General features: G+C 54.8%; 49 protein-coding genes, 3 tRNA genes and 1 pseudogene (1 of these 53 running past the window's edge). 40 read left to right on the forward strand and 13 right to left on the reverse strand.

The window, feature by feature from the left end; all coding sequences use genetic code 11:
- Positions 1-149 precede the first annotated feature (149 nt).
- The 6 genes from QN378_RS04890 to QN378_RS04915 all read left to right on the forward strand — a co-directional run bounded on the left by QN378_RS04890 (position 150) and on the right by QN378_RS04915 (position 2,782).
- Positions 150-225: transfer RNA gene (locus QN378_RS04890), tRNA-Glu, on the forward strand.
- A 50-nt stretch (positions 226-275) separates the two neighbouring features.
- Positions 276-351, forward strand: a tRNA-Ala gene (locus QN378_RS04895).
- Between the two features lie 79 nt (positions 352-430).
- Positions 431-506: transfer RNA gene (locus tag QN378_RS04900), tRNA-Glu, on the forward strand.
- Positions 507-686: 180 nt separating this feature from the next.
- Positions 687-1,226 carry a TetR/AcrR family transcriptional regulator gene (locus QN378_RS04905; RefSeq protein ID WP_322202929.1) on the forward strand — a complete coding sequence of 180 codons (540 nt, stop codon included), beginning with the start codon at positions 687-689 and terminating at the stop codon, positions 1,224-1,226.
- 82 nt (positions 1,227-1,308) lie between these two features.
- Positions 1,309-1,749: a thioesterase family protein gene (locus tag QN378_RS04910; RefSeq protein ID WP_322202931.1), complete on the forward strand. Its 441-nt coding sequence runs from the start codon at positions 1,309-1,311 to the stop codon at positions 1,747-1,749.
- A 73-nt stretch (positions 1,750-1,822) separates the two neighbouring features.
- Positions 1,823-2,782: a tRNA dihydrouridine synthase gene (locus QN378_RS04915; RefSeq protein ID WP_323546455.1), complete on the forward strand. Its 960-nt coding sequence runs from the start codon at positions 1,823-1,825 to the stop codon at positions 2,780-2,782.
- 21 nt (positions 2,783-2,803) lie between these two features.
- Here the strand turns inward: QN378_RS04915 and QN378_RS04920 are convergent.
- Positions 2,804-5,638, reverse strand: a pseudogene (locus tag QN378_RS04920) (EAL domain-containing protein); the annotation flags it as partial.
- A gap of 37 nt (positions 5,639-5,675) precedes the next feature.
- Positions 5,676-6,632, reverse strand: coding sequence for a LysR family transcriptional regulator (locus QN378_RS04925; RefSeq protein ID WP_322202937.1), 957 nt, complete (start codon positions 6,630-6,632; stop codon positions 5,676-5,678).
- 163 nt (positions 6,633-6,795) lie between these two features.
- Between QN378_RS04925 and leuC the strand changes: the two genes are divergently transcribed.
- The 4 genes from leuC to asd all read left to right on the forward strand — a co-directional run bounded on the left by leuC (position 6,796) and on the right by asd (position 11,267).
- Positions 6,796-8,220, forward strand: coding sequence for a 3-isopropylmalate dehydratase large subunit (leuC, locus tag QN378_RS04930; protein ID WP_322202939.1), 1,425 nt, complete (start codon positions 6,796-6,798; stop codon positions 8,218-8,220).
- Positions 8,221-8,230: 10 nt separating this feature from the next.
- Positions 8,231-8,872 carry a 3-isopropylmalate dehydratase small subunit gene (leuD, locus tag QN378_RS04935; protein WP_323546448.1) on the forward strand — a complete coding sequence of 214 codons (642 nt, stop codon included), beginning with the start codon at positions 8,231-8,233 and terminating at the stop codon, positions 8,870-8,872.
- 130 nt (positions 8,873-9,002) lie between these two features.
- The gene (gene leuB / locus QN378_RS04940; protein WP_322202943.1) at positions 9,003-10,085 is read left to right on the forward strand and encodes a 3-isopropylmalate dehydrogenase; all 1,083 of its coding nucleotides are present in this window, start codon (positions 9,003-9,005) and stop codon (positions 10,083-10,085) included.
- Positions 10,086-10,154: 69 nt separating this feature from the next.
- Positions 10,155-11,267: an aspartate-semialdehyde dehydrogenase gene (asd, locus tag QN378_RS04945; RefSeq protein WP_322202945.1), complete on the forward strand. Its 1,113-nt coding sequence runs from the start codon at positions 10,155-10,157 to the stop codon at positions 11,265-11,267.
- A gap of 48 nt (positions 11,268-11,315) precedes the next feature.
- On the opposite strand, the gene QN378_RS04950 is transcribed toward asd, so the two are convergent.
- Positions 11,316-12,461 carry an acyltransferase gene (locus QN378_RS04950; RefSeq protein ID WP_322202947.1) on the reverse strand — a complete coding sequence of 382 codons (1,146 nt, stop codon included), beginning with the start codon at positions 12,459-12,461 and terminating at the stop codon, positions 11,316-11,318.
- 186 nt (positions 12,462-12,647) lie between these two features.
- Here QN378_RS04950 and QN378_RS04955 point away from each other — a divergent pair, with 186 nt between their 5' ends.
- The 5 genes from QN378_RS04955 (at position 12,648) to QN378_RS04975 (ending at position 17,802) form a co-directional block, all read left to right on the forward strand.
- Positions 12,648-13,649 (forward strand): 2-dehydro-3-deoxygalactonokinase, encoded by a 1,002-nt coding sequence (locus QN378_RS04955; RefSeq protein WP_322202949.1) that lies wholly within the window; start codon positions 12,648-12,650, stop codon positions 13,647-13,649.
- Between the two features lies 1 nt (position 13,650).
- Positions 13,651-14,271, forward strand: a complete 621-nt coding sequence (locus QN378_RS04960) for a 2-dehydro-3-deoxy-6-phosphogalactonate aldolase (protein ID WP_322202951.1) — start codon at positions 13,651-13,653, stop codon at positions 14,269-14,271.
- A gap of 45 nt (positions 14,272-14,316) precedes the next feature.
- The gene (gene dgoD / locus QN378_RS04965; RefSeq protein ID WP_322202952.1) at positions 14,317-15,465 is read left to right on the forward strand and encodes a galactonate dehydratase; all 1,149 of its coding nucleotides are present in this window, start codon (positions 14,317-14,319) and stop codon (positions 15,463-15,465) included.
- 144 nt (positions 15,466-15,609) lie between these two features.
- Entirely contained in the window at positions 15,610-16,920 is a 1,311-nt protein-coding gene (locus QN378_RS04970; protein WP_323546441.1) for an MFS transporter, read from the forward strand.
- A gap of 57 nt (positions 16,921-16,977) precedes the next feature.
- The gene (locus tag QN378_RS04975) at positions 16,978-17,802 is read left to right on the forward strand and encodes an IclR family transcriptional regulator (RefSeq protein WP_322202954.1); all 825 of its coding nucleotides are present in this window, start codon (positions 16,978-16,980) and stop codon (positions 17,800-17,802) included.
- Here QN378_RS04975 and QN378_RS04980 read toward each other — a convergent pair whose 3' ends face one another.
- On the reverse strand, positions 17,803-18,855 hold the full coding sequence (locus QN378_RS04980) for an NAD(P)-dependent alcohol dehydrogenase (RefSeq protein ID WP_323546437.1): 1,053 nt from the start codon (positions 18,853-18,855) through the stop codon (positions 17,803-17,805).
- 180 nt (positions 18,856-19,035) lie between these two features.
- Here QN378_RS04980 and QN378_RS04985 point away from each other — a divergent pair, with 180 nt between their 5' ends.
- Positions 19,036-19,935, forward strand: coding sequence for an AraC family transcriptional regulator (locus QN378_RS04985; RefSeq protein ID WP_323546464.1), 900 nt, complete (start codon positions 19,036-19,038; stop codon positions 19,933-19,935).
- A 104-nt stretch (positions 19,936-20,039) separates the two neighbouring features.
- Here QN378_RS04985 and QN378_RS04990 read toward each other — a convergent pair whose 3' ends face one another.
- Positions 20,040-21,701 carry an electron transfer flavoprotein-ubiquinone oxidoreductase gene (locus tag QN378_RS04990; RefSeq protein ID WP_322202956.1) on the reverse strand — a complete coding sequence of 554 codons (1,662 nt, stop codon included), beginning with the start codon at positions 21,699-21,701 and terminating at the stop codon, positions 20,040-20,042.
- A gap of 153 nt (positions 21,702-21,854) precedes the next feature.
- On the reverse strand, positions 21,855-22,025 hold the full coding sequence (locus tag QN378_RS04995; RefSeq protein ID WP_322202957.1) for a hypothetical protein: 171 nt from the start codon (positions 22,023-22,025) through the stop codon (positions 21,855-21,857).
- On the opposite strand from QN378_RS04995, the gene QN378_RS05000 reads away from it, so the two are divergent.
- The 9 genes from QN378_RS05000 (at position 22,024) to QN378_RS05040 (ending at position 29,387) form a co-directional block, all read left to right on the forward strand.
- Entirely contained in the window at positions 22,024-22,773 is a 750-nt protein-coding gene (locus QN378_RS05000) for an electron transfer flavoprotein subunit beta/FixA family protein (RefSeq protein WP_322202958.1), read from the forward strand. The genes QN378_RS04995 and QN378_RS05000 overlap by 2 nt on opposite strands.
- Complete coding sequence (locus QN378_RS05005; RefSeq protein ID WP_322202959.1) at positions 22,774-23,703, forward strand: electron transfer flavoprotein subunit alpha/FixB family protein; 930 nt, start codon at positions 22,774-22,776, stop codon at positions 23,701-23,703.
- A 139-nt stretch (positions 23,704-23,842) separates the two neighbouring features.
- Positions 23,843-24,664: a substrate-binding periplasmic protein gene (locus QN378_RS05010; protein WP_322202960.1), complete on the forward strand. Its 822-nt coding sequence runs from the start codon at positions 23,843-23,845 to the stop codon at positions 24,662-24,664.
- Between the two features lie 10 nt (positions 24,665-24,674).
- On the forward strand, positions 24,675-25,040 hold the full coding sequence (locus QN378_RS05015) for a DUF4398 domain-containing protein (RefSeq protein ID WP_322202961.1): 366 nt from the start codon (positions 24,675-24,677) through the stop codon (positions 25,038-25,040).
- Positions 25,037-25,852, forward strand: coding sequence for an OmpA family protein (locus QN378_RS05020; protein ID WP_323546434.1), 816 nt, complete (start codon positions 25,037-25,039; stop codon positions 25,850-25,852). Before QN378_RS05015 ends, QN378_RS05020 begins: the two co-directional genes overlap by 4 nt.
- A gap of 238 nt (positions 25,853-26,090) precedes the next feature.
- Positions 26,091-27,530 carry a PLP-dependent aminotransferase family protein gene (locus QN378_RS05025; RefSeq protein WP_322202963.1) on the forward strand — a complete coding sequence of 480 codons (1,440 nt, stop codon included), beginning with the start codon at positions 26,091-26,093 and terminating at the stop codon, positions 27,528-27,530.
- 130 nt (positions 27,531-27,660) lie between these two features.
- Positions 27,661-28,341 (forward strand): translation initiation factor 2, encoded by a 681-nt coding sequence (locus QN378_RS05030; protein ID WP_323546430.1) that lies wholly within the window; start codon positions 27,661-27,663, stop codon positions 28,339-28,341.
- Positions 28,342-28,442: 101 nt separating this feature from the next.
- The gene (locus QN378_RS05035) at positions 28,443-28,700 is read left to right on the forward strand and encodes a YkgJ family cysteine cluster protein (RefSeq protein ID WP_322202966.1); all 258 of its coding nucleotides are present in this window, start codon (positions 28,443-28,445) and stop codon (positions 28,698-28,700) included.
- Positions 28,701-28,781: 81 nt separating this feature from the next.
- Positions 28,782-29,387 carry an START domain-containing protein gene (locus QN378_RS05040; protein ID WP_322202967.1) on the forward strand — a complete coding sequence of 202 codons (606 nt, stop codon included), beginning with the start codon at positions 28,782-28,784 and terminating at the stop codon, positions 29,385-29,387.
- Between the two features lie 72 nt (positions 29,388-29,459).
- Here QN378_RS05040 and gltA read toward each other — a convergent pair whose 3' ends face one another.
- On the reverse strand, positions 29,460-30,749 hold the full coding sequence (gene gltA, locus QN378_RS05045) for a citrate synthase (RefSeq protein ID WP_323546426.1): 1,290 nt from the start codon (positions 30,747-30,749) through the stop codon (positions 29,460-29,462).
- Between the two features lie 362 nt (positions 30,750-31,111).
- Here gltA and sdhC point away from each other — a divergent pair, with 362 nt between their 5' ends.
- From sdhC to brnQ, 10 genes are all read left to right on the forward strand, one after another.
- Positions 31,112-31,486, forward strand: coding sequence for a succinate dehydrogenase, cytochrome b556 subunit (gene sdhC / locus QN378_RS05050; protein WP_322202969.1), 375 nt, complete (start codon positions 31,112-31,114; stop codon positions 31,484-31,486).
- The gene (gene sdhD / locus QN378_RS05055; protein ID WP_322202970.1) at positions 31,480-31,848 is read left to right on the forward strand and encodes a succinate dehydrogenase, hydrophobic membrane anchor protein; all 369 of its coding nucleotides are present in this window, start codon (positions 31,480-31,482) and stop codon (positions 31,846-31,848) included. The genes sdhC and sdhD overlap by 7 nt, the downstream gene beginning before the upstream one ends.
- Before the next feature lie 3 nt (positions 31,849-31,851).
- Positions 31,852-33,624: a succinate dehydrogenase flavoprotein subunit gene (gene sdhA / locus QN378_RS05060; RefSeq protein WP_322202971.1), complete on the forward strand. Its 1,773-nt coding sequence runs from the start codon at positions 31,852-31,854 to the stop codon at positions 33,622-33,624.
- Positions 33,625-33,635: 11 nt separating this feature from the next.
- Positions 33,636-34,340, forward strand: coding sequence for a succinate dehydrogenase iron-sulfur subunit (locus tag QN378_RS05065; RefSeq protein WP_322202973.1), 705 nt, complete (start codon positions 33,636-33,638; stop codon positions 34,338-34,340).
- Positions 34,341-34,601: 261 nt separating this feature from the next.
- Positions 34,602-37,433: a 2-oxoglutarate dehydrogenase E1 component gene (locus QN378_RS05070; protein WP_322202974.1), complete on the forward strand. Its 2,832-nt coding sequence runs from the start codon at positions 34,602-34,604 to the stop codon at positions 37,431-37,433.
- A 42-nt stretch (positions 37,434-37,475) separates the two neighbouring features.
- Positions 37,476-38,702, forward strand: coding sequence for a 2-oxoglutarate dehydrogenase complex dihydrolipoyllysine-residue succinyltransferase (odhB, locus tag QN378_RS05075; RefSeq protein WP_323546423.1), 1,227 nt, complete (start codon positions 37,476-37,478; stop codon positions 38,700-38,702).
- Between the two features lie 169 nt (positions 38,703-38,871).
- On the forward strand, positions 38,872-40,308 hold the full coding sequence (lpdA, locus tag QN378_RS05080) for a dihydrolipoyl dehydrogenase (RefSeq protein ID WP_323546420.1): 1,437 nt from the start codon (positions 38,872-38,874) through the stop codon (positions 40,306-40,308).
- 212 nt (positions 40,309-40,520) lie between these two features.
- Positions 40,521-41,687 (forward strand): ADP-forming succinate--CoA ligase subunit beta, encoded by a 1,167-nt coding sequence (gene sucC / locus QN378_RS05085; RefSeq protein ID WP_297837759.1) that lies wholly within the window; start codon positions 40,521-40,523, stop codon positions 41,685-41,687.
- Entirely contained in the window at positions 41,687-42,568 is an 882-nt protein-coding gene (gene sucD, locus QN378_RS05090; RefSeq protein WP_322202978.1) for a succinate--CoA ligase subunit alpha, read from the forward strand. Before sucC ends, sucD begins: the two co-directional genes overlap by 1 nt.
- 312 nt (positions 42,569-42,880) lie before the next feature.
- On the forward strand, positions 42,881-44,191 hold the full coding sequence (gene brnQ, locus QN378_RS05095; protein ID WP_322202980.1) for a branched-chain amino acid transport system II carrier protein: 1,311 nt from the start codon (positions 42,881-42,883) through the stop codon (positions 44,189-44,191).
- Between the two features lie 49 nt (positions 44,192-44,240).
- On the opposite strand, the gene QN378_RS05100 is transcribed toward brnQ, so the two are convergent.
- Positions 44,241-44,498, reverse strand: a complete 258-nt coding sequence (locus QN378_RS05100; RefSeq protein WP_322202982.1) for a hypothetical protein — start codon at positions 44,496-44,498, stop codon at positions 44,241-44,243.
- A 151-nt stretch (positions 44,499-44,649) separates the two neighbouring features.
- Here QN378_RS05100 and QN378_RS05105 point away from each other — a divergent pair, with 151 nt between their 5' ends.
- From QN378_RS05105 to QN378_RS05120, 4 genes are all read left to right on the forward strand, one after another.
- A complete protein-coding gene (locus QN378_RS05105; protein WP_322202983.1) occupies positions 44,650-45,117 on the forward strand; it encodes a PaaI family thioesterase in 468 nt (155 codons plus the stop codon).
- Positions 45,118-45,121: 4 nt separating this feature from the next.
- Entirely contained in the window at positions 45,122-45,565 is a 444-nt protein-coding gene (locus QN378_RS05110) for a PaaI family thioesterase (RefSeq protein WP_322202984.1), read from the forward strand.
- A gap of 103 nt (positions 45,566-45,668) precedes the next feature.
- Complete coding sequence (gene htpG, locus QN378_RS05115) at positions 45,669-47,573, forward strand: molecular chaperone HtpG (RefSeq protein ID WP_322202985.1); 1,905 nt, start codon at positions 45,669-45,671, stop codon at positions 47,571-47,573.
- Between the two features lie 58 nt (positions 47,574-47,631).
- Positions 47,632-48,360, forward strand: coding sequence for a dienelactone hydrolase family protein (locus QN378_RS05120; protein ID WP_322202986.1), 729 nt, complete (start codon positions 47,632-47,634; stop codon positions 48,358-48,360).
- 76 nt (positions 48,361-48,436) lie between these two features.
- On the opposite strand, the gene QN378_RS05125 is transcribed toward QN378_RS05120, so the two are convergent.
- The 5 genes from QN378_RS05125 to QN378_RS05145 all read right to left on the reverse strand — a co-directional run bounded on the left by QN378_RS05125 (position 48,437) and on the right by QN378_RS05145 (position 56,811).
- Positions 48,437-51,451, reverse strand: coding sequence for an EAL domain-containing protein (locus QN378_RS05125; RefSeq protein WP_322202987.1), 3,015 nt, complete (start codon positions 51,449-51,451; stop codon positions 48,437-48,439).
- Entirely contained in the window at positions 51,439-52,653 is a 1,215-nt protein-coding gene (locus tag QN378_RS05130) for a substrate-binding domain-containing protein (RefSeq protein WP_323546413.1), read from the reverse strand. The genes QN378_RS05125 and QN378_RS05130 overlap by 13 nt, the downstream gene beginning before the upstream one ends.
- 265 nt (positions 52,654-52,918) lie before the next feature.
- The gene (gene fabB, locus QN378_RS05135; RefSeq protein WP_322202991.1) at positions 52,919-54,139 is read right to left on the reverse strand and encodes a beta-ketoacyl-ACP synthase I; all 1,221 of its coding nucleotides are present in this window, start codon (positions 54,137-54,139) and stop codon (positions 52,919-52,921) included.
- 10 nt (positions 54,140-54,149) lie between these two features.
- Positions 54,150-54,665 (reverse strand): 3-hydroxyacyl-[acyl-carrier-protein] dehydratase FabA, encoded by a 516-nt coding sequence (gene fabA / locus QN378_RS05140; protein ID WP_322202992.1) that lies wholly within the window; start codon positions 54,663-54,665, stop codon positions 54,150-54,152.
- A 223-nt stretch (positions 54,666-54,888) separates the two neighbouring features.
- Positions 54,889-56,811 carry a response regulator gene (locus QN378_RS05145; protein ID WP_322202993.1) on the reverse strand — a complete coding sequence of 641 codons (1,923 nt, stop codon included), beginning with the start codon at positions 56,809-56,811 and terminating at the stop codon, positions 54,889-54,891.
- 267 nt (positions 56,812-57,078) lie between these two features.
- Between QN378_RS05145 and QN378_RS05150 the strand changes: the two genes are divergently transcribed.
- Positions 57,079-57,671, forward strand: partial view of an NAD(P)H-dependent glycerol-3-phosphate dehydrogenase gene (locus QN378_RS05150; protein ID WP_322202994.1) — the 5' portion only. The gene runs 430 nt beyond the window's last position; the window shows 593 of its 1,023 coding nt (coding positions 1-593); the start codon lies at positions 57,079-57,081; its stop codon lies beyond the right edge, outside the window.

Consider the following 57,671-nt stretch of genomic DNA (forward strand, 5'->3'; position numbering starts at 1 on the left):
TAGCTCAGCTGGGAGAGCGCTTGCATGGCATGCAAGAGGTCAACGGTTCGATCCCGTTTAGCTCCACCAATTTGTACAGTTCAAGGTCTGGCCACACCGACCTTGAATCGATCAAGACTCAGTCGTGATCATGGTGCATAGAAGGTTAAGTCCCCTTCGTCTAGTGGCCTAGGACACCGCCCTTTCACGGCGGTAACAGGGGTTCGAGTCCCCTAGGGGACGCCAGTTTCAAGAAGCAGCTGTGAAGAGCTGCTCCGCCGCAGGGCGATAAATTCGGGGCTATAGCTCAGCTGGGAGAGCGCTTGCATGGCATGCAAGAGGTCAACGGTTCGATCCCGTTTAGCTCCACCAATTTGTACGGTTCGAGGTTTGGCCACACAAACCTTGAATCGACCAGCCTCAGGCTGGTCATGTGTATAGAAGGTTTTGCGTCCCCTTCGTCTAGTGGCCTAGGACACCGCCCTTTCACGGCGGTAACAGGGGTTCGAGTCCCCTAGGGGACGCCACGATTTTCCCGTTCTACGGGACCAAGGGTCATTCAATTATTGAATGACCCTTTTGTTTTTGTGCCGCGTTTTTTCTTCCTGGCCATTCCCTCGTTTACCGGTGTCTGATCCGCAGAGAAAAAGTCGGATTGCTACTATTATTATGTAAATAATATTCTCTACGTAGTGTCAGGAGGCCGCGTGAACGATAAGAAAGCTCACACCCGAGACCGAATTCTTCAGGCTGCCAGTTCTGCCTTGATCACCCGCGGCACGATCGAACCTAGCGTCAGCGAAGTAATGGGGGCGGCCGGTCTGACCGTCGGTGGTTTCTATGCACACTTTGAAAGCAAAGACGCCATGATGCTAGAGGTCTTTAGCCAGCTTCTGTCGCGCCGCCGTGAAGCGCTAGACGCTATCAGTGGCGATTTGCCGGGCCAACAGCGCCGGGCATTACTGGCTGCGTTCTATCTGTCTCGCCAACACCGAGACGCTTGCGAGCAGGCGTGCCCATTACCCGCCACCGTGGGCGAGCTGATGCGGTTGCCGGACGGTTTCCGTGAGGCGCTGATCGAGCACGTGGAGCTCATGACCGCGCAATTGTCCTCCAGTCCTGAAGAAGCCAACATCGCGCTTGCTGACCTGGCGTTGATGCTCGGTGGCTTGGCGCTGGCGCGTGCGCTAGGCCCCGGCGACCTGTCGGATCGGGTGCTGCGCGCCGCTAAATCTGCCGTCCTCTGACGGTCCCGCGCCCATTGACCCGACCTTCCGTTACACTGCTCGCCAGTGACTTGCCGCCAATGGTAAGCAGGAAGGAGCGAGCATGAGTTGGGATCTGGTTACGCCATTCGTCATCGACTTGAGAGTGACGTCCGACGATATCGATGGGCTGGGCCACGCCAATAACGCGGTGTACGTCACTTGGCTTGAGCGTTGCGCGTGGCGGCATTCGCAGCAACTTGGGCTGGACCTGGCCGAATACCGGCGAATCGACCGTGCAATGGCCGTGGTCCGCCACGAAATCGATTACCTGGCCAGCGCCTATGAAGATGACGAACTGCAACTGGCGACCTGGATTGTCAGCTCAGACCAGCGTCTGAAAATGACCCGCCGATTTCAGCTCAAGCGTCCCAGCGATGGCGTGACCTTGCTGCGCGCTCAGACCACGTTTGTCTGCATTGAGTTGTCCACCGGCAAGCCCAAGCGCATGCCTGCGGAGTTCATTGAGGGGTACGGGCCGGCGCTGATAAACCCTCCCGCATAAAGTCGGCAGCGCATAAACGTTTCCAATCCGGGAGCTGCCCCGTAAACTGCCGGACTTTTTTCGAGTGTGACCCATGCAAATTGCTTTGGCGCCCATGGAGGGTTTGGTCGACGACATCCTGCGCGATGTGCTGACCCAGGTCGGCGGCATCGACTGGTGCGTGACTGAGTTCATCCGCGTGTCCGAACGCTTGATGCCCGCTCACTACTTCTACAAATACGCTTCTGAGCTGCACAAGGGCGCGAAAACCGACGCTGGCGTACCGTTACGCCTGCAATTGCTCGGTTCCGACCCGGTATGCCTAGCCGAAAATGCCGCCTTCGCCTGCGAGCTTGGTGCGCCTGTCATGGACCTGAACTTTGGTTGCCCAGCCAAAACCGTCAATCGCTCCCGTGGCGGCGCCATCCTGCTTAAAGAGCCGGAGTTGCTGCACCGGATTGTCGAGCATGTAAGGCGGGCGGTGCCTGCGCACATCCCGGTGACCGCCAAAATGCGCCTCGGTTACGAAAGCCCCGAGGGTGCGCTGGATTGCGCACGGGCGTTGGCCAACGGCGGTGCCGAGCAAATCGTGGTGCATGCCCGGACCAAGGTCGACGGCTATAAACCGCCTGCTCATTGGGAATGGATCGCCCGCATTCAGGACGTGGTTAAAGTGCCAGTGGTTGCCAATGGCGAAATCTGGACCGTGGACGACTGGCGGCGTTGCCGGGAAATCTGTGGTGCCCGAGACATCATGATCGGCCGCGGGCTGGTGGCGCGCCCTGACCTGGCGCGGCAGATCGCAGCTGCCGAAGCGGGTGAAGAGGTGGTCGAGATGACGTGGTCAGAACTGCTGCCCATCGTGCACGTGTTCTGGCTGCACGCGCTGGAGAAAATGACCCCCATTCAAGCCCCCGGTCGTTTGAAGCAATGGTTAGCCCTGTTGACCAAAAGCTATCCCGAAGCCACTGAACTGTTCAATACCCTGCGCCGCGAAACCGATTGCCAGCGTATTGGGCAATTGATTGGGTTCAAGCGCCGCGAAGCGGCTTGAGCGCGTATCCGTGATCCGCGATCAAAACCCTTGATCTCCACTCAGCAACCCGACCAGTCCCTCTAGCGGCAACGGCTCGCTAAACAAGTACCCTTGATACAAATGACAGCCCAGTTGTTCCAGAAACCGCAACTGCTCGGGTTTTTCCACGCCTTCGGCAATCACGACCAAGTTCAAACTTTGCGCCATGGCGACAATGGCACGGATGATTTCGGCGTCGTTGGGGTCGGTCGTGGAGTCACGGACGAAGGACTGGTCAATCTTCAGCGCGTCTACCGGCAACCGCTTGAGGTAAGTCAGGGACGAATACCCGGTCCCGAAGTCGTCCATGGCAAAGGTGACGCCCATTTTTTTCAGGCGGCGCATCTTGGCGATAGTGTCTTCCACATTCTGGATCACGATGCCTTCGGTTATTTCCAACTTCAGCAGTCGTGCAGAAAAGTTGTGGATTCGCAAGCTGCGTTCTACGCGTTCGACGAAGTCGCTTTGACGAAACTGCCGTGGGCTGATGTTGACGCACATGCTGAAATTCGAATCGATCAGCGCTTTGTGCAATAACTCGCCGCCCACTTTACAGGCTTCGTCAAGAATCCAGCTGCCCACTTCAAGGATCATCCCGCTGTCTTCCAGCACCCGAATAAATTGCGTTGGTGACATGGAGCCCATTTGCGGGTGATGCCAGCGCAGCAATGCCTCCGCGCCAACGATGCGGTTGTCCCTGGCATCTACCTGCGGTTGATAGTGCAAGCTGAACTCACCACGAGCCAATGCTAGACGCAGGTCGTTTTCCAGGCGTAAACGTTCGCTGGCGGCTTTTTGCATGGTGCTATGAAACAGTTGCGTCGTATTACGGCCCGAGTCTTTGGCCCGATAAAGCGCAATGTCTGCACGTTTGAGCAGGTCGGCCGGTGTCGAGCCATGATCTGGGATCAGCGCAACGCCGATGCTCGGTGTGACCTGCAGGCGCTGGCCGTCGAGGAACATCGGTTCGGCGAGCAATTGGCGCAATTTATCGGCCAGACCACGCACTTGATCTGTGACCTCGGCCCGGGAGCCTTTCAAGCCGCCCAGCAGCACCACGAACTCATCGCCACCCAGTCGCGCAACGGTATCTTCCATGCGCACACTGGCTTCCAGTCGTGCGGTGATGATTTTCAATACGCTATCGCCCACGGGATGACCGAGGGAGTCGTTAATGTGCTTGAAGTGATCAAGGTCAAGAAACAGCAAGGCGCCGCGCAGATTTTGACGTTTGAGCACTTCGATTTGTTCGCTCAGGCGCTCCATCAGCAGCGCCCGATTAGGCAGGTCGGTGAGGGGGTCGTGATAAGCCAAGTGCTCAATCTGTGCTTGAGCATTCTTCAATTGACTGACGTCGCGGGTGGTCATGAGCAGGCACGGGATTTCATTGAGCGTGATCGGTTCCACCGACACCTCAACCGTCAACACCTCTCCTTTTTTATTGCGGGCGAGCATCTCCCGGTGATGCACCCGGCCGTGCTCGCGCAGATCATTGATGATTAAGCTGCGTTGCGCCTGGTCAGCCCAGATGCCAATTTCAAAGGCGGTACGGCCCACGACATAGTTACAGTCGTAGCCGGTGAGCCGATAGAAACCGTCATTAACCTCAAGGTAGCGACCTGAATCGCGCTCGGTGATGGTGATGGCGTCGGGACTTGAGTGAAATGCTTTGGCAAATTTCTCTTCGCTGGCCTTGAGGGCTGCCTCAGCTCGTTGCTGTTGGGTGACATTGCGCAAGGTGGTGACGATGCATTGTTGTTGCTCGACTACGATCAAGCGGCTAGAGATGACGCAGGTCAGCAATTCACCGTCTTTGTTTTTTAGCAATACTTCGAAGTTATCCAGGCCCTTGTCGCGCTTGATTTGATTGTTACGGTCAACGCGCTTTGATGGGTCCGCCCAGAAATGGATGTCCTCTACGTTTCGGCCAATAACTTCATTTGCGGTCCAACCGAACGTTTGAGTGAAGCTGGGGTTGATCTCAATGAACTGACCGGTATCGAATTGGGTGACACACACCGGATCGGGGCTGGCTTGAAACAGGCTGGCGAATTTTTCTTCAGAACTGATCAAGCGCTGTTCGCGCTCAACCTGCTCGGTGATATCGAGCAAGATGCCCGCCATGCGCAAAGGTTCACCTTGGGCATCGCGATGCAAGCGGGCGCGGCTTTCTAGAAAACGTGAGGAGCCGTCCTCCAACTGAATGCGGTAAGTGACCTGATAGCTGCCCGCAGGACCTTCACGTAAGCTGCGATACGCCTGACGCATGTTGTCGCGGTCTTCACCGGGAATGCCGTCAAAAAATGAGTCGAATAGTTCATGAAAGGGTTCGGCCGGCATGCCGTGCAACTCTGCTGAACGAGCCGATCCATATAGCATGCCTGAGGGGATGTGCCAGTCCCAAGTTCCCAGTTGCGCAGAGTTCAACGCCAGGTCCAGGCGCTCCTGACTTTCCTTGAGTGCCTGTTCAGCGCGCTTGTGTTCGGTAGTGTCGAGAAAGGTACTGAGGACATAAGCACAACCGTCCAGGTCGATTTTCTGGACGCAAAGCATGCCGTCGTGCACGCAGCCGTCACGAGCGTTGAATTGAACCTCAAGGCTGACAGGTTTGGGCTCGCCTTCGATCATGCGCAATATCTGCAAACGCTGAGCAGGTTCGGTCCACAAACCGATGTCGACGGTGGTGCGGCCCAGAACAGACTTGATTGGCCATCCCAGCGAACTCTCGAAATAGCGATTGGCCTCGCAAATCAGGCCATCCTCCAAGCGCGTCAAAAGTACGACGTTGGGGCTGAGGTCGTATAGGGTCGCAAAGCGTCGTTCTGATCCGCTGAGCTCAGTCGATTGGCTGAGTGCAAGGAAGGGCAAGCTTTCAGCTGTCTTGGGCATCGTTCAACAAACCTTGAGGCGCTGCGAGCAAGTGGGCCCCTTCAGCCCGGTGGAGGCTGGCGGCAGGGGGAATGATTTGTGCGTCCAACAACGCCATGAATGCCCTGGCAGCGTTGGATAATGTTCGCTCGGTGTGCACGATATAGCCTAGCTGGCGCGTCAGTTGTATACCTGGTAAAGCAATACGCGCCACCTGATTGTCGAGCATGGTACGGGGCAGCACACTCCAGGCCAAACCGATGGAGACCATCATCTTGATGGTCTCCATATAGTTGGTGCTCATGGCAATATTCGGTTTCAATCCCTGAGCTTCGCACAACCGGCTGACAATGTGGTGGGTGAAGGTGTTTTCCCCCGGGAATACTGCCGGATAGCGCGCGACGTCGGTCAAACTGATAGGGCTATTGTTGACCAGCGGGTGCTCCGGGGCGGCCACGAAATCCAGTGGGTCATCCCAGACCAGTACAGCCTTTATCAACGCATGGGGCTGCGGCGCCAAGGTAATGACCGCCAGCTCAGCGCGGCCATGGAGGATTTCGTCATAGGCCACTTCCGAGTCGAGAAACTGGATGTCCAGCGCAACCTCGGGATAGCGGCGGGTGTATTCGCGCAATAGTGGCGGCAGACGGTGCAGTCCAATGTGGTGGCTGGTGGCTAATGTCAGGCGCCCGCTAACTTCACCGGTCAGGTTGGTCAACGCTCGGCGGGTATCGTCCAGCACGCTAAGAATTTGATAGGCCCTTGGCAGCAGCGCCCGGCCGGCCTCAGTCAAACTTACTTCCCGGCCTAATCGGTCGAACAGCCTGACGTTAAGTTGCTGCTCCAAGCCGGCAATGCGCTTGCTGATAGCGGGCTGGGTGAGGTGCAAGCGCTCGCCTGCCGAAGAGAAACCACCGGTCTCGGCAATCGCGATAAACGCATTAAGGTTGGCCAAATCCATGGATCTATTCCAGTAAGTTATCCAAAGCATAAAAAATATGAATTTGAGTTATTTAATCATACCTCATAGGATTCACCCCACAAGCCATAGGTCATTGTGTTGAGCGATTAAAAATCGGCGCGCGGTGATTGGCATAGATAGACCGCTGATGAGGAAACGTCTGATGGCCGGCAAAACGCTCTACGACAAGCTTTGGGAGTCGCACGTGGTTAAACAGCGCGATGATGGTTCCGCGCTGATTTATATCGACCGTCACATCATTCATGAGGTGACCTCGCCGCAAGCCTTTGAAGGGTTGCGACTGGCCAAGCGCGCACCTTGGCGGATCGACGCCAACATCGCCACCGTAGACCACAACGTGCCGACCACTCCGGACCGCTTGGGCGGGATCGAAGCCATCGTCGACCAAGTGTCGCGCCTGCAAGTCCAGACCCTGGATGACAACTGCGACGAATATGGCATTACCGAATTCAAGATGAATGATCCACGTCAGGGTATCGTTCATGTGATCGGTCCCGAGCAGGGTGCGACCTTGCCAGGCATGACCGTGGTCTGCGGCGATTCGCACACCTCCACGCACGGTGCGTTTGGAGCCTTGGCTCACGGTATTGGCACATCGGAGGTTGAGCACGTGCTCGCCACCCAATGCCTGGTCGCCAAGAAAATGAAAAATATGTTGGTCTCGGTCGAAGGCAAGCTGCCGTTTGGCGTCACGGCCAAAGACATCGTGCTGGCGATCATCGGCAAGATCGGCACCGCAGGCGGCAATGGCCATGCCATTGAATTTGCCGGTAGCGCCATCCGCGACTTGTCGGTTGAAGGCCGCATGACCATCTGCAACATGTCCATCGAAGCCGGCGCCCGGGTGGGCCTGGTCGCCGCCGATGAGAAAACGGTGGCTTACGTTAAAGGTCGTCCATTTGCCCCGAAAGGCGCGGAATGGGACATGGCGGTACATGCCTGGAAAGACTTGGTGTCCGACACGGATGCAACATTCGATACCGTGGTTAAACTTGACGCTACCCAGATCAAGCCACAAGTCAGCTGGGGCACATCCCCGGAAATGGTCTTGGCGGTGGATCAAAACGTGCCTGACCCGGCTCAAGAAGCTGATTTGGTCAAACGCGGCTCCATTGAGCGTGCTCTGAAATACATGGGTTTGAAAGCCAATCAGGCGATCACCGATATCCAATTGGATCGGGTGTTCATCGGTTCTTGCACCAACTCGCGAATCGAAGACTTGCGCGCGGCAGCCGACATCGCCAAGGGCAACAAAGTCGCCTCGACTATCAAGCAAGCGATCGTGGTGCCGGGTTCGGGTTTGGTCAAAGCGCAGGCTGAGAAAGAAGGGCTGGACAAGATCTTCATCGAAGCCGGTTTTGAGTGGCGTGAACCGGGCTGTTCCATGTGCCTGGCGATGAACCCGGACCGTTTGGAATCCGGCGAGCATTGCGCGTCCACCTCCAACCGTAACTTCGAAGGCCGTCAAGGCGCGGGCGGTCGTACTCACTTGGTCAGCCCGGCCATGGCGGCAGCGGCGGCTATTAACGGTCGATTTGTCGACGTTCGCAACTTGATCCAACACTGAGGAGCCCAGCATGAAAGCATTTACTCAGCACACCGGCCTTGTCGCTCCGCTGGATCGCGCCAACGTTGACACCGATCAGATCATTCCAAAGCAGTTTTTGAAGTCGATTAGGCGCACCGGTTTTGGCCCGAACCTGTTTGATGAATGGCGTTATCTGGACATCGGGCAGCCTTACCAAGACAACTCCAAGCGCCCGCTGAACAACGACTTCGTGCTCAACCACGAACGTTATCAAGGGGCGAGCGTATTGCTCGCCCGTGAAAATTTCGGCTGCGGCTCCAGCCGTGAGCACGCGCCGTGGGCGTTGGAAGAATATGGTTTTTGCAGCGTTATCGCGCCGAGCTATGCCGACATCTTCTTCAATAACAGCTTCAAGAATGGCTTGTTGCCCATCATCCTTAGCGATGCCGAAGTCGATGAGCTGTTCGAGCAAGTCGAAGCCAATCCGGGTTATCAGCTAAGCATTGATTTGGCAGCGCAGACGGTGACCCGTCCAGACGGTAAAGTGTTGCGCTTTGAAGTCGACGCGTTCCGCAAGCATTGCTTACTCAACGGTTTGGATGACATCGGCTTGACCTTGATGGACGCCGATGCGATTGCCAGTTTTGAAGGTAAGCACCGGGCTAGCCAGCCCTGGTTGTTTCGCGACTGAATTGACACATCCCCTGTAAGAGCTGCCGAAGGCTGCGATCCGGTTCACCTACCGCATTGCGGTCGATCGCTGCCTAAGGCAGCTTCTGCAGGAGGTCTGGTTCTATCTTATTTAAAGAATTGAGGAAACCATGAGCAAGCAGATTCTGATTCTTCCGGGTGATGGCATCGGTCCTGAAATAATGGCTGAAGCGGTCAAGGTGCTGGAACTGGCCAATGATAAATATCAGCTGGGATTTGAACTCAGTCACGATCTGATTGGTGGTTCGGCCATTGATAGGCATGGCGTGCCATTGGCTGATGAGACCCTGGCCCGTGCACAGGCGGCTGATGCCGTATTGCTTGGTGCTGTGGGTGGACCGAAATGGGACAAACTGGATCGTTCGATTCGCCCGGAAAAAGGCCTGTTGAAGATCCGGTCGGAACTGAAGCTGTTCGCTAACCTGCGTCCGGCCATTTTATACCCACAATTGGCTGATGCCTCGACCCTGAGGCCAGAAGTGGTGTCGGGGCTGAATATTCTCATCGTTCGCGAACTGACCGGTGGTATCTATTTCGGAGCCCCACGCGGCATCCGAACGCTCGATAATGGCGAGCGCGAAGGCTTCAACACGCTGCCATACAGCGAGAGCGAAATCCGTCGCATCGCCCGTGTCGGTTTTGACATGGCACGCTTGCGCAGTAAGAAACTGTGCTCGGTCGACAAAGCCAACGTACTTGAAGCCAGCCAGCTGTGGCGCGAAGTGGTCGAAGAGGTAGCGAAGGATTATCCGGACATAGAGTTAAGCCACATGTACGTCGATAACGCCGCCATGCAATTGGTCAAGGCGCCGAAACAGTTTGATGTGATCGTCACCGAAAATATGTTTGGCGATATCTTGTCCGATCAGGCGTCAATGCTAACAGGCTCGATCGGCATGCTGCCCTCGGCGTCGCTGGACATCAACAATAAGGGTATGTATGAGCCATGCCACGGTTCGGCGCCAGACATCGCCGGGCAGGGCATTGCCAATCCATTGGCAACGATTTTGTCGGTATCGATGATGTTGCGATATAGCTTTAATCTGATCGAGGTGGCCGATGCCATCGAAAAGGCAGTGAGTCTGGTTTTGGATCAAGGTTTGCGTACCGGTGACATCTGGTCTGTGGGCAACGCCAAAGTCCGAACAGAGGAAATGGGCGATGCAGTAGTCGCCGCGCTGTGGAATCTGTAATCTCTCGGGCCCGCTGCCTCCGAAGTCGTTAGAGGTAGCGCCCCACTTTTTGTTAAGGGTGTAGTTGCGATGAAACGTGTAGGTCTGATCGGTTGGCGCGGTATGGTCGGTTCCGTGCTCATGCAGCGGATGCTGGAAGAGCAGGATTTTGATCTCATCGAGCCAGTGTTCTTTTCCACGTCCAACGTGGGTGGCCAAGGCCCGGCTGTAGGTAAGGATACTGCACCGCTGAAAGATGCTTACAGCATCGACGAACTCAAAACCCTTGATGTGGTTCTGACCTGTCAGGGTGGCGACTACACCAATGAAGTATTCCCCAAGCTGCGTGAAGCGGGCTGGAAGGGTTACTGGATTGATGCCGCGTCGAGCCTGCGTATGCAGGATGACGCAGTGATTGTGCTGGACCCGGTCAACCGCCGGGTTATTGATCAGCAGCTGGATGCAGGCACCAAGAATTACATCGGCGGTAATTGCACTGTCAGCTTGATGCTCATGGGCTTGGGTGGTTTGTTCGAAGCCGGTCTGGTTGAGTGGATGAACGTCATGACTTATCAGGCGGCCTCTGGGGCTGGCGCGCAGAACATGCGTGAACTGATCAAGCAAATGGGTGCTGCCCACGCCTCGGTGGCGGAAGAGCTCGCGAATCCTGCCAGCGCAATCCTCGACATCGACCGCAAGGTGGCTGAAGCCATGCGCAGCGAAGGATTCCCCACGGAAAACTTCGGTGTACCCTTGGCAGGCAGCTTAATCCCTTGGATTGACAAGGAATTGCCAAACGGTCAGAGCCGCGAAGAATGGAAAGGCCAGGCTGAGACCAACAAGATTCTGGGTCGCTTCAAGAGCCCAATTCCGGTGGATGGTATCTGCGTGCGCATCGGCGCCATGCGCTGCCACAGCCAGGCGCTAACCATCAAGCTGAACAAAGACGTACCGATTGCCGACATCGAAGGTATGATCAGCCAGCACAATCCATGGGTGAAACTGGTGCCAAACCACCGGGAGGCCAGTATTCAAGACCTGAGCCCTACGGCGGTAACCGGCACCATGAGCATTCCAGTAGGGCGTTTGCGCAAGCTGAACATGGGCTCGCAATACTTGGGCGCGTTTACTGTTGGCGATCAGTTGCTATGGGGTGCAGCCGAACCGCTGCGTCGCATGCTGCGGATTTTGCTGGAGCGTTGATTCAGAAGATTGAGCATGCCTGAAACGTCCGCGGCGGGCTTCCTGAATTCATTCGGGAAGCCGTTGGGTCACGCTGCTGTCATCGCCACCCACGCCACGCCATCGTTGTCCCAGCGCTATACCGGGCAGTTCGATATACCGATGGGTCAAGGTTGATATTCCCAACACTGCAATCAGCTCAACGACGATCATTACGTTATCCAGCAAGGCACTGCCGGTGCTGACGTACCGTGTCGTGGCGCCCGGTAGCTCAACCATTAACGCCAATCCTGTGATTTTAGCGACCATCATCACAAAGACAGTGGTCACGAAAATCACTGCAGCGTGGGTCATGTAGATCGAAAACCAGCGCTCTCCAAGCCATACCAATAGACGCCCGCGCAGCAGTAACGATATCGCACCTGCCTCAAACGCAAAGACCCCGACCGCCACACAGAACAGTATCGCCAGCGCGGCGTCCTGTGGTGTTTCGCTGCGCGTCATGACGGCATAGATGAGCCCAAGAATCATCACTTCCGACACGCTACCCGATAACAGACCCTGGCGCAGATGGCGCCAGTGCATGTAGATCCGATAAACGATCCCGCCCGCGAAGAAACAACCCACACCGCGTAACACGTTGTCCGCCAGCGGCGTATTGCCCAGATACAGGGCCGCTAAGGCCAACGCAGACAGCGCGCCAAAGGCCATGGTCGATCGTTGCCGCAGTATCAGCGCGGTCACGCCAAACAACAGATAAACGTAATACTCGACGCTGACTATCCATGAGGGATAGTTGAACGACAAGGCGTTGAACCCCGACCACCACGCTTGAATCAGCAGCAGGTTCGGCACTATCTCGCCCACGGACCGGTCCCCTGTAAAACTAAGGTTATTCAGGGTAATACCCCGGCGCTCAAGGATCAGTTTGAGGCATTCGAAACCGACAAAGACCAACAGCATAAACAGGTGGAGCGGATACACACGGCAGGTACGCGAAATCATGAACTGACGCAATTGCGGCGTCGAACCCAACGAATGGGCATAGCGCTGGTACAAGACAAAACCGCTCAACGCGAAAAAGAATTCGACGAGGTAATTGGCATGCTTGAAAAACGATTCTTCAGTGATGCTTTGCAACACATGTGAATGGTGAACAACCACGGCTAACGCAAACAGGCCACGAAGACTGTTCAATGCTTGAAATCGCTTCATTGCGCTCATCCCTGGAAGTAGCCTGACCGTTTAAGTAATGCCAGAGTAGAACAACTATCATCTTTACGTTTTTATCCCTATATATGGGATATGAATTTACATATTGAGATCGATGTTGATTCGGGCTTATAGTCAACCTCGCCACAAGAATGACTACTTCATATCCGAACAATAAAAGGTGAAGCGATGCTGGCGCAATTAATCGCGCTCGACTGGGGAACGACTTCCCTTCGTGCTTATAGACTTGGCGAATACGGCCAAGTTCTAGACCAGCGCTCTCTGAGCGCAGGCATTATGCAGTTGCCCACCACACCAAGATTGATCGCTGGCGTGATCTGTACCAATGGATTTGAATTAGCGTTCGACGAGGCATGTGGCGACTGGCTCGACGCACAGCCGGGGATTCCGGTTATTGCCTGCGGCATGGTCGGTAGTGCTCAAGGTTGGCGCGAAGCGGTGTACCGCGAAACGCCAGCGGATCTCGCTGCCCTAAGCGCTGCACTGCAAACAGTGCGCAGCGTGCGCGGAGTTGACGTCCACATTGTCCCTGGCGTGTTGCAACGGTCGACGTTGCCCAACGTGATGCGCGGCGAAGAAACTCAAGTCCTAGGCGTTCTCGCCAGCTTGACCGCTGGCACCCCAGAGCATTCCTGGTTGATCGGCTTACCAGGCAGCCATTCCAAATGGGTTCAGGTGGCTGACGGTTGTATCGTGCACTTCGATACATTCATGACCGGTGAGGTATATGCCGCGCTCAGCGCCCACACCATCCTCGGTCGTACTATGCGTATCAGTGAAATTTTCGACGAGGCCGCATTTGATCGAGGCGTTGCGGTTGCGTTGTCAAAAGATGGCGCCGCTGGACCGCTGTCGACCATATTCAGTTGCCGAACCTTGGGGTTAACCGGTGAACTAAGTGCCGACGCTCAGCCGGACTACCTGTCCGGGCTGTTGATTGGTCATGAACTGGTCGCGCTGGCCGCCTTAAAGCAGCAACGCCAAGCTCCAGATAAACGTCTTCCCCCCATCATCCTGATCGGCAATGCCCAGCTCTGCGTGCGTTACTCTCGTGCGCTGGCTGCCTGCGGTTTCGCTCAGGTGACCTTGGCCGAACAGGCCACCGAACGCGGTTTGTGGCAGTTGGCGGTGCAGGCCAACTTGCTCAAATCCACTCTTGCAGAGGTCTGACATGCTTAAACAAGCATTGGTTAAAAACGGCTTGATCGCCATTCTTCGTGGCCTGCGCCCGGAAGAAGCAGCGGCCATTGGTGACGTCTTGTACAAGGCCGGTTTTCGGGTCATCGAAGTGCCGCTCAACTCGCCGGAACCCTACGACAGCATCCGTATATTGCGTCAATCGCTGCCTGCTGATTGCCTGATCGGCGCAGGCACGGTGTTAACCCCTGAACAAGTAGGCTTAGTCAAAGAGGCGGGCGGGCAGGTTATCGTTATGCCCCACAGCGACGCCAAGGTGCTACGTGCCGCCAAAGCTGCAGGATTGTTCCTTTCGCCGGGCGTTGCGACTCCGACAGAAGCATTTGCGGCGCTGGCTGAAGGCGCGGATGTGCTGAAACTGTTCCCGGCTGAACAAATGGGCCCGGCGGTAGTGAAGGCGTTCCTCGCGGTACTGCCCAAGGGCACCGCGTTGATTCCGGTGGGTGGCATCACGCCGGACAACATGCAGGTGTTCATCGACGCCGGTGTGTCGGGGTTTGGTCTAGGTTCCGGGTTGTTCAAACCGGGCATGAGCGCTGCTGACGTCGCTGAGCGGGCCAAGACATACGTGTCCGCCTGGAACCAATTGCATTGATCTGATCGACGCCCCGAGCGTCGAATTGAATAAGAGAGCGCACCCATGAAAATCATCAAACTCACGACGTTCATCGTCCCGCCGCGCTGGCTGTTTCTCAAGATAGAAACCGATGAAGGCGTCACTGGCTGGGGCGAGCCGGTAGTCGAAGGTCGCGCGCACACGGTGGCCGCAGCGGTAGAAGAATTGTCTGATTACTTGATTGGCAAAGACCCACGCAATATCGAAGATATCTGGACCGTGTTATATCGCGGTGGCTTCTACCGTGGCGGCGCGATCCACATGAGTGCGCTGGCCGGCATCGATCAGGCATTGTGGGACATCAAGGGCAAGGCGTTGGGTGTCTCGGTCAGTGATCTACTGGGTGGTCAGGTGCGGGACAAGATCCGCGTGTATTCATGGATCGGCGGCGATCGACCTGCAGAAACCGCGAAGGCGGCCAAAGATGCGGTGGAGCGCGGTTTTACTGCGGTGAAGATGAACGGCACCGAAGAGCTGCAATTTCTCGATTCCTTTGAAAAAGTTGAGCTGGCGCTGGCCAATGTCGCCGCTGTGCGTGATGCCGTAGGGCCTAACGTCGGCATCGGCGTTGACTTTCATGGCCGGGTGCACAAACCCATGGCCAAAGTGCTGATGAAGGAACTGGATCAGTTCAAGCTGATGTTCATCGAAGAGCCGGTGCTCAGCGAGAACTACGAAGCGCTCAAGGAACTGGCGCCGTTGACCAGCACGCCGATTGCCTTGGGTGAACGGTTGTTCTCGCGCTGGGATTTCAAGCGGATCTTGAGTGAGGGCTACGTCGACATCATTCAGCCGGATGCTTCCCACGCGGGCGGTATTACGGAAACCCGCAAAATTGCCAACATGGCCGAAGCTTACGACGTTGCGCTGGCGTTGCATTGTCCGTTGGGTCCGATTGCACTGGCAGCGTGTTTACAGCTGGATGCGGTCTGCTACAACGCATTCATCCAAGAGCAGAGCCTGGGCATCCACTACAACGAAAGCAACGACCTGCTGGATTACATCAAGAACCCGGAAGTCTTCGATTACGACAAAGGCATGGTGAAGATCCCTAACGGACCGGGCCTGGGCATCGAAATCAACGAGGAATACGTCATAGAGCGCGCAGCCATCGGCCACCGCTGGCGCAACCCGATCTGGCGCCACGCCGATGGCAGTTTTGCTGAGTGGTAGACCGTAAAACTGACTAGATAGTGTGGGAGCAGGCTTGCCTGCGAAGGCGGTTTGTCTGACACACCGCATTCTGCCATTCGCAGGCAAGCCTACTCCCGCAGGTTCTACAGCGCCCTCAAATAACCATAAAAAGAGGCACTCGCCATGCAACCTCAAGCCATCGCGGCCAAGACGTCGCTTGTAACGCCCAGCCGTAAGCGTTTCTTCATCATGGTGCTGCTGTTCATCACCGTGGTGATCAATTATCTCGACCGCAGCAATCTGTCGATTGCCGCTCCGGCCTTGACCACTGAGTTGGGCATCGATCCGATTCACGTCGGCCTGATTTTCTCCGCTTTCGGTTGGACCTACGCCGCCATGCAACTCCCCGGCGGCTGGTTGGTTGACCGCGTGCCGCCGCGAATCCTCTACACCGTCGCGCTGGTGTTGTGGTCACTGGCCACGATCTTGCTGGGATTCGCCGCCAGCTTTATCGCACTGTTCTTCCTGCGTCTGGCAGTGGGAGCGATGGAAGCACCGGCCTATCCGATCAACAGCCGGGTCGTTACCACTTGGTTTCCAGAGCGTGAACGGGCAACTGCTATCGGCTTTTATACATCCGGTCAATTCGTTGGCCTGGCCTTTCTGACCCCAGTGTTAGCGTGGCTACAAGCGCAATTCGGCTGGCACATGGTGTTCATCAGCACCGGTGTGGCCGGTATGATTTGGGCGTTGATCTGGTTTGCGGTGTATCGCGAACCGAGAGATTTCAAGGGCATCAATGAAGCGGAAATCGAGCTGATTCGCGACGGTGGCGGGTTGGTAGATATCCAGGCCACCACCGAGAAAGAGAAGCGTCGTTTCAGTTGGTTGGACTTGGGGATCGTACTGAGCAAACGCAAACTTTGGGGTATTTACCTCGGCCAGTTTTGCTTGAACTCCACGTTGTGGTTTTTTCTGACGTGGTTTCCGACTTATCTGGTGAAATACCGTGGCATGGACTTTATCAAGTCCGGGCTGCTGGCATCGCTGCCATTTCTCGCTGCGTTCGTAGGGGTGTTGTGCTCGGGATTCTTTTCCGATTGGCTAATTCGGCGGGGCACCAGTGTTGGGTTTGCCCGCAAGTTGCCGATTATCGGCGGGTTGCTGATTTCCACTTCGATCATTGGCGCTAACTACGTTGAATCGACACCGGTGGTGATTGCCTTTCTCGCTTTGGCGTTCTTCGGTAACGGCTTGGCGTCTATCACGTGGTCATTGGTGTCCACCTTGGCCCCGGCGCGGTTGCTGGGTCTGACTGGTGGTACGTTCAACTTCATAGGTAATCTGGCGGCCATCACCACGCCGATTGTGATCGGCTTTTTAGCAACCGGTGATTCCTTCGCGCCGGCCATTACCTACGTGGCTGCGTTGGCGTTGGTCGGTGCGCTGTCTTACATTTTGCTGGTGGGCAAGGTCGAACGCATTGAGTTGTAACCGCTGCAAGCGGGCGGCGATAATGTTGCCCGCTTTTTGAATGGATAAGGCGCTGATATGCAGCACGAATCAATCGTCTTGGCGAACAACGGCGCGGTCAAGGACAAGGACGCAGCACCCACCGGCACGCAAACCTTGTTGCGAGGCCTTGGCGTGGTCCAAGCGGTCGCCAATGGTGCCCGCGACCTCAAAGAGATTGCGCGCATTATCGGTACCACGCGCAGCACGACTCACCGTCTGGCCAGTTGCCTGGTAGACGAACGCTATCTGCGCGTGATGCCGCACGTGGGTTATTTGTTGGGACCGAAGCTGATCGAACTGGGTTTTCAGGCTCGCGAAGAGGTGCCGCTGGCAGTACTGGCGCGCCCGTATTTGGATGAGCTGTCTTCGTTGACCGGCGACACCGTTCATCTGGCAGTTCGCGAAAGCGATGACGTGCTATACCTGCACAAAAATCCCGGCCGTAATGGCCCGGAAATGCGTTCGCGTGTAGGCCACCGCATGCCGTTGGCGCGCACTGGAATTGGTAAGGCATTGATGATTGATTGCGGGCCGGAAGAATGGCTGCGTTTATACCGAATCAGTCTGCCAACCGATGGTAGAACCACGACATGGCCGCAGCACCAGGAGCCATCTTGGGAGCAGTTTCAGCAGCGGATGCAGGAGTATGTCGCGGGGGGCTATGCGTTTGATCTGGAAGACAACGAACCGTCGATTCGCTGTGTGGCTGCGCCAGTGCGTGATGCCAGCAACTTGATTGTTGCCGGCATCAGCATCGCCAGTACCTTGCCCTATATGCCCTTGGAGAAAATGGCCGAGTTGATTCCGCTGATCAAAAACACCGCAGCGCGACTCTCGGCCGAGTTAGGGGCAAGGCCCTGATCAGGCTTTCAACGTTTTCATGTCGATCACGAAGCGATATTTCACGTCGCCTTTGACGACACGCTCAAAGGCTTCATTGATATTTTTGATGTCGAGCATTTCGATGTCGCAGGTGATGCCGTGCTCAGCACAGAAATCCAGCACTTCCTGAGTTTCCGCTAAGCCGCCGATCATTGAGCCCGCGATGATGCGACGCTTGGCCACAAGGTTGAAGCCGTGCACAGGCGGATCAATCGGTTCGATCAAGCCGACCAGGATATGCACGCCGTCGAAACGCAGGGTTTGCAGGTACGGGTTGAGGTCGTGTTTCACCGGAATGGTGTCCAGCAAGAAGTTGAAACGCCCAGCGGCGTCTTTCATCTGGCCCTCGTTGGTGGAGACAATCACGTGATCCGCGCCCTGACGACGGCCTTCTTCGGCCTTGGCTTCCGAGCGGGTGAACAGGGTGACTTCAGCGCCCATGGCTTTGGCGAACTTAATGCCCATGTGGCCCAGACCGCCCATGCCGAGTACGCCGACCTTGTCGCCAGGCTTGACGCCAAAATGCTTCAGCGGCGAATAGGTCGTGATGCCGGCACACAGAATCGGTGCGGCGCTGGCCAGGTCCAGTTTTTCTGGGATACGCACCACGAAACGCTCACTGACTACCATGGCGTTTGAATAGCCACCCATGGTCAGGGTGCCATCGACGCGGTCGCGAGAGGCGTAAGTTTGAGTTGGGCCTTCGAGGCAATATTGCTCGAGATTAGCCTCACAGGCTTCGCACGTACGGCACGAGTCGACCAGGCAACCCACGCCAACGATGTCGCCGACTTTGTATTTGGTGACGTCTGTGCCGACAGAGGTGACTTTGCCGACAATTTCATGGCCGGGCATCAATGGGTAGCTGGCGAAGCCCCACTCGTTGCGTGCCTGGTGAATGTCGGAGTGGCACACGCCGCAGAACAGGACCTCAAGGGCCACATCATCGGCGCGTGGAGCGCGGCGTTCGAACGTCATGGGGGCTAGGGGTGCGGTCGCTGATTGAGCGGCGTAACCAATGGCTTTGAACATGTTGAACCTCGCAAAAGCGTTAACTGGAATGACACAGACCATTCTCCCCGTGCGTCGTTTTATCGGCTATGGCAATTCCTCCGCCTGTTATGCTTATTCCTCCGACATAACCTGTAATGGGTCGAATCCCGGGTTAGATCTGCGATGATGCAACCATCCACTCTTTATGAAGCATCGGCCATGTTATTGACGCGTCACCTCGAAGCTAACGCCACGCTGGTTTCCCTGCTACAGCCGCTCGCCCTGCGTACCGGCTTGGTATCGACGTTATTGCCTGAGGTAAACGTCTGGTCTGCAGACCGAAATGTCGCACGCTGCCCGCAGATCTATGAGCCTAGTCTGGTCATCATCGCCCAAGGCAGCAAAATCGCGTATTTGGGTGATCGAACCCTGGAATATGGTGCTGGCCATTACTTGATTCAGGCGTTGCCGGTGCCCTTCGAGTATGAAACCTACGCCTCGCCGGAGGCGCCTTTGCTGGGCGTCTCCATCGACATCGATCGGATAGTGCTGGGCGAGTTGGTATTGGCCATGGGGTTGATGCCGGGTTCTAGCGCTCAAGTACAAACCCCGGAGTCCATGACGTCGGTGGCGCTGGATACGGAAATGCGCGAGAGCGTTGAACGGTTATTGCGCTGTCTGCATGACCCATTGGAATGCCGGATCATGGGCCGCGCGCGGCTGCGGGAAGTGTTGTATGCCGCGTTGCGTGGGCCGCAAGCGGGCGTGTTGCGCGCCTTGGTCGAGCAACACGGGCAATTTGCCCGGGTGGCGGCTTCGTTGACTCACCTGCACACGCACTTTGCTGAGCCGCTCAGCGTTGACACCTTGGCCCGCTGCGCGAACATGAGCGCCTCGACCTTTCATGAGCATTTCAAACGCAGCACGTTGCTGTCGCCGGTTCAGTATTTGAAACGTTTGCGGCTGCTAAAGGCGCAACAGATTTTGGTCGCCGAAGGCCTTGGAGTGGCGCAAGTGGCGATGCGGGTCGGCTATCAAAGCACCTCGCAATTCAGCCGCGAATATAAGCGCTACTTTGAGCGAAACCCTGGGGAGGAGGGGGTTGGCGTGCGGTTTTAAGGTCTAAAACACACACCGTCTGTAGGCGCCAACGTGTGGGCGAAGCAATTTGATGTACAGCACATCAGGACGCCTCGCCAACCAGTTGGCTTCTACCGTTGGGCTTACATATTCGGGTAAGTCGGGCCGCCGCTGCCTTCTGGCGCCACCCAGGTGATGTTCTGCGACGGGTCTTTGATGTCGCAGGTTTTACAGTGGACGCAGTTTTGCGCGTTGATCTGGAAGCGCTTCTCACCGTCTTCCTTGGTGATCACTTCGTACACGCCAGCCGGGCAGTAACGCTGCGCCGGTTCGTCATACAACGGCAGGTTGATGCTGATCGGAATGCTTGGGTCGGTCAGCTTCAGGTGGCACGGCTGCTCTTCTTCATGGTTGGTGCTGGAGAGGAAGACCGAGCTGAGCTTGTCGAAACTGAGTTTGCCGTCCGGTTTCGGGTAGGCAATCTTCGTCGAGTCGGCCGCCAGCTTCATGCACGCGTAGTCCGGCTGAGTGTCGTGCAGGGTGAACGGGATCTTGCCGCCAAACAGGTTCTGATCGACGAAGTTGAATGCGCCGCCCATGATCGGGCCGAACTTGTGCAGCGCCGGGCCGAAGTTGCGGCTGGCGAACAATTCCTCGTACAACCAACTGGCTTTGAACGCATCAACGTAGGTGGTCAGTTCATCGCCGCCTTCATTGCCAGCGAACAGCGCGTCAGCCACGGCGTCCGCTGCGAGCATGCCGGACTTCATGGCGGTGTGGCTGCCTTTGATTTTGGCGAAGTTCAGGGTGCCCAGTTCGCAACCGATCAGCGCGCCGCCGGGGAAAACCATCTTCGGCAGGGAATTCAGGCCGCCTTTGCAGATAGCCCGCGCGCCGTAACTGATGCGCTTGCCGCCTTCCAGGTATTGGCTGATGACCGGGTGGTGCTTGAGGCGCTGAAATTCGTCGAACGGCGACAAGAAGGCGTTGCTGTACGACAGATCAACGATCAATCCGACAACCACCTGATTGTTTTCCAGGTGATAAAGGAAAGAACCACCGGTGTTCTCGCTGCTCATCACGTCCAGCGGCCAGCCGGCAGTGTGAACCACCAGACCTTGTTCGTGCTTGGCTGGATCGACTTCCCAAATCTCTTTCAGGCCAATGCCGTAATGCTGGGTGTCGGCTTCGACGTCCAGGTTGAAGCGTTTGAGCAATTGTTTGCCAATGTGCCCACGGCAGCCTTCGGCGAACAGCGTGTATTTGCCGCGCAGCTCCATGCCGGGGGTGAAACTGTCTTTCGGGTGGCCTTGACGGTCGACGCCCAAATCGCCGGTAAGAATCCCGGTGACTGCGCCTTTGTCGTCGATCAGTGCTTCCTGGGCAGCAAAGCCAGGGTAGATTTCCACCCCGAGGTTTTCGGCCTGCTGAGCCAGCCAGCGGCACAGGTTACCCAGCGAGATAATGTAATTGCCTTCGTTGTGCATGGTTTTAGGCACAAGGAAGTTAGGCACTTTAGTGGCGGTGTCAGCGGTTCTAAGGACGAAAATATCGTCACGCTTGACCGGCGTATGCAGCGGGGCGCCCAGTTCTTTCCAGTTCGGAAACAGTTCGTTGAGCGCACGGGGCTCGAACACTGCGCCTGAGAGAATGTGAGCGCCCACTTCGGAGCCTTTTTCAACCACGCAGACGCTGATCTCCTTTCCGGCTTCGGTAGCCTTTTGTTTCAGGCGGCAAGCGGCGGAAAGGCCCGCGGGGCCGGCACCGACGATGACGACGTCGAATTCCATGTATTCGCGTTCCACAGGCTATCTCCTACTCAGGGCTCAACAGTATTTTTTATAAGTAATAAATGAAGTGCCGCGCACCTAACATTCTTACCGTCGCGCACGGTCAAAGGGGCGCATTATATCTACACCAACGCGCAGGTCCAATACAAACGTTTGTTTGAATTCTTTCTAACCCTGATAAATCAAAGTGGTGCGGCTTATAACTGGCCATTTTGGCGTATTGACCAGAAAAGGCGTTCCGGTCAAGATACGGGCGGTTTTGCGCTCGCCGTAGGCTGCACCCATCGCCAGGTCCGTCCAGGCGACTTTCTTTTCACCGGAGAGTAACGAGGAATCCATGAAGGTTCTTGTAGCTGTCAAACGAGTGGTCGACTACAACGTCAAGGTTCGCGTCAAAGCGGACAACTCCGGCGTTGACCTCGCTAACGTCAAAATGTCGATGAATCCTTTCTGCGAAATCGCTGTTGAAGAAGCGGTACGCCTGAAAGAAAAAGGCCTCGTCACTGAGATCGTCGTTGTTTCTGTCGGCCCGACCACCGCTCAGGAGCAACTGCGTACTGCATTGGCTCTGGGGGCTGATCGCGCAATTCTGGTTGAGTGCGTCGAAGATTTGAACTCGCTGGCAGTGGCTAAGCTTCTCAAGGCTGTCGTCGACAAAGAACAACCGCAGTTGGTGATCTTGGGTAAACAGGCCATCGACAGCGACAATAACCAGACCGGTCAGATGCTTGCTGCTTTGAGCGGTTACGCTCAAGGCACCTTTGCTTCCAAGATCGAAGTGTCTGGGGACAAAGTCAGCGTCACTCGCGAAGTCGATGCCGGCCTGCAGACTGTTTCTCTGAGTCTGCCAGTGATCGTGACCACGGACCTGCGTCTGAACGAGCCACGCTACGCGTCCTTGCCAAATATCATGAAAGCCAAGAAGAAGCCGCTTGAAGTGCTGACTCCTGAAGCTTTGGGCGTATCTACCGCCTCCACGACCAAAACCCTGAAAGTCGAAGCGCCGGCAACTCGCAGCGCAGGTATCAAGGTCAAGTCGGTGGCTGAACTGGTCGAGAAACTGAAAAACGAAGCGAAGGTAATCTAAATGACTATCTTGGTTATAGCTGAACACGAAAATGGTGTTGTTGCGCCAGCGACCTTGAATACCGTGGCTGCTGCGGTAAAAATCGGCGGTGACATTCACCTGCTGGTAGCCGGCACCAACGTCGGCGCAGTCGCTGAAACTGCTGCGAAAATTGCGGGCGTTTCGAAAGTGCTGGTCGCGGACAACGCTGCCTACGCACATCAACTGCCAGAAAACGTGGCACCGCTGATTGTCGAGCTGGCATCGGGCTACAGCCACGTTCTGGCAGCTGCTACGTCCAACGGTAAAAACATCCTGCCGCGTGTTGCTGCGCAACTGGATGTCGATCAGATCTCGGAAATCATCGCAGTTGAAAGCGCTGACACCTTCAAGCGTCCGATCTACGCCGGTAATGCCATCGCCACCGTACAATCTTCTGCGGCGATCAAAGTGATCACCGTGCGAGCGACGGGTTTTGACCCGGTTGCCGCTCAAGGCGGTTCCGCTTCAGTTGAGGCAGTTGTTGTTGTTCACGACGCTGGCACATCTTCCTTTGTCAGCGAAGAACTGGCCAAGTCGGATCGTCCAGAACTGACAGCGGCTAAAATCGTCGTTTCCGGCGGTCGCGGCATGCAGAATGGCGATAACTTCAAACACCTGTACGCCCTGGCTGATAAGCTTGGCGCCGCTGTAGGTGCATCTCGCGCCGCCGTTGATGCGGGTTTTGTGCCCAACGATATGCAGGTCGGTCAAACTGGCAAAATCGTTGCGCCACAGTTGTACATCGCCGTTGGTATCTCCGGTGCGATCCAGCATCTGGCCGGTATGAAAGACTCAAAAGTGATTGTTGCGATCAATAAAGACGAAGAAGCACCGATTTTTCAGGTAGCAGATTACGGCCTGGTTGCTGATTTGTTCGACGCAGTACCTGAGTTTGAGAAACTGGTTTAATCCAGGCTCTTCACTTATAAAGACAACCCGTTCGTTTCGGGGTTGAGTGAATAGCGGTAAGTCGGAAGTTCGACGCCCCGCACATTTCACGCAGCCCCAATGAGCGGGTTTTTTATTGGCTTTGATAAAGGGTTTACTCATGAACAAGGCTCGGCGGCTATCCTCAGCTGTTTTTTACGGCTTGTTCATGTTGCCTATGTGCGCTTTTGCTATCGGGAGATGCGAGCGCGTGATCGTAACTGGAAGCCCTGATGCCCCGCCTTACCTTTGGCGTGACTCCAAGGATCCAAAACACCTGATAGGCGCCAATGCGGATTTGTTTAAGCAGGCTGCGCAAGAAATGGGCCTGAAAGTTGAAATTTTGTATGCAGGAAAACGCCACGAGGCGCTGGACGAAGTGCGCAGCGGTCGCATGGATGCATTGATTGATGTGCCGCTGAAGATCGCTGAATTGGAAGCGTTGGATTACATTCATCCCGCCATCATCCAGAACGAAATTATGGTGTGGACTCGACGTGGTCACGCGCAACCGTTCAATGCTTTGGCCGATCTGCACGGTCGTGTCGGCGGGATGTCGGAAAAAATTCGTTTGAGCCCAGGGTTTGAAACAGCCGTCACCGAGCACCTTAGCGTTGCGCGTACGGTTAATTTGGCCCAAGCCTTTCAGAAACTATTGGATGGGCAGTTTGAATATGTTCTTGCCGGTCGTTACTCGGGGCTGGCCACGACCCAAACGCTTGGGGTTTCCTCCGATCTAATTGCCCAACCGCTACCCGTGGACAAAACCGGTCTGTATGTTGGCTTGTCATTCAACTCGGCGTGTAACGAGCCTTGGCTGCGCGGACAGTTGGCAAAAAAAATGACAGAATTGGCCGCCTCCGGTCTGTCTGCAGATGCAGTGACTCGTAATCTAGCGCTGTGGAAAGCGCAGTTACAAACGGCCAGTGTCCTCAATAAATAGGAAAGTTTTCGTGACTATTCGATCCTTATTCATCGCCGTGGCCATTGTCACTTTGGCGGGCTGTGCCAACGATCCGGCCCCTATTGCACAATTAAAGCTTACGGATCAGGCGGTTGAACAAGCCAAGGCGGTGGGTGCCACCGAGGACATACCTGAAATGCGTATGGCTCAGTCAAAACTTATTCAGGCTCACATCGACATGGGAAAAAATGCCTTCAAAGCTGCTCGAATGCAGGCTGAACAGTCAGAGCTGGATGCAAGATTGGCTGAAGCCCATGTATTGAACGAAAAAAGTGCAGAGCAGCTCGCGCAGCTCAATACCCGCCTTAATCGTTTGTACAAGCAAGTAGGGGCTGCAGAGAGAACCGCGCAATGAAACTGAATTCTCGTGGCCTGAGCGTGTTTATGGTGTTCGGCATAGCAAGCCTTTATGGGTGTGCCGGCCATCTAGGCAGCGATCAGGCGTTGCAGGAGGCCAGCGTCGATTTCCAGAAGGTCAAAGAAGACACAAACGTTCTGCGTGGCGCGCCCAAAGATGTCATCCGGGCTGGAGAGTTGTTAGCCCGTGCTGAACGACTGTCCACCTATTGGGGAAGTGGCGCGGACGTCATTCATTACGCGTATCTCAGTAGTCGCTATAGCGCAATCGCTCGCGAGCATACGCAATTGATGCTCAAGCAGGAGCAGCTCGCCATCTCTGATTTACAGCGCCAGCGTTTGCAGTTAGAACTGCGCGAAGCCAAATTGAGCAGTCTTCAGCAGCAAGGGATATGGCTGGAGTCGCAGATGGCCGCTCTGGTTACGACGCAAACGGATCGTGGTTTGATTATGACTTTAGGCGATGTGTTGTTTGATACGGGCAATACCGAGCTTAAACCTTCGGCCAACCACACGTTGCTGAAATTGGTGCAGTTTCTCCAGCTCAATCCGAAGCGAATCATTCGGATTGAGGGCTATACCGACAGTACCGGTTACGAGCAGGAAAATTTTCAGCTGTCGAAGGATCGCGCCCAGTCTGTAGCGGATGTGATTGCTGATATGGGCGTCGACGACGCTCGTATTCAGGTCGAGGGCTTCGGTGCTCAGTTTCCTGTCGATGTAAACGCATCGGAGCGGGGCAGGGCAAAGAATCGTAGGGTCGAGATCGTTTTTTCGGACGATAAAGGCGTATTAAGCGCTAAACGCTAGGCTATTTCCTTAAGAAGTCGACGCTGGACTTTTAGTAGTGTCGGATATCTTTGGGCACAAAATATTCCTTAATTTGGCGTGTATATCGTTAACTATATTTCCACAGCGCGATTAATCGCTATGGTTTATACAAACTGTTCCAGTACACTTCTGAACTGTTACGGTTGGCGACGTACTTAATGCCATATAAAAAAATGTCGTCAGCGAAATTGAGGGCCGTGAAATTGAGGGCCGTATTGTGACCAATCTTCTGCTCTATCAGCGCATTGCCCAGCAGTTGGCTGAAGATATTCGACGTGGCGTTTATCAGCCTGGGGAACGTGTACCTTCAGTTCGCAAAATGAGTTCGCAGCTCAACGTTAGTCATGCGACCGTTCTGCAGGCCTACGCAAACCTTGAAGATCAAGGTCTGATCCGTGCGCGGCCGCAATCCGGCTATTACGTGCACCAAACCCCGGCGCTAACCGCACAGACGCCTGATATCGCCCGTGTAGAGCGGCCTGGGTTGGTCACGCGCAGCAGCATTATTCAGCAGGTATTGGTCGAATCCCGGCGTGAGGGTGTATTTCCGTTAGGAGCAGCCACGCCCCATGTCGACTATTTGCCGGTGCGTGCCCTTCATCAACAAATTGCTAAAGTGACCCGCTTTCAAAGTCCACGTGCTTTCAGTTATATGTTCAGTCCTGGTTTTGAGCCATTGCGTCGGCAAGTCGCCATTCGCATGCGCGACGCTGGAGTGGTTGTAGACCCGTCCGAAGTTGTTATCACCCATGGATGTGTTGACGCGTTGCAGATGTCTTTACGCGTATTGACCCGTCCAGGTGATCTAATCGCAACCGAGTCGCCCACTTATTATGGCCTGCTGCAGTTGGCGGATCTTTTGGGGCTCAAGGTTATAGAGATTCCCAGCGACCCGGCCATCGGTATTAGCCTGGAAGCATTGCAGTTGGCGGCCAATCAATGGTCGATCAAGGCATTGGTAATGACCTCACGGCTGAGTAACCCGCTGGGCGGAACCGTTCCGGAGGAGCGCCAAAAACAGCTGTTGCGCTTAGCGTCAGACTTCGATATTCAAATTGTTGAAGATGACATTTATGGCGAATTAATGTTTGAGCTGGGGCGCACCAAGTCGCTAAAAGCGTTTGATCGGCTGGGGCATGTGATTTATTGCTCCAGTTTCTCCAAGACACTGTCCCCAGGCGTGCGTATTGGTTGGGTCATCGCCGGTAAGTACCAAGCCGAAATCCAGCGCTTGCAGACTTTTAGTACTCATTCCGCATGCAGCGTCACCCAAATGGGGGTTGCCGCTTATCTTGAAAATGGTGGTTATGACCGCCATCTACGCTTCATTCGACTTGAATATCGAAAAAATCTGAGTGCTTTCCAGCTGGCAGTGCAGCAGTACTTCCCGGAAGGGACGCAAATGAGTCGTCCAACGGGTGGATTTATCCTGTGGGTGAGTTTGCCCGGACGCGTTAATACTCAGGAACTGCATGTGCGCGCGCTTGAACAGGGGATTAGCATCGCTCCGGGCTTGATTTTCAGCAATACAGAGCAATTCAATCATTGCATTCGACTTAACTGTGGTGTTCCTTGGAACCGGGAGGCCGAGCGCGCAGTCATGACATTGGGCATGCTCGCGAAGCAATTGTGTCAGGAGGCGGCGTTGGCGTATTAGGGTTTTCAGTGTCTAAAACGATTCTTATCAACTGTTTTTTTTCTGTGGCTAGATGAGTCGGATGCTTGTCACAGATCGGCCAACAGGTGAGCATGTGTCCTCCGCCTCGGTGTTAACTTTCGCCTCTATTATGAATAATCTTTCTCGGTCTATTGGGTTACTGCTGATTACGCTGCTAAGCGCGTGTGATGCTGACAAATCGCCGACGCCTCATGCACCGACACCTAAGGTTTCGATCGAATCTCCTTCGGTTGAAACAAAAACCGCTGGGCAGTCTGACGTTAACTCGTCCCAGTCAGGGGTGAAGCCATCGGCGCCATTGATAGTTAATGCTCCCGCTAAGCCGTTTAAGCAGGTGGCGAGAGAGCCCGAGCATGTATTGGCACCTAATGTGGTGGTGGTGCCTGTGGTTGCTCATTCGTCGTCAGTTAAAAAGCCAGCTATCTTCAAAACGAACATCAGCGCAGCGTCGAGCAATTCCAAGTCTGAGGCCGCTGCCAAAGCGCGCGTACAGATCGCCGGCAAGACCAAGCCGTCCAGTAAGGTGGTACAGCAAACGCGTCTGGACAAACCGATTCTAGATTTGACACTCCCTAGCGAAATGGTCGACCAACTGCATCCTGTTGGGAAAGTTCAGCCCATCATTCATAAAGCGGTCTTGCCGCCGATGTTCAGCGAGAAGAAGTCCACTAAAGACAGTCCGTTTCAGCTAAACGGCCGTTTGCTGAGCAATCAAATGCAGTTGCAGCTTCGTGACGAGAGTCATCGGGAGGTCGAGGGTGCAGCCCTGGATTTCGAGTTCAAACAATAACGTGCGCAGGGGGCCATGAACGTCGTGTTTTCAAACGGTTGTTTTAGCGGGTACTATCACCTTCGATTAGACCACTGCTTTCCTGCGTGAGAATACCGGTTATGGACTGTCGTCCAAATTGTGGCGCGTGCTGCATCGCTCCCTCCATCAGTTCGCCTATTCCCGGCATGCCAAATGGCAAGGCCGCTGGAGAACGCTGCCTGCACCTTTCTGTCGAATCGTTGTGTGCTCTATTCGGCACGCCAGAGCGTCCGGCGGTTTGCATTTCTTTTTCGGCTGATGAGGAAGTCTGTGGCACCAGCCAGTCCGATGCGATTCGCCTGATTGACTGGTGGGAGCAAGCAACCTCGACCGCATAATCAGATGAGCATGTAGGGATAGTGGGCAACCAGATTTACCGCAACCGATTTACCAGAACTTTGCCAAAAAGGAATATAACAATGGGTTCGCTGTATCGGATGGCTGTTGTAGGTGGTTTGACTGCGTTGATGGCCGTTGCTGCTCAGGCTGATAATTGGAAGGTCGCCAAGGATGAGGGAGGTATAAAGGTCTCTCTGAGCGAGGTAGCAGGCTCGCAGTACAAGGCTTATCGCGGGGTCACCACGATCAAGGCGAGCGTGACACAGCTGCGCAAGCTACAGGAAGACGTGGTGGGCGCCTGCGCCTGGATCCATGAATGCAAGACGCAGAAAGTGCTGAAATTCGACGGTGGAAAGGTGTGGACTTACACCCAGTTCAATACGCCTTGGCCAGTGACCCCGCGTGATTCGGTGCTGATGGTTACCACGGAGGAGGGGGCTGACGGCTCGCTGACCCGCAAGCTCGAGGGCGTCCCGACCTACGTCCCGGAAGAAAAGGGATTTGTGCGGGTCGCACAAGTAGAGGGATTCTGGAAGTTCGTGCCCAAGGGCCCCGATCAGACTGAAGTGATCTATCAAGTTCACACCGAGCCAGGTGGTAGCGTGCCATCGTGGCTAGCAAACAAGTTTGTCGTCGATGCGCCGTTCAATACGTTAAAGGCGTTGAGGGAGCGGGCCGAGAAGTAATAGTCCCGCAATTTCAGCATAAAAAGGGCTGCCAATGGCAGCCATTTTTTTCTTCGGGTTTAAGGCCGAAGCTTACTTGCGGTCTTCGAGTGGCACGATGTCGCGCGACACGTAACCGGTGTACAGCTGGCGAGGGCGGCCAATCTTGTACGGGCTTGAAAGCATTTCTTTCCAGTGCGAGATCCAGCCGACAGTCCGCGCCAAGGCGAAGATTACGGTGAACATGCTAGTCGGAATGCCAATCGCTTTGAGGATTATGCCCGAATAAAAGTCGACGTTCGGGTAAAGCGAGCGTTCGATGAAGTATGGGTCAGTCAGCGCAATTTCTTCGAGACGCATGGCCAGTTCCAGCTGTGGATCATTTGTGATGCCCAGCTCTCTCAGCACTTCGTCACAGGTTTGCTTCATCACGGTGGCGCGCGGATCGCGGTTTTTGTAAACGCGGTGACCGAAGCCCATCAGCTTGAACGGGTCGTTCTTATCCTTCGCCTTGGCAATGAAAGCGTCAATGTTTGATACATCGCCAATTTCATCCAGCATCGCTAGTACTGCTTCGTTCGCACCGCCGTGTGCCGGCCCCCAGAGTGCAGCGATACCTGCGGCAATACAGGCAAACGGATTCGCACCCGATGAGCCGGCCATGCGCACGGTTGAGGTCGATGCATTCTGCTCGTGATCCGCGTGCAGGATAAAGATCTTATCCATAGCCTTCGCCAGCACTGGGCTGATCGGCTTGATCTCGCACGGCGTGTTGAACATCATGTGTAAGAAGTTTTCAGCGTAGTTCAGGTCGTTACGCGGGTACATCATGGGTTGGCCCATGGAGTACTTGTAGACCATTGCTGCCAGGGTAGGCATCTTGGCAACCAGGCGAATCGCGGAAATTTCGCGATGCTGTGGGTTATTGATGTCCAGAGAGTCGTGATAAAACGCCGACAAGGCACCTACCACGCCGCACATCACCGCCATTGGGTGCGCGTCGCGACGGAAGCCGTTGAAGAACGTCTTCAGCTGTTCGTGCACCATCGTGTGGTTCTTGACGATGACGACGAATTGAGCTTTTTGCTCGAAAGTCGGCAGTTCGCCATTGAGCAGTAGGTAGCAGGTTTCCAGATAGTCCGATTGTTCGGCCAGCTGTTCGATGGGATAGCCGCGGTGCAGCAGAATGCCGTTGTCGCCGTCGATATACGTGATCTTCGACTCGCAAGAGGCGGTCGACATGAAACCAGGGTCGAATGTGAAGCGGCCGGTGGCGGTCAGACCGCGTACGTCGATTACATCGGGACCAACGGTGCCGGTCAGAATCGGCAGCTCGACGGGGGCTGCGCCCTCGATGATCAACTGCGCTTTTTTGTCAGCCATGTGGCCTCCTATTTATGCTTCAAATCATCAGACAAACCCCCCACGCAGGGCCCGCACCACTATAGTGAGATAAATTCTAAAGTCAATTTGCCTAAAGTCTTGCAGCAGTGGGCTCTTAGCGTGACTGTTGGCTGCATTTTTCCACCGTTTACGCCTTTTATTTCATGGGCGCAATTGCCTATTAGAGGGAGGGTCTGCGCGTTGTCATTAGTGACCTAACTGTCTATACTCGACGTCCGACCGCCAGGGGCTTTTGGCCTTGTTTCAAGGGGTCGTCACTCCCTGGGCGTGGGTACCTGACCAGTGCACTTCCCAACAACTTTGCCCTGATTGTTAGGGGCTCTTCAGTGTGAAAAAAAGCCGTGAATAGCCAACGACCTGTAAACCTCGACCTAAGGACCATCAAACTCCCAGTCACTGCTTACACGTCCATTCTTCATCGTATCTCCGGAATCATCCTGTTTGTCGGCCTTGCCATCATGCTTTATGCATTAAGCAAGTCGCTCGGTTCCGAGGAAGGTTTCGGCGAAGTGAAGGCGTGTTTGACCAGCGTGCTAGCCAAGCTAGTGATTTGGGGTCTCTTGTCCGCCTTGCTGTATCACTTGGTGGCAGGTATTCGCCACTTGATCATGGACATGGGCATCGGTGAATCGCTGGAAGGCGGCAAACTGGGCTCGAAAATCGTTCTCGCCGTATCCGTGGTGTTGATCGTTCTGGCAGGAGTATGGATATGGTAACCAACGTCACTAACCTGTCGCGTTCGGGCCTCTACGACTGGATGGCGCAACGCGTATCTGCGGTCGTGCTCGCGGCTTATTTCATATTCCTGATCGGATACATCGTCGCACACCCAGGCCTGGGCTTTGCCCAATGGCATGAGCTGTTCGCGAACAGCTGGATGCGTATCTTCAGTCTGCTGGCGCTTGTCGCACTGGGCGCTCATGCCTGGGTTGGCATGTGGACCATCGCGACTGACTACCTGACGTCGATGGCGCTGGGCAAGTCTGCGACTGCAATACGTTTCCTTTTCCAAGCAGTATGCGGCATCGCCATGTTCGCTTACTTCGTCTGGGGTGTGCAGATTCTTTGGGGTATCTGATTCATGGCTAACATTAATACGCTTTCTTTTGACGCCATCATTATTGGTGGTGGCGGTGCCGGCATGCGCGCTGCGTTGCAGTTGGCCCAAGGTGGTCACAAGACTGCTGTAGTGACCAAGGTGTTTCCGACTCGCTCCCATACCGTTTCTGCACAGGGCGGCATCACTTGCGCCATCGCTTCGGCAGATCCAAACGATGACTGGCGCTGGCACATGTACGATACCGTCAAAGGCTCCGATTATATCGGTGACCAGGACGCTATCGAATACATGTGCTCCGTAGGCCCGGAAGCCGTGTTCGAACTCGAGCACATGGGTTTGCCGTTCTCCCGCACTGAGCAGGGCCGTATTTATCAGCGTCCCTTCGGTGGCCAGTCGAAAGACTTCGGCAAGGGCGGGCAGGCTGCACGTACTTGCGCAGCAGCCGACCGCACTGGTCACGCGCTGTTGCACACCTTGTACCAGGCCAACTTGAAGGCCGGTACCGTATTCCTCAACGAATACTATGGTGTTGATCTGGTGAAGAACCAGGATGGCGCTTTTGTCGGCATCATTGCCATCTGCATCGAAACCGGTGAAACCTCATATATCCGTGCGAACGCGACTGTATTGGCCACTGGCGGCGCGGGCCGTATCTATTCGTCGACTACCAATGCCTTGATCAATACCGGTGATGGTATCGGTATGGCGTTGCGAGCCGGCGTGCCGGTTCAAGATATTGAAATGTGGCAGTTCCATCCAACCGGTATCGCCGGTGCAGGTGTACTGGTTACTGAAGGCTGTCGTGGTGAAGGCGGTTACCTGATCAACAAGCATGGTGAGCGTTTCATGGAGCGTTACGCTCCGAACGCCAAAGACCTTGCGGGTCGTGATGTGGTAGCACGCTCAATGGTTAAGGAGATCATCGCCGGCAACGGTTGTGGTCCGGATGGCGACCACGTAATGCTCAAGCTTGATCACTTGGGTGAGGAAGTGCTGCACAGTCGTCTGCCAGGGATCATGGAGCTGTCCAAGACCTTCGCTCACGTCGATCCTGCGGTTGCTCCAATCCCGGTAGTGCCAACTTGCCACTATATGATGGGCGGCGTTCCGACCAACATTCATGGTCAGGCGATTACCCAGAATGCTGAAGGCGTGGATCAGATCATTCCCGGTCTGTTCGCAGTGGGCGAAGTGGCCTGCGTATCGGTCCACGGTGCTAACCGTCTGGGCGGCAACTCGTTGCTCGACCTGGTGGTCTTTGGTCGCGCTGCCGGTATCCACCTGGAACAAAGCCTGCGTGAAGGCGTTGACTACCGTCGCGCGTCTGAGACCGACATCGACTTCGCCCTCGAGCGCCTTGCTGGCTTGAACGAGCGTACCACCGGCGAAGATGTCGCTTCGCTGCGCAAAGAGCTGCAAAGCTGCATGCAGAACTACTTCGGTGTATTTCGTACCGGCGAATATATGCAGAAAGGTATTACTCAATTGGCGGATCTGCGTACGCGCATCGCCAACGTCAAGATCAACGACAAGAGCCAGGCGTTTAACACGGCCCGTATCGAAGCTCTGGAATTGCAAAACCTGCTGGAAGTGGCGGAAGCCACTGCGATCGCCGCAGAAGTGCGTAAAGAGTCACGCGGCGCTCATGCCCGTGAAGACTTTGAAGAGCGCGACGACGTGAATTGGCTATGCCACTCCCTGTTTTTCCCGAGCGACAAGCGCGTAACCAAACGTGCCGTAAACTTCTCGCCGAAAACCGTTCCGACTTTCGAACCCATGATCCGTACTTATTAAGGGTGGCCGATATGTTGCAAGTCAGTGTTTATCGCTACAACCCCGATCAGGACGCAGCTCCGTTCATGCAGGAATTTCAGGTCAATACTAACGGTAAAGACTTGATGGTTCTGGATGTGTTGGCGCTGGTCAAAGAGCAGGACGAAGGATTCTCTTATCGTCGCTCTTGCCGTGAAGGTGTATGTGGTTCCGACGGTATGAATATCAACGGCAAAAACGGCTTGGCGTGCATCACGCCACTGTCTGCCGTGGTCAAGGGCAATAAGTTGGTGGTACGTCCACTACCTGGTTTGCCGGTTATTCGTGACCTCGTCGTTGATATGAGCATCTTCTACAAGCAATACGAGAAGGTGAAACCGTACCTGCTCAACGATTCGCCGGCTCCGGCCATCGAGCGCCTGCAGACACCAGAAGAACGTGAAAAGATTGATGGCCTGTACGAGTGCATCCTGTGCGCTTGCTGCTCGACTTCCTGCCCGTCCTTCTGGTGGAACCCAGACAAGTTCCTCGGTCCAGCGGCACTGCTGCAAGCCTATCGTTTCTTGGCTGACAGCCGTGACACTCACACCCAGGAACGTCTGGCTTCGCTGGATGACCCGTTCAGCGTATTCCGCTGCCGCGGGATCATGAACTGCGTGAACGTGTGTCCGAAGGGCCTGAACCCTACCAAGGCTATCGGCCACATTCGCAGCATGCTGCTACAAAGCGGCGTTTAATTTGTAACGTTGTACCTGTAACTGCTTTACCCGTACTAGCTGCGGCGCAGGCTTCAACCGGCGCCGTAGTTTTAACCTGAGCAGTAGCTCATGAAGCTGCGGCTCTTATTTTGAAGAAATGAGACCAGCAGGGGCATCCGGGCTGGTACCCGGACTATCTGCGTGGACCTCGGTGGCTTGTTTTAGTCGCGACACATGGGCTTTTTCAAGCGGGCTGTAGTGTCTTCGCCGGTGGTGTCCCCTTACCGAGGGTGACCAAGCATGCAAGAAAGCGTGATGCAGCGCATGTGGAACAGTGCCCACCTTTCCGGTGGTAACGCTGCCTATGTGGAAGAGCTCTACGAGCTCTACCTGCACGACCCTAACGCTGTGCCAGAAGAATGGCGCACCTACTTTCAGAAGTTGCCCGCTGACGGCAGCACTGCCACCGATGTATCGCACTCGACGATTCGCGATCACTTCGTGTTGCTGGCTAAAAACCAGCGCCGCGCCCAACCGGTATCTGCCGGCAGCGTGAGCAGCGAACACGAGAAAAAGCAGGTTGAAGTGTTGCGGCTTATCCAGGCGTATCGGATGCGGGGCCATCAAGGCGCTCAGCTCGATCCGTTGGGTTTGTGGCAACGTCCAGCGCCCGCTGACCTGTCGATCAATCATTACGGTTTGACCAACGCTGATCTTGATACCACTTTCCGCGCCGGTGATTTGTACATCGGCAAAGAGGAGGCGAGCCTACGCGAAATTCTCGATGCCTTGCAGCAGACATATTGCCGCACCATCGGTTCCGAGTTTACGCACATCGTCGATTCCGAGCAGCGTAACTGGTTCATGCAGCGCCTCGAAAGCGTGCGCGGACGTCCGGTGTTTTCCGCTGACATCCAAAGCCACCTGCTTGAGCGCGTAACGGCAGCCGAAGGCCTGGAAAAATACCTGGGCACTAAGTACCCGGGCACCAAGCGATTCGGTCTGGAAGGCGGCGAAAGCCTGATTCCAATGCTCGATGAATTGATCCAGCGTTCGGGTTCATATGGCACCAAGGAAATCGTGATCGGCATGGCCCACCGTGGTCGCCTGAACGTCCTGGTCAACACCTTTGGCAAGAACCCACGCGACTTGTTCGACGAGTTCGAGGGCAAAAAGAAGGTTGAACTCGGTTCCGGTGACGTCAAGTACCACCAGGGGTTTTCGTCCAACGTGATGACCGCGGGCGGCGAAGTTCACCTTGCGATGGCGTTCAACCCATCTCACCTGGAGATCGTTTCTCCGGTGGTAGAAGGGTCGGTTCGTGCTCGTCAGGATCGTCGTAACGATCCGACCGGTGACAAGGTTCTGCCTATATCCATCCACGGTGACGCTGCGTTTGCAGGTCAAGGCGTGGTCTTGGAAACCTTCCAGATGTCGCAGACTCGCGGCTTCAAGACGGGCGGCACAATCCACATCGTCATCAACAACCAGGTTGGTTTCACCATCAGCAACCCGGAAGACGCGCGCTCCACGGAGTATGCGACCGACGTTGCCAAGATGATCCAGGCACCGATTCTCCATGTAAATGGCGATGATCCTGAAGCTGTCGTGTTCGTGACACAGTTGGCCATCGATTACCGCATGCAGTTCAAGCGTGACATTGTGATTGATCTTGTCTGCTATCGCCGTCGCGGTCACAACGAAGCGGACGAGCCAAGTGGCACTCAGCCGTTGATGTACCAGCAGATCGCCAAACAGCGGACTACGCGTGAGCTGTACGCCGAAAGCCTGACCAAGGCCGGTGTCGTCGATGACGCCCGTGTACAAGCAAAAATCGACGACTATCGCAACGCGCTGGACGCCGGTCTGCACGTGGTGAAAAGCCTGGTCAAAGAGCCGAATAAAGAGTTGTTCGTCGATTGGCGTCCGTATTTGGGTCATGCCTGGACCGCTCGTCACGACACCCGTTTCGACTTGAAGACCTTGCAAGAACTGTCTGCAAAAATGATGGAGCTGCCAGAAGGCTTCGTGGTTCAGCGTCAGGTATCGAAGATCTACGAAGACCGTCAGAAGATGCAGGCCGGTGGCTTGCCGATCAACTGGGGTTACGCTGAAACCATGGCGTACGCGACTTTGGCATTCGAAGGTCACCCCGTTCGAATCACTGGGCAGGACGTAGGTCGCGGTACTTTCTCGCACCGCCACGCAGCGCTGCATAACCAGAAAGACGGTGCTACTTACATCCCATTGCAGAATCTGTACAAAGGTCAGCCGCGTTTCGACCTGTACGATTCCTTGCTGTCGGAAGAAGCGGTATTGGCGTTTGAGTACGGTTACTCGACTACCGAGCCTAATGCGTTGGTCATCTGGGAAGCTCAGTTCGGTGATTTTGCCAACGGTGCTCAAGTAGTTATTGACCAGTTCATCACCAGCGGTGAGCACAAGTGGGGCCGTCTGTGCGGTCTGACCATGTTGCTGCCTCACGGTTATGAAGGCCAGGGTCCAGAGCACTCGTCTGCGCGTCTGGAGCGTTACCTGCAATTGTGTGCCGAGCACAACATTCAGGTTTGCGTACCAACCACGCCGGCTCAGATCTACCACCTGTTGCGTCGTCAAGTCATCCGTCCGCTGCGCAAGCCGCTGATCGTGCTGACGCCGAAGTCGCTGCTGCGCCATAAGTTGGCAGTTTCGACGCTGGAAGATCTGGCCGAAGGCTCGTTCCAGACCGTTATTCCAGAAGTGGATGCGCAGGACCCGGCCAATGTAGGTCGCGTCGTACTGTGTAGCGGCAAGGTTTACTACGACCTGCTGGAAAAACGCCGTGCCGAAGGTCGTGATGACATCGCCATAGTACGTCTTGAGCAGCTGTACCCGTTCCCGGAAGACGACTTGATCGAAGTCCTGGGTCCGTACAAAAACCTTAAGCACATCGTCTGGTGTCAGGAAGAGCCGATGAACCAGGGCGCCTGGTACGGCAGCCAGCATCACATGCGTCGCATCATCAGTGGTCACAACAAGGCATTGGTCCTTGAGTACGCTGGTCGTGACGCCTCTGCGGCTCCGGCTTGTGGTTATGCCTCGATGCATGCCGAACAGCAGGCAAAACTGCTCAAAGATGCATTCACCGTTTAACGCCTTCGTGCATCAGAAACCGAATTTAAGGAACCACAGATAATGGCTATCGAAATCAAAGCCCCCACTTTCCCGGAATCGGTTGCCGACGGTACCGTTGCTACCTGGCATAAAAAGCCTGGGGACGCCGTCAAGCGTGACGATCTGGTCGTCGACATCGAAACCGACAAGGTGGTGCTTGAAGTTCTGGCTACCGCTGACGGCGTCATGGGCTCAATCGTTAAAAACGAAGGCGACACCGTTCTGTCCGATGAACTACTAGGTACATTGGAAGCTGTTGGGGCTGCTGTTACGTCGGCGCCTGCTGCTGCCACTCCGACCCAGGCTGCTTCTGCTCCTGCAACAGCACCTGGCGCTGGTGACGAAGATGCAATCGCAGCACCGGCCGCGCGCAAGCTGGCTGAAGAAAATGGCATCAATCTGGCCAGCGTCAAAGGTACCGGTAAAGACGGTCGCGTTACAAAGGAAGACGTCGTTGCTGCTGTAGACGCTAAGAAATCCGCGCCAGCCGCTGCTCCTGCACCAGTTAAAGCGGCTGCGGCCGCGCCTGTTTTCGCGGCTGGTGATCGCGTTGAAAAACGTGTTCCGATGACGCGTCTGCGTGCCAAGGTTGCAGAGCGCCTAGTTGAAGCTCAGTCGAACATGGCAATGCTGACCACGTTTAACGAAGTCAACATGAAGCCGATCATGGAGCTACGTTCGAAGTACAAGGATCTATTCGAGAAGTCGCATAACGGTGTACGTCTTGGCTTCATGTCGTTCTTCGTAAAAGCGGCCACCGAGGCGCTGAAACGCTATCCGGCGGTCAATGCTTCCATTGACGGTACCGATATCGTCTACCACGGCTATTCAGACGTCGGCGTTGCCGTGTCGAGTGATCGCGGTTTGGTGGTTCCGGTTCTGCGTAACGCTGAGCTGATGAGCCTGGCTGAAATCGAAGGCGGCATTGCTGCTTTCGGCAAAAAAGCCAAAGACGGCAAGCTGACCATGGATGACATGACCGGCGGTTCCTTCACCATCTCCAACGGTGGTACCTTCGGTTCGCTGTTGTCGACGCCAATCGTCAATCCGCCACAAGCGGCTATCCTGGGCATGCACAAAATCCAGGAACGTCCAATGGCGGTCAAAGGTGAAGTCGTAATACTGCCAATGATGTATCTGGCACTTTCGTACGATCACCGCTTGATCGATGGCAAAGAAGCAGTGACCTTCCTGGTTACCATCAAGGACTTGCTGGAAGACCCGGCACGTCTGTTGTTGGATATCTGACGGGGTAGCTAAAGCGGTTAGCGTCAAGCGGCTAGTAAAAGAGCTTGACGATAGTGCGTTAGCTGACGGAAATATTTAAATGAACAGGCTGCATGCTTGTCTGTAATACATCACAGATCGGCTTGCGGCTTGTAGCTTGAAGCTTGCAGCTAAAGAGGAACTCTTTTTTATGTCCCAGAAATTTGACGTAGTAGTGATTGGCGCGGGCCCTGGCGGCTATGTTGCTGCTATCAAGGCTGCGCAACTTGGTCTTAAGACGGCTTGCATCGAGAAGTATCAGGACAAGGAGGGCAAGTTAGCCCTCGGCGGTACCTGCCTGAACGTTGGCTGCATTCCATCCAAGGCACTGCTGGACAGCTCCTGGAAGTTCTACGAAGCCAAAAACGGCTTCAAAATTCACGGTATTTCGACGTCTGAAGTGACCATGGATGTTGCTGCAATGATCGGCCGCAAAGCTACCATCGTTAAGGGCCTGACAGGCGGCGTAGCCAGCCTGTTTAAAGCCAATGGTGTAACTTCCCTGCAAGGCCATGGCAAGTTGCTGGCCGGTAAGAAAGTTGAATTGACCAAGCCTGATGGTACGGTTGAAGTGATCGAAGCGGACCACGTGATTCTGGCCTCTGGCTCACGTCCGATCGACATTCCACCGGCTCCGGTTGATAACAACGTGATCGTTGATTCCACTGGCGCGCTTGAATTCCAGCAGGTTCCAAAGCGCCTCGGCGTGATCGGCGCTGGCGTGATTGGCCTGGAGTTGGGTTCGGTTTGGGCGCGTCTTGGCGCACAGGTTACGGTTCTTGAAGCACTGGAAAAATTCATTCCAGCCGCTGATGAAGCCGTTTCCAAAGAGGCGCTGAAAACGTTCACCAAGCAGGGCCTGGACATCAAGCTCGGCGCACGGGTGACCGGTTCCAAGGTCAACGGCGAAGAAGTCGTTGTGACCTACACTGATTCGACCGGCGAGCAAACCATCACGTTTGACCGTTTGATCGTTTCCGTGGGCCGTCGTCCGGTGACCACCGAACTGTTGGCTTCCGACAGTGGCGTGAACCTTGACGAACGTGGTTTCATCTTCGTCAATGATCAGTGTGAAACCAGCGTTCCGGGTGTTTACGCCATTGGTGACGTGGTTCGTGGTCTGATGCTGGCGCACAAAGCCTCGGAAGAGGGCATCATGGTTGTCGAACGCATCAAGGGTCACAAAACCCAGATGAACTACGACCTGGTTCCGTCGGTTATCTACACTCACCCTGAAATCGCATGGGTCGGTAAAACCGAGCAGACCTTGAAGGCTGAAGGCGTTGAAGTTAATGTCGGCGTCTTCCCGTTCGCTGCCAGTGGCCGTGCCATGGCTGCCAACGACACCGGTGGTTTCGTCAAAGTTATCGCTGATGCCAAGACTGACCGCGTTTTAGGCGTTCACGTCATTGGTCCAGGCGCTGCAGAGCTTGTGCAGCAAGGCGCAATCGGCATGGAATTTGGCACCAGTGCCGAAGATATCGGGATGATGGTTTTCTCTCACCCGACGCTGTCCGAAGCTTTGCATGAAGCCGCATTGGCTGTGAATGGCCACGCCATCCATATCCAGAACAAGAAAAAACGTTAAAACGAAACCACGGCGGGCCGCCCGTCGTGGGTCTTGCGAGCAAGATTCACCGCGGAATGTCCGCCGGACCAGACCTCCGAGGCGAATTCAGGAACGTACAGAACTCTCACGTTCGGCACATTCCTGAGGTCACCTGGAGTCAGTCACAGGTGGTGCGTCACTTTTATAAGTGCAGCACCGAATGCGCAGTACTAACGAAGACGGTAATAAGCATGAATCTCCACGAGTATCAGGGTAAGCAGCTGTTCGCTGAATACGGCCTGCCAGTATCAAAAGGCTACGCAGTAGACACCCCGGAAGCTGCAGCAGAAGCTTGCGATAAAATTGGCGGTACCGAATGGGTCGTCAAAGCCCAGGTTCACGCCGGTGGTCGCGGTAAAGCGGGCGGCGTAAAGCTGGTTCGCAGCAAAGAAGACGCCGCAGCTTTCGCTCAACAGTGGTTGGGCAAGCGTCTTGTGACTTACCAAACCGATGCCAATGGTCAGCCAGTCACCAAGATCCTGGTTGAATCCTGCACCGACATCGCTAAAGAGCTGTACCTCGGCGCTGTAGTGGATCGTTCGAGCCGTCGTATTGTGTTCATGGCTTCCACCGAAGGTGGCGTGGACATCGAGAAAATCGCTCACGACACGCCTGAGAAAATTCTCAAAGCCACGATCGATCCATTGGTTGGCGCTCAGCCATTCCAGGGTCGCGAATTGGCTTTCCAGTTGGGTCTGGAAGGCAAGCAAGTCACTCAGTTCGCGAAGATCTTCGTTGGCCTTGCAAAACTGTTCAAGGATCACGATCTGGCTTTGCTGGAAGTGAACCCGTTGGTCATCAAAGCTGACGGCGATCTGCACTGCCTTGATGCCAAGCTGAACATCGACGCTAACGCAATGTACCGTCAGCCTAAGCTGAAAACTTTCCACGATCCGTCGCAAGATGATCCGCGCGAAGCGCACGCTGCCAAGTTCGAACTGAACTACGTGGCGCTGGAAGGCAACATCGGTTGCATGGTCAACGGTGCTGGCTTGGCCATGGGTACCATGGACATCGTCAATCTGCATGGCGGCAAACCAGCCAACTTCCTCGACGTGGGCGGCGGTGCTACCAAAGAACGCGTTACTGAAGCATTCAAAATCATTCTGTCCGACACTAACGTCGCTGCAGTATTGGTTAACATCTTCGGCGGCATTGTTCGTTGCGACATGATTGCTGAAGGCATCATCGGTGCAGTGAAAGAAGTTGGCGTGAAAATCCCGGTTGTTGTTCGCCTTGAAGGTAACAACGCTGAACTGGGCGCTAAAGTACTGGCAGAAAGCGGCTTGAACATCATCGCTGCTACCAGCCTGACCGACGCTGCTCAACAAGTTGTCAAAGCTGCGGAGGGCAAATAATGAGCGTCCTGATCAATAAAGACACCAAAGTTATCTGCCAGGGTATTACCGGTTCGCAAGGTAGCTTCCACACCCAGCAAGCGATCGAATACGGCACCAAGATGGTGGGTGGCGTAACTCCGGGCAAAGGCGGCACCGAGCACTTGGGTCTGCCAGTGTTCAACACCGTGAAAGAAGCTGTAGAGCAAACTGGCGCTACCGCCAGCGTTATCTACGTTCCAGCTCCTTTCTGCAAGGACTCGATCCTTGAAGCGGCGTTCGGCGGCATCAAGCTGATCGTGTGCATCACCGAAGGCATTCCTACACTGGACATGCTGGATGCCAAGGTCAAGTGTGACGAACTGGGCGTGATTCTGATTGGGCCTAACTGCCCAGGCGTGATCACTCCGGGCGAATGCAAGATCGGTATCATGCCTGGTCACATCCACTTGCCAGGCAAGGTCGGTATCGTGTCGCGTTCCGGCACCCTGACTTACGAAGCAGTCAAGCAGACGACTGACGCCGGTTTCGGTCAGTCGACCTGTGTAGGTATCGGCGGTGACCCGATCCCAGGCTCGAACTTCATCGACATCCTGAAACTGTTCCAGGAAGACCCTAAGACTGAAGCGATCGTTATGATCGGTGAGATCGGCGGTTCGGCTGAAGAAGAAGCGGCTGCCTATATCAAGGCGCACGTGACAAAGCCGGTTGTTTCCTACATCGCTGGTGTGACTGCCCCTGCGGGCAAGCGCATGGGCCATGCTGGCGCAATCATCTCCGGCGGCAAAGGTACTGCAGACGAGAAATTCGCTGCACTGGAAGACGCTGGCGTGAAAACCGTGCGTTCTCTGGCAGATATCGGCAAGGCCTTGGCTGAGCTGACTGGTTGGGCTGTGAAGTAAGCTTTTGCTTACCTGACGCAACAACCAACAAAGGCCACCTTCGGGTGGCCTTTGTGCGTCTGGGTTTTAACCCCACAGACTGCCGGTCCTCTGTAAGGTTTAACGTGTTGGCGATAATCGCAGAAACACCGCGCCTAATTTCAGTGTGTCTGCTTTTCCTTCATTCAATTAATTTTTGCGGAATATCCAAAATACGACACTATCTGTCGTTAATGGGACTTTACGCACCTTAATAGTGCGCTTAGTAGCCTAATTCGTTAGGCTAGCCGCCGTTTTGCGTCGCCCCGATTCAGCAATGTGGTGTTCTCCGTAATGAAAGTGTTGAAAGGTCAGGACATCCTGGCACTCGGCTTTATGACGTTCGCCCTGTTTGTCGGGGCCGGCAATATTATCTTCCCGCCTATGGTCGGACTTCAGGCCGGACCGCACGTATGGCAGGCAGCGGTAGGTTTTTTGATCACGGCAGTAGGTCTTCCGGTTATTACCGTCGTTGCGCTGGCTAAAGTCGGCGGCGCTATGGATGCTTTGAGCAGCCCAATCGGTAAAGTTGCCGGCGGTATTCTCGCGGCAGTCTGCTATTTGGCTGTAGGCCCACTTTTTGCCACGCCGCGCACTGCCAGTGTGTCGTTCGAAGTCGGTTTTGCACCGCTGACCGGGGACGGTCCGTTGGCGTTGTTTCTGTACAGTCTGGTGTATTTCATCTTGGTGTTCTGGGTATCGCTGTATCCCGGTCGGCTGCTCGACACGGTGGGTCGTTTTCTGGCGCCGATGAAAATTTTTGCACTGGCAATGTTGGGTATTGCGGCCTTTGCTTTGCCGGCGGGAGATGTGGGTATTGCAGAGCCCGCGTATGTGGTCGCCCCGTTTTCTCAGGGCTTCATCAACGGTTACCTGACCATGGACACCTTGGGCGCCCTGGTATTTGGCATTGTCATCGTCAATGCCATTCGCTCGCGCGGGGTCACTTCGCCACAGTTGATCACTCGCTACGCCATTATTGCCGGTCTGATTGCCGGGGTAGGGCTGGCACTGGTCTACATAAGCTTGTTTCGTCTGGGCTCCGGCAGTCACGTCATTGCTGCGGGGGCGGGCAATGGCGCGGTGGTGCTTCACGCCTACGTGCAACACACCTTTGGCTCATTGGGCAGCGGCTTCCTTGCGGTGCTGATTTCACTGGCGTGTTTGGTCACCGCAGTCGGTCTGACCTGCGCATGTGCCGAATACTTCAGCGCAATATTACCGTTGTCTTATAAAAACCTCGTGCTCATGCTGGCAGTATTTTCGTTGTTAGTATCAAACTTGGGCCTGACCAAGTTGATTCAGTTTTCAATTCCGGTACTGACTGCGATCTACCCGCCTTGCATCGTGCTTGTGGGGCTGAGCTTTTGTAAAAATTTCTGGTATTCGCAGCGTCTGATTGTGGCACCGGTGATGTTGGTGTCGCTTGTGTTTGGCATTATTGATGCCCTAAAAGGTGCCGGGCTTAGCGATGGACTACCTAGCCAATTGATCCATTTGCCGTTGAGTGACCAAGGGCTGGCATGGCTAGTGCCGACGATGATCACATTGATAGGCGCAGTTGCGTTCGACCGTCTACTGGGAAAGCGCCCTGCGCTAGCCTAACGAATAAAGCCCGCACATGGCGGGCTTTAAGATGTTAAGAACGACTGATTTATTTAGTGGTAGTGGGAGCCGGAGTTTGGGAGTTGGCTTCTTTAGCGCGCTCTTGGGCGGCTTCGGCATTTTTCTGAGCGGCCATTTGACTCTCTTTGGCGGCATCGTTGACTTTATCTTGGGCTTTGCTCATCGAATCTTGAGACTGCTGAGCGGCTTTATTGGCCTCTTGTTGTTTGTTCTCGCTGGATTTATCGCAAGCGGCCAAACCAAGGGTGGCAGAGAGCATCAGGACAACGAATAAAGATTTACGCATGGGTTGTTTCTCCTTATTGAACATATCTAATGGCCTTTCGAGCGTGACTCAGTGAGTTAAGTTCAACATCCCTATAGATATCTATGAGTTGCTGTGTCAACCGCTTTGCGCTGCGGCTATGCTGGGCATACCAAAAACAAGAGTTTAACTGATGAGCGAAAATTCGATTTTCGACATTGCAGTGCAATTTGTTTCGGTGCTTAGGCATTGTCAGGTACTGGGAATGCGCGTCCATACCGCGAACGCCGACGGTATGACCCTAATCCTTCCCTACAGTGAACAAATCGTCGGAAACCCCGAAACGGGAGCCATTCACGGCGGTGCGTTAACGTCGCTGATGGACAGTACCTGCGCAATAGCCATCCTTTGCGTATTGCCCAAGTTTGAAGTCTGTCCAACCCTCGACCTGCGCATCGACTACATGCATTCGGCGCAACCGCACAAAGACGTTTACGGATTCGCCCAGTGTTATCGAGTTACCAGTGATGTAATTTTCACCCGTGGATTTGCCTATCAGGACGACCCCCAACGCCCCATTGCCCATGTAGTCGGAACCTTTATGCGCATGGGCAAAAGCGTCAATGGCGCCATCCAGTTAAGCGATCCACAGAGGGCTTAGCGCTATGACCATCGATTTTAAGGCGCAAGTTCGTTTGGCTCATCAGCACAATAGCTATGAATCCTTATTCGAAATGATTCCCTACGCCCGCCTGATCGGTATCGAATGCACCCGGCGGGGCGGCGTTTTGATTTTTCGTCTGCCCGCTAACGGCGACAACATTGGTAACCCGCTGTTGCCGGCCATTCACGGCGGTGTCATCGCGGGCTTCATGGAGCTTGCCGCGGCCATGCACTTACTGATCGCTACTGATTCGGGAGCGGTGCCGAAAATCATCGATTTTTCGGTTGACTACCTTCGCGCCGGATATTTTCGCGATACTTACGCGCAATGTCAGGTTTGGCGTCAAGGGCGGCGGGTTGCAAACGTTGCTGTTACTGCCTGGCAAACTCTTTCTACCGAACCGATTGCCACTGCGCGGGCTCATTTCAAAATTGAAGAATCGTAGATCAAACAACTCAAGCTCTTGAAATCTGATACCCAGCCCCCACCTTGATGACATCCCGCCGCTGTGTACGCGGCTTTTGCCATCTGATTGGAGTTTGATGACCATGAGTGTGGAAACTCAAAAGGAAACCCTGGGCTTCCAGACCGAGGTGAAGCAGCTGCTGCACCTCATGATCCATTCGCTGTATTCCAACAAGGAAATTTTCCTTCGCGAATTGATCTCGAACGCCTCTGACGCCGTTGATAAATTACGCTTCGAGGCCTTGTCCAAACCGGACCTGCTCGAAGGCGGTGCTGAGTTAAAAATCCGTGTGAGCTTCGACAAAGACGCGAAAACCGTCACCCTCGAAGACAACGGCATCGGCATGAGCCGTGAAGACGCGATTACTCACTTGGGCACCATCGCCAAGTCGGGCACTGCGGACTTCATGAAGAATCTGTCTGGTGACCAGAAAAAAGATTCACACCTTATCGGCCAGTTTGGTGTTGGCTTCTACTCGGCGTTCATTGTTGCCGACAAGGTTGAAGTGTTCAGCCGTCGTGCTGGCATTCCTGCAAGCGAAGGCGTGCATTGGTCTTCAAAAGGCGAGGGCGAATTTGAAATCGCTACCGTCGAAAAGGCTGATCGTGGTACGCGCATCGTTTTGCACCTGAAAAGCGCTGAAGATGAATTCGCCGACGGTTACCGTCTGCGCAACATCATCAAGAAATATTCTGACCACATCGCGTTGCCCATTGAGCTGCCAAAAGAACAGGCCGCTGCCGAAGGTGAAGCCACGCCTGAAGTGGAGTGGGAAACCGTTAACCGCGCCAGTGCGCTCTGGACCCGTCCTCGCACCGAGGTGAAGGACGAGGAATACCAGGAGTTTTACAAGCACATAGCCCATGACTTCGAAAACCCGCTGAGCTGGAGCCATAACAAGGTTGAAGGCAAGCTGGAATACAGCTCGTTGCTCTATGTGCCAGCCCGTGCTCCGTTCGATCTTTATCAGCGTGAAGCACCCCGCGGTCTGAAATTGTACGTGCAGCGCGTTTTCGTGATGGATCAAGCTGAGTCGTTCTTGCCGCTGTACCTGCGCTTCATCAAGGGCGTGGTCGATTCCAATGACCTGTCGTTGAACGTCTCGCGGGAAATTCTGCAGAAAGACCCGATCATCGATTCGATGAAATCGGCGCTGACCAAGCGTGTCTTGGACATGCTGGAAAAACTGGCGAAAAACGAGCCTGATCAATACAAAGGCTTCTGGAAAAACTTCGGCCAGGTCATGAAGGAAGGCCCGGCAGAAGATTTCTCCAACAAGGAAAAAATCGCTGGCTTGCTGCGTTTCGCATCGACCCACGAAGACGGTGGCGAACAAGTCGTCGCACTGACCGAGTACTTGGCCCGCGCCAAGGAAGGTCAGGACAAGATCTATTACCTGACCGGCGAAACCTACGCTCAGGTTAAAAACAGCCCGCATCTGGAAGTCTTCCGCAAGAAAGGCATTGAAGTGCTGCTGTTGACTGACCGCATCGACGAATGGTTGATGAGCTACCTCAGCGATTTCGACGGCAAAGGGTTTGTCGACGTAGCGCGTGGTGACTTGGATCTTGGCAAATTGGACTCCGAAGAGGACAAGAAAGCCCAAGAAGAAGTCGCCAAGGATAAAGAAGGTCTGATCGAGCGTCTGAAAGCCGCGCTAGGCGAGGCTGTCAGCGAAGTGCGGGTTTCCCACCGTTTGACCGACTCGCCGGCGATTCTGGCAATCGGCGAACAAGATCTGGGCCTGCAAATGCGCCAGATCCTTGAAGCCAGCGGTCAGAAGGTTCCGGATTCCAAGCCGATCTTTGAATTCAACCCCGCTCACCCGCTGATTGCCAAGCTCGATGCTGAGCAAAGTGAAGAGCGATTTGATGACCTATCACATATTTTGTTCGACCAAGCGGCATTGGCTGCAGGCGATAGCCTGAAGGACCCCGCCGCTTATGTTCGTCGACTAAACAAGTTACTGGTAGAGTTGTCGGTTTAAACACCAGCGAAAAGCCCGCTTCGGCGGGTTTTTTTATTGTTTTTTTTGAGGGCTGCAAATGAGTAACGTCACCGTTCATTCCGTGGTTTACCAAGTTGACGGCCAATCCTACGAAAGCCGTCTGGCGTTTGATTCCAGTGATACATCCTCACGTCCGGGCCTGGTCATGGCTCCGAACTGGATGGGCGTCAGCGAAGGTGCAGAGAAGATTGCGCAATCGGTAGCCGAACAAGGTTACGTAGTTCTACTTGCTGATCTCTATGGACAGGGAATACGTCCGCAGAACGGCGATGAAGCAGGCGCTGCCATGATGCCGTTGAAGAATGATCGGGCGTTGGTACGTAAGCGTATGTTGGCGGCTCTCGATGCACTTAAATCGCACGCGAATGCCCCAGTCGACAACAACAAGCTGGGAACTTTTGGTTTTTGCTTCGGTGGTTGCTGCTCCTTGGAGCTGGCGCGCAGCGGTGCTGATCTGAAAGCCACCGTCACGTTCCACGCGACATTGGATACGCCTAATCCGGCCGATGCTAACAACATCAAAGGCTCGGTATTGGTTTTGCACGGCGCTTCTGACCCCTTGGTGGCGAAAGAACAGCTCCCAGCGTTTGAAGAAGAAATGAATGCGGCGGGCGTGGATTGGCAATTGCTGAGTTACGGCGGCGCAGTACATTCGTTTACTGACCCGCATGCTAACGTAGCGGGCAAGATGATGTACGACGCCAAGACTGCAAAACGCGCCTTTGCGTCAATGCATAATTTGCTAGATGAAGTGTTCAAAGGATGATATTGGCGGCTCTTGTGTAGAGGCCGTCTTGACCTTCATCGCTCCTCAAGGCTTAAGTTCGAAGTACATATCGTGGTTAGCCACGGTGGGCTTCGGCGCTTAGGTTTTTCGGTTTGAACAGCTGCTCGATTTCTCGAGCAAGAACAGGTTTGCTGAATAAATATCCTTGCATTTCATCGCAACCGTTCTCCCGTAGAAACACCTGCTGTGCCTCGGTTTCGACCCCTTCGGCGATGACTTTGAGGTTAAGCTTATGCCCCAGTGATATGACTGCCGTTGCGATAGCCTTGTCATTTTCGTTATCGGGAAGGTCTCGGATGAATGATTGATCGATTTTCAAGCGCACGATAGGGAAGCTTTTCAGCGCTGCAAGGCTCGAATAGCCAGTGCCGAAGTCATCTATAGAAAGCCGCACCCCCATAGCCTGTAGCTTCTCCATTTTGCTGATGGCTTGCTGCAGATCTTGCATGATCAAGCTTTCTGTCAGTTCTAGCTCCAAGTACATTGGCTCCAAATTGCTCTCCAGCAAGGCGTGCTCGACTCGGTGGATCAAATCCCTTTCGATAAACTGACGGGCGGAGATATTGACTGACATGGTAATAGGAGGCAGCCCAGCATCTTGCCAAGCTTTAGCCTGAAGGCACGCACTGTGGATCACCCAGTCACCAATAGGAACAATCAACCCTGTCTCTTCGGCTTGAGAGATGAACTTGATGGGAGAAACAATTCCCAGGTCCGGGTGTTGCCAGCGAATCAACGCTTCCACACCAATAATTTGACCAGTATGCAAGTCTATTTGAGGCTGATAGAGCAACAAGAACTCTTCGTTTTCGATAGCGTTACGCAGCCCGTCTTGCAGGGCAAGTTTGCCTTGGTGTCTGGTGTTCATCTCGTGGGTGTAAAACTGGTAGCCGTTGCGTCCCATCTCTTTTGAACGATACATGGCGGCGTCTGCGTTCCTAAGCAGCGTGTCGGTGTCGATACCATCAGCGGGGTAGGTTGCCAAGCCCATACTGCACGTGACGTGGAGCGTGTGCCCGCTGAGGTGAATCGGTTGCAGGATGGATTCTTGAATATTCTGCAGGACTGACGTGATGTCCTCGGCGTCCGAAGGCTGGTCAAACAGGATAATAACGAATTCATCTCCCCCCAGCCTGACAACGGTGTCGGTGCGTCTTACTGACTTGACCATCCGGCTGGCTACGGTTTTCAAGAGCTCGTCGCCAGCGCTATGGCCCAGGCTGTCGTTTACCAGTTTGAATTTGTCCAGATCAATAAACGCCACGGTGACTAAACGGCCGAAACGCTGAGCATAAATGATGGCTTGTTTAAGCCGGTCTTCCAGCAGTAGGCGGTTTGGCAGACCGGTTAACGCGTCATGATCGCCCATGTAGCGGATACGATTTTCCGTGTGCTTGCGTTCGATGGCGATGCCAGCGAGCTGCGTGGCGCCGTCTAGCAATTGTATTTCGGTTGCCAATGGGCTGCGCACGGTCTTTGAGTATAAGGCGAACGTGCCAAGCACCTCGCGCTCGCGGGATAAAATCGGCGTTGACCAGCACGCTCTGATACCGTGCGTAATAGCAAGTTCGCGATAGTCGGTCCACAAGGGATCTTGTTCGATGTCCGAGACAATGACGGGTTCCCTTCGATACACGGCGGTGCCACACGAACCCACGCGGGGGCCAATGGCGACGCCATTGATTGCCTGAACATAGTCATGCGGCAAGCTGGGGGCTGCACCGTGTAGCAGGTGCTCGCCATCTTCGTCCAATAGCAGAATGGACACCATCATTCCCTCCAGCTGGGATTCAATCACCCGAGCCAGAGAGTCCAAAACTGCCTCTAATTCAGTGCTGGTTGCTATCAGCTCAAGCACATGGCTTTGCCCGGTACGGGTGACGACCTCTTGTTGCAACTGAGTATTCTGTAGGGCGAGCCGCTCTTGAGCAGCGCTCAGCTGTGCAGTGCGGTTCTCCAATTGCTGACGGTCGCTGAGAAACTGACTCACGGCACCGGCCATGGCGCCGATTTCATCCCTTTCATTCACGCCCAGGGAATACTGGTGTTCGTCAATCCGGCCTTGACGTAATTGGCGGCTAATTTCATTCAAACGCACCAATACCCGTCTACCCATGAAGACACGTGCTACAAACCCTGCAATTAACAAACTGCCCGCCAGGATGACCAGAATCCAGCGTTGGCTGCGAGTGGACGCGTCGACCAATTGCTGAACGGCGAGGCGATATTCCTGGGTAAATACGCCAGATTGCACCTGTGCTGCATGCACCAATGCGCGCGCTTGATTTTGCAGTTCGTCACGAAACCGTTGCAGGGCCTGACGTTGGTTGATCAATTTCAGACGCAAAGAAAATAGATCGTGCGCGCCAGCATCAACGTTACCCGGTGGTTGCAAGTCCAGGGCGATCAGGTCGTCACGGATCAGTTCAGGCAATGATCCAGTGGTTTCACCTTTTTTGATGAACGACGCGCGCAAGTCGCGCACGACGTCTGGATCATTTGCTGACGGCAGGCTGTAGAGCAGCACTGCCAGCTCCAGGCTATTGGCGGTGCGGGTGTGCTTAAGAAGTGCGGTTCGATCGTCGAGCGCCATATCGAAAGCTACTTCAGTCTGCAGCACGCCCTCGCGCAATTGCGCAACGATGTTGGCGGTATTGCGAAACAGCTGGCTGGACTGGTGCAGATCAAGCACCGCGAGCCCGTTGCTAGTGTCTGACAGTTGCAGCATTGAGTAGTCGACGGCCTCAAGCTGTTCAATCATTTTTGCGTAGGTCGAACGTAAGGTTTCAAACGAAGTGGTGGTCAACAACTGGTCGGTCTGGCGCTCGATCAGTAATGTGTTTTGCAGCATGTCCTGCCCTGCCTGCATGTGCATTAGCCGTTCTTGCGTCAATTGGTGGGTTGCATTGTTTGCACTGCGCAGGGCATAGACCGCCGTTGCGCCACCCGCCAGGATTAGCAGCGCCAGCGCCAGCAGGGCAAGGGAAAACTGGGCGCGCAGTGATTGCGGTATCAACCGCTGATAAGCAGTGTTAACTCGCAGCGCCGGTGCCATTGTCAGGGATTCCATATTTTTCGGTACCTGTCCCTGTAGCCATTTTCGGGGTCATATTGAAAATTTCTGCTACCGGCTGCGCCAGTGCTATCGACATTCACCAGATGGATCGGCGCCACGAAACCGCTGACTACTTGACCGACAATCAAGCGGTTCAACTCATCCATCACCTGCCAGCCCTGTTGGTTCAGCGGCTCTGCGACCGTGGCGGTTTGGTAGGTCTTTGCTTGAATGCGTAGAAAGGCGGACGCGCTACCATCGCCAGCTGAAATCAAGCTGAGTCCGTCGGCAGGTATCCCCGCAGCGGTCAACGCAGTGATGGCGTAGTCGAAGTACAGGTCGTTGATTGCTAGGGTATGTGTCCAGCGTTTGCCATATTGCCGCAGTAACTGATTAGTTATGGCAGGCATACGTTCGCTGCTGTCCGCGAGCGCTACGTCACGCACTTCCAGCAACGTGCAGTCTTTGCAAGCGCGTATGATTTCTTCCATGGCCTTGGCCTTGGCCGTCGCGATACTGTATTTACTGTCCGTCAGGATCACCACGCCTGCGTGTCCGTCGGATTGAGCCACTGCCGCGAGAGCTGCGAGTTGGGCGACTTTTATGGGTTCGCTGGTGACGTTCATTGCCAATGGCGTGCCGGCGACAGGGCCGGATTGCGCAGCGGTGTGCCAGCCAACAACCGGGCTGCCCAACCCCGCAAAAGCAGCCAATGCCGAGTTGTTTTCAACGGCGTCAGAACCGCATAGCACGAGGCCGTCTGGTTTAATCGCCAGTGCATCACCTAGCGCTTTGGTACGTCCGCTTGACGTCCCTCCGCCGTCGAATACCTTTAGCGTCCACTCCATTGCAATCGCTGCTTCGCGTGCGCCTTGGGCAACGCCAATAATCCCGCCGTTGCGAAGGTCTTCCGTCACCAAAGCAATGACCTTGCCCTTGGGTGCTGGCGGACCTGTCGAAGGGCCATTCCATTGAACTGTTTCCCGGGTAGCCTTTGCAACGATCTGTTTGGCTTCGACGACAAAGGCGTGGTTGTCTTCGGCGTCTACCCGTGAAGATGATCTCGGTAACTCCTGGGCATAACTCGGAAATGAAGAGAGAAAAAAAACCGCTGAAATTAACAATAACCTAGGCGTGCTTGACCGTATTAATCGACCCACGCGTTTATTGCGCATGACGTGGGCGATCAAGTCGCCATTAAGGTTGGTTGCTTCCATGACATCCCTTTTAGATGAAAAGCCAGTGCCACTGGAATCCGCTAGGATGCACCAGAGTTCTGTCATCAGGCCCCCGAAGGGACAGAGTGCAGGTGTTTCGTTTCCTTTATCTGGGTTCTTGCACTGTAAGCAGAGCAGGGTGCCATAGGATCGAAGTTCGTTTATATCCTTTACTACAATTCACGCTTTTACAAGGCGACCAACGTGTACAAATCACCGGCAGAAAAACGGCACCCGAAGGTGCCGTGTTCAATGCAGGAGAATGTTACTTGCCCTGCCAGCGTTTCAGTACCAGCGTCGCGTTTGTGCCACCAAAACCGAAGCTGTTGCTCATAACCTGGTCGATCTTTGCGTTCTCCCGGGTCTTGGTTAGGATCGGCATGTCGGCTACTACCGGGTCCAGCTCGTCGATGTTGGCGGAGCCGGCAATGAAGTTGCCTTCCATCATGAGTAGGCAGTAGATTGCTTCGTGCACGCCAGCGGCGCCCAGCGAGTGACCCGACAGGCTTTTGGTCGAGCTGATCGCGGGTGCGTTGGTACCGAAGACTTCACGCACGCCTTCCATTTCTTTAGCGTCGCCTACCGGGGTAGAGGTACCGTGGGTATTGATGTAATCAATCGGTCCTTCAATGGTAGACATCGCCATCTGCATGCAGCGGATCGCGCCTTCACCGCTCGGTGCGACCATGTCGTAGCCATCGGACGTAGCGCCGTAGCCAACGATCTCGGCGTAAATTTTCGCGCCTCGCGCAAGAGCGTGCTCCAGCTCTTCAACTACAACCATGCCGCCGCCACCTGCAATGACGAAACCATCACGCTTGGCGTCGTATGCACGGGAGGCTTTTTCTGGGGTTTCGTTGTATTGAGTAGACAACGCGCCCATGGCGTCGAACAGGAACGATTGGCTCCAATGTTCTTCTTCACCTCCGCCGGCGAAAACGATGTCTTGCTTACCCATCTGAATCTGCTCCATGGCTGTGCCGATGCAGTGAGCACTGGTTGCACAGGCGGAAGAGATTGAGTAGTTCAGACCCTTGATCTTGAACGGGGTTGCCAGACAGGCAGAAACGGTGCTGCCCATGGTCCGAGTGACGCGGTACGGACCAACGCGCTTGACGCCTTTTTCGCGCAATATATCTAGCGCTTCCATCTGGTTCAGCGTCGAAGCACCGCCACTGCCTGCAACGAGGCCGGTACGCGGGTTGGATACTTGATCTTCGCTTAGGCCTGAATCAGCGATGGCATCTTTCATGGCCAGATAGGCGTAAGCCGCAGCATGGCCGACGAAGCGATAGATTTTGCGATCAATCATCTCTTCAAGGTTAAGGTCGATGGAGCCGGAAACTTGGCTGCGCAGACCCATTTCGGCATATTCCGGATTAAAACGGATGCCAGGGCGGCTTGCACGCAAGTTGGCGGAAACGGTGTCTTTGTCATTGCCCAAGCAGGAAACAATGCCCAGACCAGTGATAACGACGCGGCGCATGCGGATACCCTTAAAAGTTGTCAGTGGAAGTGAACAGGCCGACACGTAGGCTTTCGGCGCTGTAAATTTCGCGGCCATCGACGCTCACGGTGCCATCGGCAATCGCCAGGACCAGTTTGCCGCGCATGGTGCGTTTGATTTGAATGTTGTAAGTGATTTTTTTTGCAGTAGGTAGCACTTGGCCGAAAAACTTGACTTCGCCTGAACCCAAGGCGCGTCCGCGGCCAGGGTTGCCTTGCCAGCCAAGGTAAAAGCCAACCAGTTGCCACATGGCATCAAGGCCCAGGCAACCTGGCATTACAGGGTCGCCTTCAAAGTGACAGGCAAAAAACCACAGGTCGGGATTAATATCCAACTCGGCGACCAATTCACCTTTGCCATACTTGCCACCCTCTTTGTTGATGAGGGTGATGCGGTCCACCATCAGCATGTTAGGGGCGGGCAGTTGCGCATTACCTGGGCCAAACAGCTCGCCGCGACTGCAGCGCAGCAGGTCTTCCCGGGTATAGGCGTTTTGTTGGGTCATGCGAGCTCCTCAATAATCTTGTGCGGCAGGTGGGGGCATAAAGTGCCCCAATAACAAGTCCTGGCCGGATGACGCGCCAGATCTCAGCCGTCAGCCTACTCATAGACTATTGCGTTGTAGTGAAAGTCACAGCACAAGCGGAATGAAAGCACACTTGTGCACTGAACTCATAATCCAACCAGCTTTTACTCGCTGAATTGGCGAACAAGACTGCCGCAATTTATCATTTATCGCCAGTCGCAGATGCTGGAAAGGGTAGCCAATGCTGAAGAATATGCTGGAGATCAGCTCGTTTGAATGGCTTAGCCAAATAATCGTTCATCCCCGCCTGTAAACAGAGCTCGCGGTCGCCGTGAAGGGCATTAGCGGTCAGGGCGATGATCGGCACGTCGGCGCCCCTCGGCAATTGCCGGATCTGTCGTGTGGCTTCGTAGCCATCGATCACGGGTAAGCGGCAATCCATCAAAATCACGGCAAAATAGTTTGACTCGACAATCTTCACTGCTTGCGCGCCGTCATTTGCCACGCTGACCTTGAAGCCCAGACTGCGCAGCATTGCCTCAATGACTGTCTGATTAACAGGGTTGTCTTCGACTAGCAGAACCTGTTGATTATTACCGTCATCCTTACCAATAAAGGCCGGGATGATTTTTTCGATTTTTTGATGGTGGTACAACGTTAGCGGAATCTCTAGGGTAAAGACCGACCCCATTCCTTCTTCACTCTTCGCGCGTAATGTTCCGCCCATGCGTTCGGCCAGTGTCCGAGCGATCGGCAGACCCAATCCGGTGCCTCCATAGCGCCGGGAAATGGAACTGTCTGCTTGCTGGAAGGCGTTAAACATTAGCTCAAGACGTTCGGCAGAAATACCGATGCCACTGTCGCGGACGATGCAGGTAAACCATATCAATTCGTGGTCTAGCAGCTCCCAATGGGTTTCCACTTGAACGCTGCCCAACTCGGTGAACTTCATCGCATTGCCGATCAGGTTAACCAGAATTTGGCGAATCCGCGTCGGATCGCCCAAGACTTCCAGCACGTCCAAGCCTGGCGGCGTTTTTAATTCCAGGGACAGGCCGCGTTGGTGAGCGTTGTGATGGAATGCCTGGGCTGAAGTGCTGATCAAATCTGCCAGGTTGAACGGGATACGCTCCAGCTCAAGGGCGTCACGCTCGAAGCGCGAGAAGTCAAGAATGTCGTTGATAACCCTTAGTAAATGCTCGGTGGACTCGGTGGCTAGCGCAGAGTATTCGGCTTGTTCTTCGGTCATCCGAGTGGTCTCCATTAGCTGCAACATCCCCAGCACGCCGTTCATGGGAGTGCGAATCTCATGACTCATCATCGCCAGAAAATCGGATTTGGCGCTGTTGGCGCGCTCCGCTTCTTCTCGGGTCTGGATCAACTGCGCGATGGCTCGCTGCTGTTCGCCGCTTGCCTCCTCAAGGCCGAAAGCCAAATGGTTGATGTGGCGTGCTAAATCGCCCAGCTCTCCGTCGTCGGGTACGGGCAGCGGCGTACTGTAGTCGCCTTGTTGAATAGCTTTAACCGCTTCGACCATGTCACTAATCGGTTGCGACAAGCTCAGTGCCAAACGTCGTGCCAGAATATAGGTGAACAGCAGGGCAAAAAGGGCAAGGATCGCCGCTTTAAGCAAAATCTCCTGCTGGCGCTGGCTGAATGCATCGTTGGACATGCCCACCAGTACTCGGCCGATATAATCTTCAGGATGGGACCGGGGTGTAGAGCCGCGCTGGGAGTCCGCTTCCAGTCTGATACTTTGCAAGCGGATTGGCGCTTGAAACATTTCAACCTGAGTCGGTCGCGCACCGTTTAGGTCCGGTTGTTCGACGTACACCAGCACGTGATTGGCGTTGTCCTGAACTTCCACAAAGCGCACATGGGGTGTAGCCAGGGTTGCCCGCATCAGGCCCTGCAGAACTTCATAGTTACCAACGATAACGCCGTATTCCGAAGCCGGTGCCAGTTGGTTGGCAATGAGTTGGCCGGTGTAGTTCAGCTCCTGGCGTAAATCCTGAATGCGCACGAAGGTAAAAAAACTGATCAACAATAGCGTCAGCAGCAGCGCCGGGCCCAAGCTGATGATCTGCGTGCGAGTATTGATGCCCCAGCTATTTCGGAACGTCATTGGCCTATTTCCCTCTCAGGCGGCGCTTATTGGCTGGGTTTCCCGTAAAGGGTCTGCATTGTCGGGAGATCGTTATCATCGAAAAACAAATTTTCGGCATCTGATGAGCACTGTCTGCGCGAGCATGGTAACCGAGGTGGAAGCAAACTCCATGTAACTTGCTCGGTATTGATCCTGCTCAATTGAACTGTCGTCAGGGCTGGTCGCGCCAGCACGGCCCCGTATAATATCGAGACCGCCAAACTTATGGCTCTAGATGGATTGGTTATGACTCAACAGCGACCTATCGCGGTTCTTGGAGGCGGCAGCTTCGGTACTGCAGTGGCGAACCTGCTGGCAGAGAACGGCTATCCAGTCAGGCAGTGGATGCGCGATCCCGCCCAGGCCGATGCCATAAGGGTGAACCGCGAAAATCCGCGTTATCTAAAAGGTATCAAAGTGCACCCGACGGTGGAGCCGTTGACGGACTTGGTGACTACGCTGAACGACAGCGAACTCATTTTTGTAGCTTTGCCTTCAAGTGCGCTGCGTGCAGTGTTGGCGGAACACGCGCCACGTTTGAGCGGGAAGATGCTGGTCAGCCTGACCAAGGGCATTGAGGCGCACACGTTCAAGCTGATGAGTGAGATCCTGGAAGAAATCGCTCCGCAGGCACGCATCGGTGTGCTATCGGGGCCGAATCTGGCGCGTGAAATTGCTGAACATGCGCTGACCGCCACCGTAGTCGCCAGTGCAGACGAGGACCTTTGCCAGCAAGTTCAGGAAGTCCTACATGGGCGGACCTTTCGGGTCTACGCCAGTTCTGACCGGTTTGGTGTGGAATTAGGCGGCGCTTTGAAAAATGTCTACGCGATCATTGC

The organism is Pseudomonas sp. 10S5, assembly GCF_035019745.1.
Taxonomy (GTDB): Bacteria; Pseudomonadota; Gammaproteobacteria; order Pseudomonadales; family Pseudomonadaceae; genus Aquipseudomonas.

Excerpts from the sequence above, each read along its gene's own strand:
- QN378_RS04910 (WP_322202931.1), top strand. The coding sequence starts at position 1,309 with ATGAGTTGGGATCTGGTTACGCCATTCGTCATCGACTTGAGAGTGACG.
- htpG (WP_322202985.1), top strand. The coding sequence starts at position 45,669 with ATGAGTGTGGAAACTCAAAAGGAAACCCTGGGCTTCCAGACCGAGGTG.
- QN378_RS05010 (WP_322202960.1), top strand. The coding sequence starts at position 23,843 with ATGAACAAGGCTCGGCGGCTATCCTCAGCTGTTTTTTACGGCTTGTTC.
- leuC (WP_322202939.1), top strand. The coding sequence starts at position 6,796 with ATGGCCGGCAAAACGCTCTACGACAAGCTTTGGGAGTCGCACGTGGTT.
- QN378_RS05005 (WP_322202959.1), top strand. The coding sequence starts at position 22,774 with ATGACTATCTTGGTTATAGCTGAACACGAAAATGGTGTTGTTGCGCCA.
- QN378_RS05040 (WP_322202967.1), top strand. The coding sequence starts at position 28,782 with ATGGGTTCGCTGTATCGGATGGCTGTTGTAGGTGGTTTGACTGCGTTG.
- QN378_RS05030 (WP_323546430.1), top strand. The coding sequence starts at position 27,661 with ATGAATAATCTTTCTCGGTCTATTGGGTTACTGCTGATTACGCTGCTA.
- fabA (WP_322202992.1), bottom strand. The coding sequence starts at position 54,665 with ATGACCCAACAAAACGCCTATACCCGGGAAGACCTGCTGCGCTGCAGT.
- QN378_RS04915 (WP_323546455.1), top strand. The coding sequence starts at position 1,823 with ATGCAAATTGCTTTGGCGCCCATGGAGGGTTTGGTCGACGACATCCTG.
- QN378_RS05065 (WP_322202973.1), top strand. The coding sequence starts at position 33,636 with ATGTTGCAAGTCAGTGTTTATCGCTACAACCCCGATCAGGACGCAGCT.
- QN378_RS05100 (WP_322202982.1), bottom strand. The coding sequence starts at position 44,498 with ATGCGTAAATCTTTATTCGTTGTCCTGATGCTCTCTGCCACCCTTGGT.
- QN378_RS05000 (WP_322202958.1), top strand. The coding sequence starts at position 22,024 with ATGAAGGTTCTTGTAGCTGTCAAACGAGTGGTCGACTACAACGTCAAG.
- QN378_RS05130 (WP_323546413.1), bottom strand. The coding sequence starts at position 52,653 with ATGGAAGCAACCAACCTTAATGGCGACTTGATCGCCCACGTCATGCGC.
- QN378_RS04985 (WP_323546464.1), top strand. The coding sequence starts at position 19,036 with ATGTTATTGACGCGTCACCTCGAAGCTAACGCCACGCTGGTTTCCCTG.
- QN378_RS04975 (WP_322202954.1), top strand. The coding sequence starts at position 16,978 with ATGCAGCACGAATCAATCGTCTTGGCGAACAACGGCGCGGTCAAGGAC.
- asd (WP_322202945.1), top strand. The coding sequence starts at position 10,155 with ATGAAACGTGTAGGTCTGATCGGTTGGCGCGGTATGGTCGGTTCCGTG.
- QN378_RS05070 (WP_322202974.1), top strand. The coding sequence starts at position 34,602 with ATGCAAGAAAGCGTGATGCAGCGCATGTGGAACAGTGCCCACCTTTCC.
- sdhA (WP_322202971.1), top strand. The coding sequence starts at position 31,852 with ATGGCTAACATTAATACGCTTTCTTTTGACGCCATCATTATTGGTGGT.
- QN378_RS05035 (WP_322202966.1), top strand. The coding sequence starts at position 28,443 with ATGGACTGTCGTCCAAATTGTGGCGCGTGCTGCATCGCTCCCTCCATC.
- sucC (WP_297837759.1), top strand. The coding sequence starts at position 40,521 with ATGAATCTCCACGAGTATCAGGGTAAGCAGCTGTTCGCTGAATACGGC.
- QN378_RS04955 (WP_322202949.1), top strand. The coding sequence starts at position 12,648 with ATGCTGGCGCAATTAATCGCGCTCGACTGGGGAACGACTTCCCTTCGT.
- QN378_RS04960 (WP_322202951.1), top strand. The coding sequence starts at position 13,651 with ATGCTTAAACAAGCATTGGTTAAAAACGGCTTGATCGCCATTCTTCGT.
- lpdA (WP_323546420.1), top strand. The coding sequence starts at position 38,872 with ATGTCCCAGAAATTTGACGTAGTAGTGATTGGCGCGGGCCCTGGCGGC.
- odhB (WP_323546423.1), top strand. The coding sequence starts at position 37,476 with ATGGCTATCGAAATCAAAGCCCCCACTTTCCCGGAATCGGTTGCCGAC.
- fabB (WP_322202991.1), bottom strand. The coding sequence starts at position 54,139 with ATGCGCCGCGTCGTTATCACTGGTCTGGGCATTGTTTCCTGCTTGGGC.
- QN378_RS05110 (WP_322202984.1), top strand. The coding sequence starts at position 45,122 with ATGACCATCGATTTTAAGGCGCAAGTTCGTTTGGCTCATCAGCACAAT.
- QN378_RS04925 (WP_322202937.1), bottom strand. The coding sequence starts at position 6,632 with ATGGATTTGGCCAACCTTAATGCGTTTATCGCGATTGCCGAGACCGGT.
- dgoD (WP_322202952.1), top strand. The coding sequence starts at position 14,317 with ATGAAAATCATCAAACTCACGACGTTCATCGTCCCGCCGCGCTGGCTG.
- QN378_RS05105 (WP_322202983.1), top strand. The coding sequence starts at position 44,650 with ATGAGCGAAAATTCGATTTTCGACATTGCAGTGCAATTTGTTTCGGTG.
- QN378_RS05145 (WP_322202993.1), bottom strand. The coding sequence starts at position 56,811 with ATGACGTTCCGAAATAGCTGGGGCATCAATACTCGCACGCAGATCATC.
- QN378_RS05125 (WP_322202987.1), bottom strand. The coding sequence starts at position 51,451 with ATGGAATCCCTGACAATGGCACCGGCGCTGCGAGTTAACACTGCTTAT.
- QN378_RS05120 (WP_322202986.1), top strand. The coding sequence starts at position 47,632 with ATGAGTAACGTCACCGTTCATTCCGTGGTTTACCAAGTTGACGGCCAA.
- sdhD (WP_322202970.1), top strand. The coding sequence starts at position 31,480 with ATGGTAACCAACGTCACTAACCTGTCGCGTTCGGGCCTCTACGACTGG.
- QN378_RS05020 (WP_323546434.1), top strand. The coding sequence starts at position 25,037 with ATGAAACTGAATTCTCGTGGCCTGAGCGTGTTTATGGTGTTCGGCATA.
- leuD (WP_323546448.1), top strand. The coding sequence starts at position 8,231 with ATGAAAGCATTTACTCAGCACACCGGCCTTGTCGCTCCGCTGGATCGC.
- gltA (WP_323546426.1), bottom strand. The coding sequence starts at position 30,749 with ATGGCTGACAAAAAAGCGCAGTTGATCATCGAGGGCGCAGCCCCCGTC.
- QN378_RS04970 (WP_323546441.1), top strand. The coding sequence starts at position 15,610 with ATGCAACCTCAAGCCATCGCGGCCAAGACGTCGCTTGTAACGCCCAGC.
- QN378_RS04950 (WP_322202947.1), bottom strand. The coding sequence starts at position 12,461 with ATGAAGCGATTTCAAGCATTGAACAGTCTTCGTGGCCTGTTTGCGTTA.
- QN378_RS04995 (WP_322202957.1), bottom strand. The coding sequence starts at position 22,025 with ATGGATTCCTCGTTACTCTCCGGTGAAAAGAAAGTCGCCTGGACGGAC.
- QN378_RS04980 (WP_323546437.1), bottom strand. The coding sequence starts at position 18,855 with ATGTTCAAAGCCATTGGTTACGCCGCTCAATCAGCGACCGCACCCCTA.
- leuB (WP_322202943.1), top strand. The coding sequence starts at position 9,003 with ATGAGCAAGCAGATTCTGATTCTTCCGGGTGATGGCATCGGTCCTGAA.
- brnQ (WP_322202980.1), top strand. The coding sequence starts at position 42,881 with ATGAAAGTGTTGAAAGGTCAGGACATCCTGGCACTCGGCTTTATGACG.
- sucD (WP_322202978.1), top strand. The coding sequence starts at position 41,687 with ATGAGCGTCCTGATCAATAAAGACACCAAAGTTATCTGCCAGGGTATT.